Here is a 57,671-nt window from a genome sequence, read left to right as displayed (position 1 = left end):
ACACCACTTTGGAACCGGCGCCGGCACGGGTGATGATGGTTTTCATCTGGTGCGGCGTGAGGTTCTGGCATTCATCGATCAAAATCAGGCTCTGCTGGAAGCTGCGACCTCGGATGTAGTTGAGGGATTTGAACTGCAACGGCACTTTGCTGAGGATGTAGTCGACGCTGCCATGGGTGTTTTCGTCATCCATATGCAAGGCTTCGAGGTTGTCGGTGATCGCCCCCAGCCACGGCTCCATTTTTTCCGCTTCGGTGCCGGGCAGGAAACCGATTTCCTGGTCCAGGCCCTGCACACTGCGGGTGGCGATGATGCGGCGATAACGCTTGGTCACCATGGTCTGCTCGATGGCGGCAGCCAGGGCAAGAATGGTTTTGCCCGAGCCGGCGGCGCCGGTCAGGTTGACCAGGTGGATGTCCGGGTCGAGCAGCGCATACAGCGCCAGGCTCTGGTAGATATCACGCGGTTTCAGGCCCCAGGCTTCCTGGTGCAACAGGGGTTCCTGATGCAGGTCGAGGATCAGCAGCTTGTCGACCTGGATCTCTTTGATCCAGCCCACAAAACCCTGTTCGTCGATGATGAACTCGTTGACGTGTACCGCCGGCAGGTTGTCGATCAGTTGCACCTGGTGCCAGGTGCGACCGTGGTCCTGACGGGTTTCGACCTTGCTGACGCGGTCCCAGAACGAGCCGGTCATGGTGTGATAACCACGGGACAGCATCGATACGTCGTCGACCAGTTGGTCGGTACTGTAGTCCTCGGCAGCGATCCCACACGCTCGTGCCTTGAGGCGCATATTGATGTCTTTGGTCACCAGCACGACGCGCAGGTCCTTGTCACGTGCGTGCAGGTCGATCAATTGGTTGATGATTTTGTTGTCGTTGAGGTTTTCCGGCAGCAGGCTGTTGGGCTCGCTGCGCTTGCTCATCAGAATCGACAGCAAGCCCTTCGGCCCGCTCTTGCCGCGCTGGATCGGCACGCCGACTTCGACGTCCTCGGGTGACGCTTCGCCCAGGGTTTTGTCGATCAGGCGGATCGCCTGGCGGCATTCTGCGGCCACGCTGTGATGCCCGCTTTTGAGTTTGTCGAGTTCCTCCAACACGATCATCGGGATGGCGACGTGGTGTTCTTCGAAGTTAAGCAGCGCGTTCGGATCGTGGATCAGTACGTTGGTATCAAGCACATAAAGGATTGGCTGGTCGGAAGAAGGGTTACGTCCATGATCATCCATACTCGGTCACCTTTGTGGGAGCCAGTCGACGCAATACCACAACAGTGCTGCGCCTCGATTCGACCACCGAATGCACCTGAGGGACGTCAAGTGCATTGCCCACATGAGGAGTCTTGGAAGACGCCACCTGTGTTGCAGGTTTCGGCGATCTGACTTCGTAATACCGCAAAACCCATGACAGGAAAAAGCACTTTGACGTTTTTTTGAAGTTTATTTTTCAGGATGACGAATAGCACTAGCCGAGTGCCAGCCACGCCGTTAAAGTCGGAAGTACGCCTGCATCGAAATATTCTACAAAATCACCCCAGAAATGCCGCATCCCCAACGGGAATAGGCACTTCAGCCTTTTCAGCGAAACGCCTCCCGGCAGTCCTGCCAACCCAGCCCGCTTTGCGCTGTCGCCTGCAACAAAATCGGCAATGCCACCCGCGCCTTGTCCTGGGTGTCGTGAAACACAATCACCCCTTTGCGCCACAACAACATCAAGGTCAGCACCCGCTGCGCCGACTCATCGGCCTTGAGCTTGCCCGGTTCGTCCTGGGAGTCGATATCCCACAACGCCACCTGCAAACCCTGGGACTGGAAGAAACCCTGGCTGTCCGCACGACGCTGACCGTAGGGTGGACGGAACAGCGGCACGTAGTTCTCCGGCATCAGGTTCTGCGCCAGTGAGGCACTGCGGGTGATGGAACTTTGCCAGTCGACCCAATGGCTGTGGGAACGGTACTGCCAGCCCTGGGTGCCCACGCACTGGCCTTGGTACAGCGCCTGCACATCGGCAGCGGAACTGCGCTCCACGCGGTTTTGCAGGCTGCTGCCAAGGGCGAAGAACGTGGCGTTCATCTTCTGCTTGCGCAGGTAGTCAGTGAGCCAGTCGGTATTGCCGCTGACCGGGGCCGGGCCGCCGTCGAAGGTCAGCAGGAACAAGCGGTCGTTGAATTCATCGCCATTGCGCTCATGGTCGCCGAAACGCGCGATCTCGCTGCTGATCTGCGGGAACAGCGCGGCTTTGCGCAGCAGCTCGTCCAGGTAACGCTCATGGAAATTGTGGCTCGGGCCGGCCCAACCTATATAGAAGGAGTTTTCGCTGATCTCGAACTTGCCGGCCTGCTCGCGCAGGTCGTCCATGTTTTCCACCAGGTAGCAGAACGACGCGTCTTCCTCGCAACTCTCCTGGGCGAAGGTGTAGCCCTCCAGCAGGCGCTGCCAGAGCTGGCGACGCAGATCGTCGATGGCCGCCAGGTTGATGATCTTCAGGCCCAGGCGCTGTTTGAGCGCCGCTTCATCCAGGGCTTCGCTGGCGATCAGGCTGTGGGCGAACATCAGGATCTCGGCGCGCGAGGCCACGTCGAACAGCGCAGGGCTGCTGAGTTTTTCCGGCCAGACGCCACGATCCAGGCTGGCCACATCCACCGGCGCCGCGTGGGCATTGAGGCATAACAGGCACGCCGACAAAAAAAACGCTATTCGCACACAGGGTCTCCCTCTCCAGAGTCACCGGCCATCATAACGGATCGCGCCTATCACCATCATAGGTGGAGTCAAAGTGCCCAACCCCCTAGAATCCCCCGCACGATTACAGGAGCCAACTTCATGCTGATGGTGATTTCCCCCGCCAAGACCCTCGACTTCGAGTCCAGGCCTGCGACCCAGCGCTTTACCCAGCCGCAGTATCTGGACCACTCCCAGGAACTGATCGAGCAACTGCGCCACCTGAGCCCGGCGCAAATCAGCGAATTGATGCATGTATCCGACAAGATCGGCGGCCTCAACGCCGCGCGTTTCGGCAGTTGGACCCCGGCGTTCACGCCGGCCAATGCCAAGCAGGCGTTGCTGGCATTCAAGGGCGACGTGTACACGGGCCTGAACGCCGACACCTTCAGCGACGCCGACTTCAGCTACGCCCAGGATCACCTGCGCATGCTCTCGGGCCTGTACGGTCTGCTGCGCCCCCTGGACCTGATGATGCCGTATCGCCTGGAGATGGGCACCAAACTGGCCAACGCCCGTGGCAAGGACCTGTACGCCTTCTGGGGCACCCGGATCAGCGAGTGGCTCAACCAAGCCCTGGCCGAACAAGGCGATGAGGTACTGCTCAACCTGGCGTCCAACGAATACTTCTCCGCGGTCAAGCGCACGGCCCTGAACGCAAGGATCGTCAACACCGAGTTCAAGGACCTGAAGAACGGTCAGTACAAGATCATCAGCTTCTACGCGAAAAAGGCCCGAGGCATGATGAGCCGCTTCGTGATCGAAGAACGCATCAACGACCCGGCCCAGCTCAAGCAGTTCGATGTGCAGGGTTATCGCTTCAATGCGGAGCAGTCCAAGCCCGACAACCTGGTGTTCCTGCGCGATCATGCACCGGAATAAGGCCCTGCTCCGCTCTCATAGACGCTAAAGATCAAATGTGGGAGGGGGCTTGCCCCCGATGGCGGTGGGTCAGTCATACATGGATCGACTGACACACTGCCATCGGGGGCAAGCCCCCTCCCACATTTTCTCCTGCATTTCGCATCAGAAGTCGTCAATTGTTTGGCGTCAAAAAATATCTTGACGCATCTCTAACATTTATTTCACTCGACATTTCAGATTTTTTTTCGTAGTGGCACCACTTTTTTAAAAGACTAGTGGCACAAAACTATCCCCGCGCACCAACTCCCCGCAACTACTGGCCCAAATAGCAAGTGCTATCAATATAGTACCAGTGCCATCTTTGCCTATATTTCAAGAAATTTCCGGAAACAGGATGAGCGGCCAGGAACTTCGCCCTAAAGCACCGCTCATACCACCGGTAACGTAATTCTCTGTTTCTGTAAGAGATGACTTACATGGCGACCAATGGAAGTAGCGAAGTTGTCACATTTAACTTTGACTCAGGGCTGATATTACCAACCGATTAGTTAAGAGCGGCGACAAGGATGAATTGCCACACACTATAAGGCCAAGGCTGTGCTTACCCCAATGGGTCAGTGATGAAACCCAAGGCATTGATATTTAAAGGTTTATTGCCTTTATCAAGGCCCTGTTGCACTGGCGCCAGGCCCTTCTCCCAGGAAGGCCGGCTGCATTTGAGGGCAAGCCCCAATAAAAAGGCCAAGTTGCGCACAACTTGAGTGCAATCGTTAGTCACTCGTTATTCAACATGCCTGTATGCGGTAAGTCGGCGTCTGTTCGCCTAACTTTCGCGGCATCAGTGACGCTTGCAAACATGAACTCCGGCCATTTATTGGCAGATTTAATACCGTCTTCAATGACAAAGAGGTAAATGCGATGCGCATCAGCATATTTGGTTTGGGTTACGTTGGCGCAGTCTGTGCCGGTTGCCTGTCTGCCCGTGGCCATGAAGTGGTCGGCGTAGACATCTCCAAGGAAAAGATCGACCTGATCAACGCCGGTAAATCACCGATCGTTGAGCCGGGTCTGGGCGAGCTGCTGAGCCAGGGTATCGAGACCGGTCGACTGCGCGGCACGACCAACTTCGCAGACGCCATCCGCGATACCGACCTGTCGATGATTTGCGTCGGCACGCCGAGCAAGAAAAACGGCGACCTGGAACTCAACTACATCGAATCGGTATGCCGCGAGATCGGTTTTGTCCTGCGTGACAAGACCACCCGCCACACCATCGTCGTGCGTAGCACCGTGTTGCCGGGCACCGTGGCCAACGTGGTGATCCCGATCCTCGAAGACTGCTCCGGCAAAAAAGCCGGCGTCGACTTCGGCGTCGCGGTCAACCCGGAATTCCTGCGCGAATCCACGGCCATCGCCGACTACGACCTGCCACCGATGACCGTCATCGGCGAGTTCGACAAAGCCTCCGGCGATGTCCTGCAATCGCTGTACGAAGAACTCGACGCGCCGATCATCCGCAAGGACATCGCCGTGGCCGAAATGATCAAGTACACCTGCAACGTGTGGCACGCCACCAAGGTGACCTTCGCCAACGAGATCGGCAACATCGCCAAGGCCGTCGGCGTCGATGGTCGCGAAGTGATGGAAGTGGTCTGCCAGGACAAGACCCTCAACCTGTCCCAGTACTACATGCGCCCAGGCTTCGCATTCGGCGGCTCGTGCCTGCCCAAAGACGTGCGCGCGCTGACTTATCGCGCCGGCTCTCTGGACGTGGAAGCGCCGCTGCTCAACTCGCTGATGCGCAGCAACGAATCCCAGGTGCAGAACGCCTTCGACATCGTCGCCGGCCACGACAAACGCAAAGTCGCGCTGCTGGGCTTGAGCTTCAAGGCCGGCACCGACGACCTGCGCGAAAGCCCACTGGTGGAACTGGCGGAAATGCTGATCGGCAAGGGTTACGACCTGAGCATCTACGACAGCAACGTCGAGTACGCCCGCGTCCACGGTGCGAACAAGGAGTACATCGAGGGGAAAATCCCCCACGTGTCGTCCCTGCTCAACTCGGACTTCGATGATGTGATCAACAACTCCGACGTGATCATCCTCGGCAACCGTGATGAGAAGTTCCGTGCCCTGGCGCAGAACGCGCCACACGGCAAGCAAGTGGTCGACCTGGTGGGCTTCATGTCCAAGGCCACCTGCGTGACGGGCCGCACCGAAGGTATTTGCTGGTAACAGCAACGGCAAGTTTCGAGCTGCAAGCGTCCTGATCCCCAGCGCTTGCAGCTCGAAACCTCCTTCACCTGCGGATGACGCCTATGTCCAAGTTAAAACACGTACTGCTCCAATCCGCCGGCTGGCTGTTCTTCTTGAGCCTGCTGATGGGACTCGCCCTGCTGTTGCCGGCGAGTACGTTCGACTCTGAGTCGAAGAATTTTATTTTCCTGATTGGCGCCGTCGGTATCTGGCGCTACTCGATGGGTGCGACGCATTTCTTTCGCGGCATGCTGTTCCTGTACGTGGTCTACCCACACCTGCGGCGCAAAGTGCGCAAGCTGGGCAAATCAGCGGACCCGTCCCATGTGTTCCTGATGGTCACCAGTTTTCGGATCGATGCGCTGACCACCGCGCAGGTCTACAGCTCGGTGATTCGTGAAGCGATCGAATGTGGCTTCCCCACCACCGTGGTCTGCTCGCTGGTAGAAATGTCCGATGAGCTGTTGGTGAAGAGCCTGTGGGAACGCATGAACCCGCCGGACCACGTGAAGCTCGACTTCGTGCGCATCGCCGGCACCGGTAAACGCGACGGCCTGGCCTTCGGTTTCCGCGCCATCTCCCGCCACTTGCCGGATGACCGCGCCGTGGTTGCAGTGATCGATGGCGACACCGTGCTCGCCGAAGGCGTCGTGCGCAAGACCGTGCCGTGGTTCCAGTTGTTCGGCAATGTCGGCGGCCTGACCACCAACGAGTTCTGCGAAGTGCGCGGCGGCTACATCATGAGCGAGTGGCACAAACTGCGCTTCGCCCAACGCCACATCAACATGTGCTCGATGGCCCTGTCCAAGCGCGTGCTGACCATGACCGGGCGCATGTCGGTGTTCCGTGCCAGCGTCGTCACCGACCCGGGCTTTATCGCCGACGTGGAAAGCGACTCGCTGCAACACTGGCGCCTGGGCCGCTTCAAGTTTTTGACCGGCGACGACAAGTCCAGCTGGTTCAGCCTGATGCGTCTGGGTTACGACACCTTCTACGTGCCGGACGCCGCGATCAACACCGTGGAACACCCGCCGGAAAAGAGCTTTATCAAGGCCAGCCGCAAGCTGATGTTCCGCTGGTACGGCAACAACCTGCGCCAGAACTCCCGCGCCCTGGGCCTGGGTGTACGCCGCCTGGGTCTGTTCACCAGCGTGGTGCTGTTCGACCAGCGCGTGTCGATGTGGACCTCCCTGCTCGGCCTGACCGTGGCAATCATCGCCACCTTCAAGTACGGCGGCGCGTTCATCCTCGCTTACCTGCTGTGGATCGGCATCACCCGCCTGATCCTGACCCTGCTGCTGTCGTGCTCCGGCCACAGGATCGGCCCGGCGTACCCGGTGATTCTCTATTACAACCAGATCATGGGCGCGCTGGTGAAGATCTACGTGTTCTTCCGCCTTGATCAACAGTCCTGGACCCGCCAGGACACCAAACTGACCCGCGATTTGGCCAGCTTTCAACGTTGGTTCAACACCTGGTCGTCTCGGACCATGACCTTCTCCGCCGGCAGCATTTTCGTTGCCGTGTTGCTGATGATGGTCTGACCCTGCCAAGCCTGAATTAACTCTAGGAAATTGCCCTGATGAACAGCCAAGTAAACGCCAACGTTGTCCACGAATCCGAAGCCCAGCGCCAGCACGCCCGAGTCAAAATCCCGGCCAAGCTGCGCTTCTTCAACACTGACCGCACGCAGACCGAAGCGCGGGTCATCGACCTGTCCGCCGGCGGCCTGGCGTTCACCGCCACGCAGCCGTTGACCGTCGGCGAAGTGCACAAGGGTCGCCTGCAGTTCGTCATCGATAACCTCGGCCTGGCCATGGATGTGGAGCTGCAGATCCGCTCCTACGACCGCCAGAGCGGGCGCACCGGTTGCCAGTTCCAGAACCTCGACGCGCAGGATATTTCCACGCTGCGCCACCTGATCACCTCGCACCTGTCGGGCGACATCGTGACCATGGGCGACGTACTCGCCACCCTGCAACGCGACAACTTCACCAAGGCGCGCAAGGTCAAGGACGGCGGCAGCAACATGAGCGCCTTCGGCCGCTTGCGCGCCGTGACGTTCAGCCTGGCGATCTTCCTGGTGGGCCTCGCGGCATTCGGTTTCGTCTTCAAATCGCTGTATGGCATGTACTTTGTCAGCCACGCCCAGGCCGGCCTGGTCAGCGTGCCCGGCATGAACGTGACCATGCCCCGCGACGGCACCGTGCAAAGCCTGCTCAAAGGTGATGCGGTGGCGGCCAAAGGCGCGCCACTGGCGACCTTCAGCACCAGCATGCTCGACGTGCTCAAGGGCCACCTGGACGAAGACCAACTGCAACCGGCCAAGGTCGAAGAACTGTTCGGCAAGCAAATGACCGGCACCCTGACCTCGCCTTGCGACTGCGTCGTGGCCCAGCAAATGGTGGCCGACGGTCAGTACGCGAGCAAAGGCGACGTGATCTTCCAACTGGTGCCACGCGGCAGCCTGGCCAACGTGGAAGCACGCTTCTCCTATCGCCAGTTCGCTGACGTTCGCCCAGGTACGCCGGTGAACTTCCAGGTCGCCGACGAAGAACAGACCCGCACCGGCACCATCGTCAGCAGCACCAGCCTGAACAGCGCCGACCTGTCCTCCGACATCCGCGTGCAGATCAAGCCGGATGCGCCGCTGGACAGCGCCTACGCCGGCCGCCCGGTGGAAGTGACCAGCGACCGTGGCCCATCGCTGAACTGGCTGATCGATAAAGCCATGGCTGCGGGTCTTTAATCATGAGCGCCCTTCGAACCCTACCGGTGCCCCTGGCGCTGGCCATCGCCCTCGCCGGTTGCGCCGGCCTGCCCGACCAACGCCTGGCCAATGAAGCGCTCAAGCGTGGCGATACCGTCACCGCGCAGCAGAATTACCAGCAACTGGCAGACCTGGGTTACAGCGAGGCCCAAGTGGGCCTGGCCGACATCCAGGTAGGCACCCGCGATCCGGCGCAAATCAAACAGGCCGAGGCCACTTACCGTGCCGCGGCGGATATTTCGCCGCGCGCCCAGGCCCGCCTGGGTCGCCTGCTGGTGGCCAAGCCCGGCGCCACCGAAGCCGAACACCATGAAGCCGAAGGCCTGCTGAAAAAAGCCTTCGCCAATGGCGAAGGCAACACCCTGATCCCGCTGGCGATGCTGTACCTGCAATACCCGCACAGCTTCCCCAACGTGAACGCCCAGCAGCAGATCAACCAATGGCAGGCGGCGGGTTACCCGGAAGCCGGTCTGGCCCAAGTGCTGCTCTATCGCACCCAGGACACCTACGACCAGCACCTGGATGACGTTGAGCGCATCTGCAAGGCCGCGCTGAACACCACCGATATCTGCTACGTCGAGCTGGCCACGGTCTACCAGAAAAAAGCCCAGCCGGAAAAACAAGCCGAACTGCTCAAGCAGATGGAAGCCGGCTACAGCCGTGGCACCGTCACCGCGCAGCGTGTCGACAGCGTGGCCCGCGTATTGGGCGACGCTACGCTGGGCACGACCGACGAGAAAACCGCCCAGGCCCTGCTGGAAAAAATCGCCCCCGGCTACCCCGCGTCCTGGGTCAGCCTGGCGCAATTGCTCTACGACTTTCCCGAACTGGGTGACGTCGACCAGATGATGAAGTACCTGGACAACGGTCGCGCCGCCGACCAACCGCGCGCCGAGCTGTTGCTGGGCAAGCTCTACTACGATGGCAAGTGGGTACCGGCAGACGCCAAGGCCGCCGAAGCCCACTTCCAAAAAGCCGTGGGCCGGGAAGTGGCCGCCGATTACTACCTCGGCCAGATCTACCGCCGTGGCTACCTGGGCAAGGTCTACTCGCAAAAGGCCCTGGACCACCTGCTGACCGCTGCGCGCAACGGCCAGAACAGCGCCGACTTCGCCATCGCCCAATTGTTTTCCCAAGGCAAGGGCACCAAGCCCGACCCATTGAACGCCTATGTCTTCAGCCAATTGGCTAAAGCCCAGGACACGCCAGAGGCCAATGACCTGGCCACGCAGCTCGAAGCCCCGCTGACGCCGGAACAACGCGCCGAAGGCCAACGCCTGGTGCAACAGGAACTGGCCGCGCGCGGCACCCTGGCCCAGAGCACGCTGCAACTGCACGCCCTGCAAGAAGAAGACGGCGAGGAAGCCCTATGAAGCTCAATCCATTTGTGCAGGCCGGTATCGGCCTGACCTTCGCCCTGCTGTGGTCGTGCCCGACCCTGGCCGCGCTGACTGAAACCAAGAATTTTGGCATGGACGTTAAAATCACCGGCCAGTCCGAAGACGACCGCGACCTGGGCACCAAACCGGATGGCGACGTCAACGGCATCGGCCTCGACCTGCGCCCGTGGATCTACGGCGAAAGCGGCAACTGGAGCGCCTACGCCATGGGCCAGGCCGTTGCGTCGAGCGACATCATCGAGACCGACACCCTGCAACAGTCGTCGAGTGACGCCACTGAGCAATCGAGCAACGACGACCGCAAGACCAAGAAGAACTACCTGGCCATGCGCGAGTTCTGGGTTGGCTACAGCGGCTTCACGCCCTACCCCGGCGAGCTCCTCAAGCTCGGTCGCCAACGCCTGCACAATGACGACGGCCAATGGCGCGACACCAATATCGAAGCGCTGAACTGGACCTTCGACACCACCTTGCTCAAGGCCAATGTCGGTGCCGCCGAACGTTTCAGCGAATACCGCACCGACCTCAAGGAACTGTCGCCCAAGGACAAGGACCGCCAGCACTTCTACGCCGACGCCGCCTACCAGTGGACACCGGGCCAGTGGATCGGCCTGCGCGGTCACCACACCCATGACGACGGCAAGCTCGACTACGCCGAACCAGGCGTGGCCACTGACCCGTTGGACAAGCGCGAGAACGGCGACCTGACCTGGCTCGGCATCGAAGCCAACAGCGACGCCTACAACTGGCGCAACACCAACACCGTCAACTACTGGGCCAGCGTCACCGGCATGCAGGGCGACCGCGACACCGTCAACGCGTTGAACGCCGACGGCACCCGCCCCACCGCCGCCAAGCGCAGCGACGACGTGAGCGGTTGGGCCACCGACCTGGGTGTGCGCCTGCGCCTCGACCCGCAGTGGCAAGTGGGGGCGGCCTATTCGCGCGCCAGTGCCGAGTACGAGCAGAACGGCCTGCAGAGCAACCGCTCGAACTGGACCGGCACCCAGTCCCGCGTCCACCGTTTCGGCGAAGCGTTTCGCGGCGAGATGAACAACATGCAGTCCATGAGCCTGTTCGCCTCCTGGCAACTGCGCGAGGACTACGACGCCAGCCTGGTGTACCACAAGTTCTGGCGCGTCGACGGCAACAAGGCGGTGGGCAGCAACGGCATCGATGCCGTGCAGAACAACACCGATGACGTAACCGGCGCGATCCTGTCCAGCACTTCCCTGCCCCTTGAAGACGGCAAGAAAGACCTGGGCCAAGAGATGGACCTGGTCGTCACCAAGTACTTCAAGAAAGGCCTGCTGCCGGCCGCGCTCAGCCAGTCGATCGACGAACCGTCGGCGCTGGTGCGCTTTCGTGCCGGCGTGTTCAAACCGGGCGACGCCTATGGCAGCCAGGTCGACTCGTACATGCATCGCGCCTTTGTCGACGTGATCTGGAAGTTCTGATGGGAGCCCGTGCAATGATTGCTCACCCCTTCACAGGCAGATGCTTGCTGGTGACCGCGATGCTGATGGCCAGCGCCACAGCCGTCGCCGATACCGCGCAGCCGGTCAAGGCGCCGACCATCGCCAAAGAACTGCAACAGGCCAAGACCTACACCATTTCCAGCCCGCCGACCGCGCCGCTGGAAATGCCCAAGCCGGCCCTGCCGGACCTGTCGGGCTACACCGCTGCGGCGATGGAAAAAAAGATCGTGCGCAAGAAGCCCGGCAAAATCAGCATCCGCCGCATGATGCAGGAAGATGCGCTCAAGGACTTCATCGGCGGCGACAACAAGATGGCCGAGTGGGTGGTGCGCCAGCACGGCATTCCCCAGGCGATCTTTATCGACGACGGCTACATGAACCTCAAGGACCTGCTGGGCAAAGTGCCCAAGCAGTACCTCAGCGAAACCTCGCCGGGCGTGTTCCTCGCCAAGTTGCCGATCGTGGTCGGGCGCAAGGGCATCCTGGACATCGACAAGCAGACCAAAGAACTGCGCCTGTCCCAGGAAGCCGGTTCGTTCCTGATCAACGACGGCCAACTGTTTGTGCGCGATACCAAGATCACCGGCTGGAAAGAAAAGGCCAACGGCCCGGCGACCTTCCAGTCGCCCAACGAATTCCGCCCATTCCTGCTGGCCTGGGGCGGCACCGAGACCTACATCGCCAACACCAAGATGGCCAGTTTCGGCTACGCCAACAGTAAGTCGTATGGGGTGAGTATTTCCCAGTACACGCCGAACATGGCCAAGGTGCTCAAGCGCACTGAACCGACCGGCTGGATCATCGATTCCGAGTTCTCGGACATGTGGTACGGCTTCTACTGCTACGAGACCGAAGGCTTCGTGATCAAGGGCAATACCTACAAAGACAACATTGTCTACGGCATTGACCCCCACGACCGTTCCCACGGCCTGATCATCGCGGACAACACGGTCTACGGCACCAAGAAGAAGCACGGCATCATCATTTCCCGGGAAGTGAACGACAGCTTCATCTTTAACAACCGCAGCTACGACAACAAGCTCTCGGGCCTGGTGATCGACCGTAACAGCGTGAACAACCTGATCGCCGACAACGAGATCTACCGCAACCACACCGACGGCATCACCCTCTATGAGAGCGGCGACAACCTGTTGTGGGGCAACAAAGTGATCGCCAACCGTCGCCACGGCATCCGGATTCGTAACAGCGTCAACATCAAGCTGTACGAAAACACCTCGATGGCCAACGGCCTGACCGGTGTCTACGGCCACATCAAGGACCTGACCGACACCGACCGCGACATCGCTCTCGACCCGTTCGACGCCAAGGTCTCGCTGATCGTGGTCGGCGGTGAACTGGCCGGTAACGGCAGCGGGCCGCTGTCGATCGATTCGCCGTTGAGTATCGAGTTGTACCGCGTGTCGATGCTGGCGCCGACCAAATCCAGCGGCATCAGCTTCAACGGCATTCTTGGCGAGCGCCAGGAAGAAATTCTCGACCTGCTGGTACGCCAGCAGAAAGCCGTGCTGATCGACCCTGTCGAACGCCAGACCGAAATGCAGGACTGAGGATGACCCTTATGCACCCACACATGATCAAACTGCTGAGCCTCTCGGGTCTGACCCTCGGCCTGCTTGCGGCCAGCCAGGGCGTGCGCGCCGACGAAATCAAGGCGCCGACCTTCAGCGCCGAACCGTGCTGCAGCCTCTGCCCGGCGGCGCATGACGCGAAGAACTACACCACGCGCTATCAGCAGAACTTCACCACCCTGGTGCAAGCCCAGGGCGACTGGCTGTTCCGTACCCAGGAAGACCTGCGCACCGAATTCGACACCAGCCCCGCCGGCTACAAACGCATGCAACAACTGCACGATGCGTTCAAGGCCAAGGGCGTGGAACTGGTGGTGGTCTACCAGCCGACCCGTGGCCTGGTGAACCGCAACAAGCTCAACCCCGAGGAAAAAGCCAAGTTCGATTTCGACAAGGCCCTGGGCAACTACAAAACCATGCTCGGCCGTTTCGCCAAGATGGGCTACGTGGTGCCGGACCTGTCGCCGTTGACCAACGAGCAGCTCCCGGATGAATTGCCGGCCCACGACTTCTACTTCCGCGGCGACCAGCACTGGACCCCTTACGGCGCCCAGCGCACCGCGAAAATCGTCGGCGCCAAAGTGCGTGCGATGCCCGAGTTCGCCGAGATTCCCAAGCGCGAATTCGAAACCAAGCGCTCCGGGCGCATGGGCAAGACCGGCACCCTGCACAACATGGCCGGGCAACTCTGCGGCACCAGCTACGCGATCCAGTACATGGACCAGTTCACCACCGAGCCCAAGGGCGAAGCCGGCGACGGCGACCTGTTCGGCGATTCGGGCAACCCGCAGATCACCCTGGTCGGCACCAGCCACAGCGGCAAGAACTACAACTTCGCCGGCTTCCTCGAACAGGAAATCGGTGCCGACATCCTCAACGTCGCCTTCCCCGGTGGTGGCCTGGAAGGCTCGATGATCCAGTACCTGGGCAGCGACGAATTCCAGAAGAGTCCGCCGAAGATCCTGATCTGGGAATTCTCGCCGCTGTACCGCCTCGACCAGGAAACCATCTACCGCCAGATGATGTCGCTGCTGGACAACGGCTGCGAAGGCAAGACCGCGCAGATGAGCGCCAGCGCCACCTTGAAACCCGGCAAGAACGAATTGATGGTCAACAGTGCGAACAAAGACCTGCGCAACGTCAATCATCAGGTCGATATCCGCTTCGCCGATCCCTCGGTGAAAACCTTGCAAGCCACCCTCTGGTACATGAACGGGCGCCACGAGGACATCAAGATCGAGAAACCCGAAACATCCGATACAGACGGGCGTTTCGCCTTTGAACTGCGCACCGATGAAGACTGGGCCTCGCAGAACTTGCTGGCCGTGGAAGTGCAGGGCCCCGAAGCGGGTGCTGCCGCGCAAAAAGTCGAAGCGAAAATTTGCACACGCAACGTATTCCCCGCAGGTGGTCAACAGACTGCCTCTGCCGGGCAATGAGGTTACCTATGCAGAAGTTATTGATCCCTACCTTACTGGGCCTGGCGATGTTTGCCGGCTCCGTGAATGCCGCCGCGCCGTTGCGTCCGCCCCAGGGCTACTTCGCTCCGATCGAGGCGTTCAAGACCGGCGACTTCAAGGACGGCTGCGACGCCATGCCGACGCCCTACACCGGCTCGCTGCAATTTCGCAGCAAGTACGAAGGTTCGGACAAGGCGCGCTCCACGCTGAACGTGCAGTCGGAAAAAGCCTTCCGCGACAGCACCGCCGACATCACCACGCTGGAAAAAGACACCAGCAAGCGCGTGATGCAGTTCATGCGCGACGGTCGCCCGGAACAGTTGGAATGCACGCTCAATTGGCTGACCAGCTGGGCCAAGGCGGATGCGTTGATGTCCAAGGACTTCAACCATACCGGCAAGTCCATGCGCAAATGGGCGCTGGGCAGCATGGCCTCGGCCTATGTACGCCTGAAGTTTTCCGACTCGCACCCGCTGGCCAACCACCAGCAGGAGTCGCAGCTGATCGAAGCCTGGTTCAGCAGAATGGCCGATCAGGTGGTAAGCGACTGGGACAACCTGCCGCTGGAAAAAACCAACAACCACTCCTACTGGGCTGCCTGGTCGGTGATGGCGACATCCATCGCCACCAACCGTCGCGACCTGTTTGATTGGTCGGTGAAGGAATACAAGGTCGGCGTCAACCAGATCGACGACCAAGGTTTCCTGCCGAACGAATTGAAGCGTCAGCAGCGCGCGCTGTCGTACCACAACTACGCCCTGCCACCGCTGTCGATGATCGCCAGTTTTGCCCTGGTCAACGGGGTGGACCTGCGCCAGGAAAACAACGGCGCGCTCAAACGCCTGGGCGACAAGGTGCTGGCCGGGGTCAAAGACCCGCAGATCTTCGAGCAGAAGAACGGCAAAGAGCAGGACATGAAGGACCTCAAGGAAGACATGAAATTTGCCTGGCTTGAGCCGTTCTGCAGCCTCTACACCTGCGCGCCGGATGTGCTCGAGCGCAAACATGGGATGCAGCCGTTCAAGACCTTCCGCCTCGGGGGTGACCTGACCAAGGTCTACGACCCGACTCACGAAAAAGGCAACAAAAGCAACTGACGAAACGCGGTCAAAAAATAAATGTGGGAGGGGGCTTGCCCCCGATGGCGGTGTACCAGTCGCCATCTGTGTTGAATGACACACCGCTATCGGGGGCAAGCCCCCTCCCACATTTGAGCAATACAACCTCCCCCCGGATTCGTGGGGGGGTTTGGGGGGGCTGCGGCCCTTGACTGTTGGTTAAACGTGGAGAGATCGGGATGGTTTTCTCGTCCAATGTGTTCCTGTTTCTGTTCTTGCCGATCTTTCTCGGCTTGTACTACTTGAGCGGGCAACGCTATCGCAACCTGCTGCTGCTGCTGGCCAGCTACGTGTTCTACGCCTGGTGGCGAGTGGACTTCCTGGCGCTGTTCGCCGCCGTCACGCTGTGGAACTACTGGATCGGCCTCAAGGTCGGTGCGGCCGGCGTGCGCACCAAGCAGGCCCAACGCTGGCTGCTGCTGGGCGTGGTGCTCGACCTGTGCATCCTCGGCTACTTCAAGTACGCCAACTTCGGCGTCGACAGCATCAACGTGATGATGAAGTCAGCGGGCCTGGAGCCGTTCATCCTCACCCACGTGCTGTTGCCGATCGGGATCTCGTTCTACATCTTCGAGTCCATCAGCTACATCATCGACGTGTATCGCGGCGACACCCCGGCCACGCGCAACCTCATCGACTTTGCAGCGTTCGTGGCGATCTTCCCGCACTTGATCGCCGGCCCCGTCCTGCGTTTTCGCGACCTGGCCGACCAGTTCAACAACCGCACCCACACCCTCGACAAGTTCTCCGAGGGCTGTACGCGGTTCATGCAGGGCTTCATCAAAAAGGTCTTCATCGCCGACACCCTGGCGGTGGTGGCCGACCATTGTTTCGCCCTGCAAAACCCCACCACCGGCGATGCCTGGCTCGGTGCGCTGGCTTACACCGCGCAGTTGTACTTCGACTTCTCCGGCTACAGCGACATGGCCATCGGCCTGGGCTTGATGATGGGTTTCCGCTTCATGGAAAACTTCAAGCAGCCGTACATCAGCCAGTCGATCACCGAGTTCTGGCGGCGCTGGCACATCAGCCTGTCGACCTGGCTGCGTGACTACCTCTACATCACCCTGGGCGGCAACCGTAAAGGCACGCTGACCACCTACCGCAACCTGTTCCTGACCATGCTGCTCGGTGGCCTGTGGCACGGTGCGAACATCACTTACATCGTGTGGGGCGCCTGGCACGGCATGTGGCTGGCGATCGAGAAAGCCATCGGCCTCAACACCTCGCCGCGCAGCTTCAACCCGGTGCGCTGGGCCTTCACCTTCCTGCTGGTGGTGATGGGCTGGGTGATCTTCCGCTCCGAAAACCTGCACGTTGCCGGCCGTATGTACGGCGCGATGTTCAGCTTTGGCGAGTGGTCGCTGTCGGAACTCAACCGCGCCAACCTCACCGGCCTGCAAGTGGCAACCCTGGTGGTGGCCTACGCAACCCTGGCGTTCTTTGGCCTGCGCGACTTCTACCGCAACCGCCCTGCCGAGAAAGCCAAGCCGGCCGACCCGAGCCTGATCAAGGCAGTGCCTGGCGACGACCCCGGCAGCATCCACCAGCCAGGTTTCACCGTCGGTAAAGACGCCGCCGTACAACCGGCCTACTGGACCGCTGACTGGCCACGCTACGCCATGCGCGCGGCGGTGCTGCTGCTGTTCGTGGCGTCGATTCTCAAACTGTCGGCGCAGAGTTTCTCGCCGTTCCTTTACTTCCAATTCTGAGGGAGCCGACCATGACCCGTTCATTTCGCGTCCTCTATATCGGCCTGTTCCTGGTGGTGCTGCTCGCCCTGGGCGCCTGGTCGATGCGCAGTTTCTTCGGCTTCAGCACCAATGCCGACGCCACCGTGCTCAATGGTCGCTGGAGCAAAGCCGTCGAGACCCACTACGACGACCAATTCCCGATCAAGCGCATCGGCACCAACCTCTGGGCGGCGCTGGACTACAAGCTGTTCAATGAAGGTCGCCCTGGCGTGGTGCTGGGTCGCGATCACTGGTTGTACAGCGACGAGGAGTTCAACCCCGCCGTCAACGAAGACCAGAACCTGGAGGGCAACTACGCCCTGGTCGAAGGCGTGCGCCAGCAGCTCAAGGCCCAAGGCATTCAACTGGTGATGGCGATCATTCCGGCCAAGGTACGCCTGTATCCGGAGCACCTCGGTGAGGTGAAACCGGCGAGCATCCACGCCAACCTGTACCAGGACTTCCATGCCCGTGTCGCCGCCGACAAGATCCTCGCCCCCGACCTGCTTGGCCCGCTGCAACAGGCCAAGCTCGGCGGCCAGCAAGTGTTCCTGCGCACCGACACCCACTGGACCCCGGACGGTGCCGAAATCGCCGCCAAGCAACTGGCCAAGGCGATTGCCGCCAAGACCCCGCTGAGCGGCGAGCCGCAGCGCTTTGTCACCGAGGCCGAGACAACCGCCCCGCACAGTGGCGACCTGCGTCTGTTCCTGCCCCTGGACCCGCTGTTCGAAAACCTGATGCCGCCCAAGGAGCCGCTGGAAAAACGCGTCACACGCCTGGCCGACACCAAAGGCGACGACGCACTGTTCAGCGACAGCGAAACCCCGGTGGCACTGGTCGGCACCAGCTACAGCGCCAACCCCAACTGGAACTTCGTCGGCGCGCTCAAGCAAGCCCTGGGCAGCGATGTCATCAACTATTCCGAAGACGGCCACGGCCCGATCCTGCCGATGCTCAGCTACCTCAAAAGCGAAGACTTCAAGAACAGCCCGCCGCAGGTGCTGATCTGGGAGTTTCCTGAACGTTATCTGCCCGTGAACAACGAAATCGGCGATGCCGACCCACAGTGGGTTGCGCAACTTAAACAAGCCGGTACGCGCCAACAGAACATGGCACTGAACACCCCAGCTAAACACCCAAAATCCGAGACGCCCGACCGGGCGCAAAACTGAAAGAGAGGTAACTCACATGACTTTCACTACTACTCCGCGTCGTCTCGCCAAGACTCTGGCCCTGGCTGCCGGCATGAGCCTGGTATCGATGTCTGCCTTCGCCGGCGACGCGGCCTTGTACGGCCCAGTCGCACCGAAAGGCTCCAGCTTCGTGCGGGTCTACAACGCTTCCAACCAGGAAGTCAGCGCCACCGTCGGCAGCACCAACCTGAGCGAAGTGGCCCCGCTGGCCAGCAGCGACTTCAGCTTTATGCCCGGCGGCGACTACAGCGCCAAGGTCGGCAGCCAGTCCGTGTCAGTGAAACTTGCCGCCGACCACTACTACACCCTGGTCAACAACAGCAGCGGTCAGCCCCAACTGATCGAAGAGCCGCCGTTCAAGAACAAACAGAAATCCCTGGTGCGCGTGCAGAACCTCAGCGACAGGGCCCTGACCCTGAAAACCGCCGACGGCAAGACCGACGTGGTCAAGGCCGTGGCCGCCAAAAGCCGTGGCGAACGTGAAATCAACCCGGTGAAAGTCAGCCTGGCGCTGTACGACGGCGACAAGAAAGTCGGCGACGTGAAGCCGGTAGCCCTGGAGCGCGGTGAAGCAGCGGTGCTGTACGTCACCGGTTCCGGCAGCAGCCTGTCGCCAGTGTGGGTCAAGCGCCCCGTGTCGACCCGCTAAACATTTCTCGGACTGACAGCAACCCACTGTAGGAGCGAGCTTGCTCGCGAAGAACGCCCAGACACCGCGTACATCCAGAATGCCCGCGTCATCATTGGCGATTTTCGCGAGCAAGCTCGCTCCTACAGAGGACAGAGGCGTCAGTCCGGCCCGAGACAAAAACAAGAGTGAAACGACAAACCTTCGTAGCTCTGACCCAAATCGATTCAAGGAGAAACAGCATGATCCCAGTAATCCTTTCCGGTGGTAGCGGCTCACGTCTTTGGCCGCTTTCCCGTAAACAGTTTCCTAAACAGTTCCTGGCCCTGACCGGCGAGCACACGCTGTTCCAGCAAACCCTGGAGCGCCTGGTATTCGATGGCATGGAAACCCCCATAGTGGTCTGCAACAAAGACCATCGTTTCATCGTCAACGAGCAACTGAGCGTGCGCAAGCTGGAAACCCAGCGCATCCTGATGGAGCCCTTCGGCCGCAACACCGCGCCGGCCGTGGCGCTGACCGCGATGATGCTGGTCAATGAAGGCCGCGACGAGCTGATGCTGGTGCTACCCGCCGACCACGTGATCGACGACCAGAAAGCCCTGCAACGCGCCCTGGCCCTGGCCACCGTGGCCGCCGAGCGCGGCGAGATGGTGCTGTTCGGCGTACCGGCGACCCGTCCGGAAACCGGTTATGGCTATATCAAATCCACCAACGACTCGCTGTTGCCCGAAGGCGTGAGCCGCGTGCAACAGTTCGTGGAAAAACCCGATGAAAAACGCGCCGTCGAGTTCGTCAAAAGCGGCGGTTACTTCTGGAACAGCGGCATGTTCCTGTTCCGCGCCAGCCGCTTCCTTGAAGAGCTGAAAAAGCACGATCCGGACATCTACGACACCTGCGTACTGACCCTCGAACGCAGCAAGCAAGACGCCGACACCGTGACCTTCGACGAAGCCACCTTCGCCTGCTGCCCGGACAATTCCATCGACTACGCCGTGATGGAAAAAACCCAACGCGCCTGCGTGGTGCCGCTGAGCGCGGGCTGGAGCGACGTGGGTTGCTGGGCGTCGCTGTGGGCGGTCAACGATAAAGACATCAACGGCAACGTCACCAAGGGCGACGTGGTGATCCAGGACAGCAAGAACTGCATGATCCACGGCAACGGCAAGCTGGTGTCGGTGATCGGCCTGGAAAACATCGTGGTGGTGGAAACCAAGGACGCGATGATGATTGCCCACAAGGACAAGGTCCAGGGCGTCAAGCAGATGGTCGCCACCCTCAACGAACAGGGCCGCAGCGAAACCCAGAACCACTGCGAAGTCTACCGTCCGTGGGGCTCCTACGACTCGGTCGACATGGGCGGGCGTTTCCAGGTCAAGCACATCTCGGTCAAGCCGGGCGCGTGCCTGTCGCTGCAAATGCACCACCACCGCGCCGAACACTGGATCGTGGTCAGCGGCACCGCCGAAGTCACCTGTGACGAGAACGTGTTCCTGCTCTGCGAGAACCAGTCCACCTACATCCCGATCGCCTCGGTACACCGCCTGCGCAACCCGGGCAAGATCCCGCTGGAGATCATTGAAGTGCAATCGGGCAGCTATTTGGGTGAGGACGATATCGAGCGGTTTGAAGATATCTACGGTCGTTCGACCCCGATTGAGCGTGGTGTGTCGGTGAAAACGATCGCGCAGTAAACAGTCGTAAAAGAAGCCCTCGCCCAGGTCATTGCGTCCCCTATCCGCAGTGGCTTGGGTGGGGGCTTTTTGTTTTGGGGGTTGTGGTGATGCTGAGGGCCTCATCGGGGGCAAGCCCCCTCCCACATTTGGACCGAGTACATCATTTGGAATGCGGTCGAATGTGGGAGGGGGCTTGCCCCCGATAGCGTCAGCCCAGCCACCCCACACCTCAAGGTAGCCAATCCCACCTACGCTTAAGTTAGGATGCTCGTTCCCTACTCGAGGTGGTCTCCATGTTTTTCGGCGTTCTACTGATCATCACCTGGCTGGTCCTGTTGCTGCGCTACCCAGCCAAGGCGCTGCCGGTGTCGCTGGCCGCTGCAGTCGGCCTGGGCCTGGTCGCGGTGTGGGTGGTGTGGCTGGATAATCGCGAAGCCTCCCAGTTGGCGCGCCTGGAATTGCGCATCGTCTACGCCCCGCAGGACTGCCCCGCCGACCGCCCACTGAAACTGACCCTGAACAACGGCAACGACGTACCGCTGACCGAACTGCGCTGGCGCGTCGCCGCCTATGCGCCGGGCGATACGGTCAACCTGGCCGACAACGTCTACGCTGCCCCACGCTATCGCGGCCCCGGCGAGTTGCAGGCCGGCGCCACCTGGGACGACTGCCTGCCCACCCCACCGCTGCGCCCTGGCTACCGCCCGCAAACCCTGGAATTTCGCGCCGAGCATGTGCAAGGCAGCTTCTCGGACTGACAAAGGACCGATCCATGCCCAACGTACTCATCACCGGTTGCTCCAGCGGCATCGGCCGCGCCTTGGCCGAGGCCTTCAAATCCGCCGGCTTCGACGTGTGGGCCAGCGCCCGCCAAGCGGAAGACGTCGCCCACTTGTCCGCCGCCGGCTTCAACGCGGTGCAACTGGACGTCAACGACAGCGCCGCCTTGCAACACCTGGCCGAGCAGTGGGGCGAACTGGATGTGCTGATCAACAACGCCGGCTACGGCGCCATGGGCCCGTTGCTCGACGGCGGCACCGAGGCGATACAGCGCCAGTTCGAGACCAACGTATTTTCCATCGTCGGCGTAACCCAGGCGCTGTTCCCCGCACTGCGTCGCGGTAAAGGCCTGGTGGTGAATATCGGCAGCGTTTCCGGGGTGCTGGTCACGCCGTTCGCCGGCGCCTACTGCGCCTCCAAAGCCGCCGTGCATGCCTTGAGCGATGCCCTGCGCATGGAGCTGGCGCCGTTTGGCGTGCGGGTGATGGAAGTGCAACCGGGCGCTATCGATACCAGCTTTGCAAAAAACGCCGGGGCCCAGGCTGAGCTGTTGATCAACGAACAATCGCCGTGGTGGCCGTTGCGCGATGGTATTCGCGCGCGCGCCCAGGCCTCCCAGGACAACCCGACACCGGCCAGCCAATTTGCCAACCACGTCCTCAAAGCCGTGCAACAAGCAACACCGCCGCGGTTATTACGCGCGGGCAATGGCAGTCGAGCGCTGCCGTTGATGGCGGCGTTACTGCCCAAAGGATTATTGGAAAAAGTGTTGAAGCGACGCTTTGGTTTGAATAGGAGTTTGTAAATGATCGACTACAGCGACTTTTTCGAAGAAGTGATCCAGACCCACGTCGAGATCGAACAATGGTTTGCCGGGGTTGCGCCCGAGGGCACCTTGCACAATTTACTGGCGCGCTTCTCACCCGAGTTCAGCATGATCGCCCCCGCCACCGGCACCCGGGTCAATGCGGCCGGGGTCAATGCCCTGTTCACTCGCCTGGGCGGCATGCGCCCGGGGTTGAAAATCACCTTGAGTGAAATGACCGGGATTGACCGCCATGCGCGGGGCGCCACGGTGACGTACCGCGAACACCAGATCGATGACAGCGGCAAGCGGACTGATCGCCGTGCCACCGTGGTGTTCGAGAAGCAGGCCAGCGGCGCACTGCTGTGGCGCCATCTGCATGAGACATTTGTCAACGCTTGACGCGGTCAACTGTGGGAGGGGCGGTGCGACGATTCGACTTGCCCCCTCCCACCTTTTAGTTTGGCGTTTGGTTGACGATCACCGTGCAGGTGATGCCGGCCGCCAACAACACGCCTTCCGGCACTTCATCGATATGAATCCGTACCGGCACCCGTTGCGCCAGGCGCACCCAGTTGAAGGTCGGGTTCACATCCGCGATCAGCTCGCGGCTCTCCGGGTTGTCGCGGTCGTAGATGCCGCGGGAGATGCTTTCCACATGGCCCTTGAGGGTTTCGCCGCTCATCAACTGCATATCGGCCTTATCACCGACTTTGACGTGGGGCAGTTTGGTTTCTTCGAAGAAGCCGTAGACCCAGAACGAGTTCATATCCACCACGGCCATCTTGGCTTCGCCGATGCGCGCGTAGTCACCGCGATGCACATTGAGGTTGGTGACATAGCCGTCGACGGCCGCCAGCACTTGCGTGCGTTTCAAGTTCAGTTCGGCGGCTTCCAGTTGTGCCTGGGCGTGCTGGTAGTCGGCCAGGGCCGAGTCGGCGATGTTGCCGGCGTCGTCGCGGTTTTCCTTGGAGATCACCAGCGCATCGAGGTCGGCGCGGCGGTGGGCGTTGTCCTTGCGCATTTCCCAGGTGGCTTTGCGCGATGCGACAAGGGCTTGTGCCTGTTTGACGGCGAGGCGGTAGTGCTCGGGGTCGATCTGCATCAGCAGGTCGCCCTTTTTCACCAACTGGTTGTCACGCACCGGCACGTCGACCACTTCGCCGGTGACGTCGGCGGCGACGTTGATGATGTCGGCACGCACGCGGCCATCGCGGGTCCAGGGCGTTTCCATGTAATGCACCCACAGCGTGCGGCCAATCCAGATCGCCAGAGCCAGAACCAGCAAGGTCGCGAGCAGGCTGAAAAACTTTTTCATCGGGGCATTCTCAACGGTAGACGGTCAGCGCCAGGGCGCCGAACAGGCAAACGAACAGGCTCAGGCGCAGCAACGCCGGGTGCCAGAAAAAACGGTACAGATCGAACCCGGCCAGGAAGCGGTCCAGCGCCCAGGCCAACCCCGCCGCGATCAAAAACATCAGGGTCATGGTCGGCATGTAAATGCCGTGGAACGCGATTTCACGAGGCATGCCCAGCTCCTTTCAACATAAGCGCGCCTTGGGGCTTGTAGGCCGCCAGCGGCGATTGCGGGTCCAGCAACGAAGTGCGGATAAAGTGCAGGTAGCTTTTCACCCGGCGCAGGGCCGAGGTATCGAAGTGCGGCGCGAAGGGTTCGTCGGTCGCCTGCACGCGGCTGATCGCGTGGTCGACGGCAATCAGCCCGCGCTCCAGGTTGCTGGCGCTGGGTTGCAGGAACAGGCGCACCAGTGAGCGGCCCATCACGCGGATCGCCTGGCGCCAGGGCTGGGATTCGGCGTAGGCCGGGTGGACCGGCAGGATCGCCTGCTCCTTGCGCAGCTCGATGATCGCGTGGCCGACTTCCAGCACCACGAACATCCAGCGCAGCAGGTTGCGTTGCACTTGCGGCTGGCCGACGGCAAGGCCGTAGGCCTGGTGCAGCAGGTCGCGGGTGCGGCTTTCGAAACTCGACGCCAGGCCCTTGAGCTTGCCGCTGATCGCGTACACCACTTGCTCGCGCAGGTCCTGCTCCAGGCGGCGCCACAGCCAGCGGCTGTTGGGCGGCAGGATGATCGCGCCCGCCGCCGCGCACACCAGCATGCCGATGATCATGGCGATGTAGTCGTTGATGAAGTTGTAGGGGTTGTAGACCGTGAGGTTGTCCGGCACCGAACCGGTGCTGAAAAAGATCAGCAGGCCCACGCCGACCCCGGCGTATTGCGGGCGTGAGGCGAGGAAGGCACCGAGGATGATCACCGGCGCAAGCATCACGCACAACAGCGGGAAGCCGTCGATCCAGGGAAACACGAAGAACATTTCGACGAAGCCCACCAAGGCCCCGATCAAGGTGCCGCAGGCCATCTGGAACGCCATGCGTTTGGGGTTCGGCGTCGCGGCGGACAGGCCGACGGTGGCGGCGGCGATCATGGTCATGGTCGCGCCGCTGGGCCAGGCGGTCGCCACCCAGTAACTGCCGAGCACGATCAGGATGAACGACGCCCGCACCCCCGAGGCCACGCAGGCCAGCCAGTTGGTTTTGGGGATGAAGGTTTCATCCCACTGTTCCCGCGCATGGCTGTGATCGGCCAGGGAGGCGTGGGTCTGCGCGTAGTTGTGCAGGTCATCGACGAAGCGGTAGAGCAATTCGTAGGCGGTATGAAAGTCCAACTGCTCGGCTTCGCTCGGGTTGCCCTGCTGGAAGGTCGCTCGCAGGCTGCGGACCTTGGCGGGCAAGCCGTCCTTGTAGACGCTCAACTGGGTGACCAACCGCGCCGCGTCGGGGCTGGTGAGGGCGCGGCCGGAGAACCCGTCGAGCACTTCGGCCAAGTCCTGCAAGCCCGGTTTGATTTCAGCGACGACGTGGTCTGCGGCATCGGCACGCAGGCGTTCGAGCAACTGGTGCAAGGCGTTGAAGCGCGTGGTGATGCTCATGAACTCGCTGTTGAGGCGACTGAGCCGGCCGTTGCGCCGACGCATGTGCGGGTCTTCGAACACGGTGAGGCTGCGCAGGCCTTCCAGGCCCACGGCTTCGGCGATAAAGCGCACGTTGGTGCTTTCGAAGTTCTCGCGCTGGCTGCGCCCACGCAGGCCATCGGTGACGAACATGGCGAACACGCCAAACCGCTGGTACAGCGCGTTGCGCATCGCCGCACTGGAGGTCTGCGGCAGGATCGCCGCGCTGACCAGCGTGGAGACGAGAATCCCCAGGGAAATTTCCAGCACGCGCCACACCGCCGCCATAAACGCTCCGTCCGGGTGGGCCAGGGACGGCAGGCCGACCATCGCGGCGGTGTAACCGGCGAGCACAAACCCATACGCGCGAAAGTTGCGGTTGCGCGTGGCGCCGGCGGTGCAGAGACCTACCCAGATCGCCAGCGAGGCGAGGAACAGCTCGGTGTTCTGCGCAAACAAGGCGATCAGAAACACCATCGCCGCCGACCCCGCCAAGGTGCCGAGGAAGCGATAAAAGCTCTTGGCGAACACCTGGCCGCTCTGCGGTTGCATCACGATAAACACGGTGATCATCGCGGTGCGCGGTTGCGGCAGTTCCAGGCGCATGGCCAGCCACAGCGTGGCGAACGCGGCGATCAGCACCTTGAAGATGTACACCCAGGTCACGCCGTCACTGCGTGCCCAGTCGAAAAAGCCACGGCGCCACTCAAGGGAATGCAGCCAGCGCAGCGGTGCAGGCAAGGGAGTCATCAAATCCTACTCAGTGATCGAACACGGCGAGCGCCGCCGGGGTCTTGCTCGGGACAGTCTTGGTATCTTGCGGAACATCGTTGCCGGCGCCAAGCCCGCCGCCCAGGGCGGTCACCAGGTCGGCGTGGGCCGTCAGACGCGCGGCCTGCACCTGCTGCTCGACTTGCTGCTGGCGGAACAACAGGGTCTGGGCGTTCAGCACATTGAGGTAGTCCGTGAGGCCGCGCTGGTAGGCGATCATCGCGATGTCGTAGGTTTTCTGCGCCGAGGCCACCGACTCTGCGGCGAAGCCCCGTTGCTTGTCCATGGATTCGCGACGGATCAACTGGTCGCTGATGCCCTTGAGTGCGTTGACCAGGGTCTGGTTGTAATGCGCCACGGCGACGTCATAGCCGGCGCTGGCTTCACCCAGTTCCGAACGCAGGCGGCCACCGTCGAAGACCGGCAGGGTAATGGCCGGGCCGACGCTGTAGTTGAATTTCTTGCCCGCCAAAAACCCCAGCATGCCGCCGCCGGTGGCCACGTAGCCGAGGCTGCCGACCAGATCGACGTTGGGGTAGAAGCCGGCGTGCACGACATCGATGCCACGCGCCTGCGCTGCCACCTGCCAACGGCTGGCGACCACGTCCGGGCGCTGGCCGAGCAATTGCGCCGGCAAGCTGGACGGCAATTTAAGCGGCGCGCCGAGGGATAAGGTCGGACGTTGCAACTGCGCGCCCTCGCCCGGGCCTTTGCCCGCCAATGCCGCCAACTGGTTACGGCTCAGGGCGATCTCTTCGTCCAGGGCATCTAGCTGGCGATGGGTCTCGGGCAACGGGGTTTCGGCCTGGCTTACATCGAAATGCGTACCGATGCCCGCGTTCAGGCGTGTATTCGCCAAATCGAGAATCTGCTGTTGCTGGGCCAGCGTGGCCGCGACGATATCGCGGTTGGCGTAATGCAGCGACAGCTGGATGTAGGTGCGCACCACGTTGTTCTGCAGTTCGAGCTGGGCCTGGCGTGCTTCGGCCGCGCTCATGTGCGCCAGGTCGACGGCACGCTCGCTGGCGTTGCTTTCGCGGCCCCACAGGTCGAGGGCGTAGCTGAAGCCCAGGGAGGTATTGTTGTCCCAGGTGTTGGAACCGCTCAATGCACCCGGGCCGTAGAACTGATCGTTCGGCCAGTTGTGGCGTTTGAGGGTGGTGTCGCTGTTGATCTGCAACGACTCGGCCGACTCGACAATCCCCGCCATGGCCCGCGCTTCACGCACACGTGCGGCGGCCATGGCCATGCTCGGGCTGTCGTGGGTCGCGAGTTCGACCCAACGGTTGAGTTGGGGGTCGCCGTAGGCCTGCCACCATTGCGCGGTGGGCCAGTGGGCGTCCCGGGCGGCGCTCTGAATCGCCTCGTCGGTAGCCAGGGTATTGGCGTTGAGGGCCTGGTCTTGGGGGGCAATTCCTCCGGTTCCGATGCAGCCGCTGATTGCTAACGATAAGGCCCAAACACTGAGAGTCTTCAGCTCTCTGCTGATGCGACGCGGCACTGCTGCGAATTCCTGAGGTGGGTGATGCGGGGTAGGTGACACAATTCTAGGACGCAAGGGGAATGGCGATAAGCTGGTATTCCTGTGAATCTTTATTACCGTTCAGGCGATAATCCCTTCGTAGGGATCACTGGTCTACGTAACTTTCTGTCACAATTTGTCATCTCCCTTGAGAACACCCCATGGACACTTTGCAAAACATGCGCGCTTTCAGTTGTGTGGCCGAGGCCGGCAGCTTCACCGCCGCCGCCGCACAACTGGACACTACCACCGCCAACATTTCGCGCGCGGTCTCCAACCTTGAGGCCCATCTGCAAACCCGCTTGCTCAACCGCACCACCCGTCGCATTGCGCTCACGGAAGCTGGTAAACGCTATTTATTGCGCTGCGAGCAAATCCTGGCCTATGTCGAAGAAGCCGAGGCCGAAGCCAGCGACGCCCATGCGCGCCCCTCCGGTCAGTTGAAAGTGCATACCATGACCGGTATCGGCCAGCATTTCGTCATCGACGCCATTGCGCGCTACCGCCGCACTCACCCGGACGTGACCTTCGACCTGACCCTGGCCAACCGCGTGCCGGACTTGCTCGATGAGGGCTACGACGTGTCCATCGTGCTGGCCAGCGAACTGCCGGACTCGGGCTTCGTGTCCCAGCGCCTGGGCATCACCTACAGCATCGCCTGCGCGTCGCCGGACTACGTCAAGACCAAAGGCTGCGCGCAACGGCCCCACGATTTGCTCAACCACGCCTGCCTGCGCCTGGTCAGCCCGGTGGTCCTGCTGGACAAATGGAGCTTCAACGGCCCCGACGGCCAGGAAAGTGTCGCGATCAACACATCACCGTTCCTGGTGAACTCGGCCGATGCGATGAAAACCGCCATCACCAGCGGCATGGGCGTCGGCCTGTTGCCGGTGTACGCCGCCATCGAAGGCCTGCGCAACGGCACGCTCGTGCGGGTGATGCCCAACTACCGCTCCCAGGAACTGAACCTGTACGCCATTTACCCGTCGCGTCAGTACCTGGATGCGAAGATCAAGACCTGGGTGGAATACCTGCGCGGCTCGCTGCCGGAAATTCTCGCGGCGCATCAGGCTGAGTTGGTCGCGTATGAGTTGAGCGGCAGCCTGGGCGGCGTGCGGTTGGCGAACTGATGTCTGCCAGACGATAGCGATCCAATGTGGGAGGGGGCTTGCTCCCGATAGCGGTGGGTCAGTCACCGGATGTATTGGCTGATTCACTGCTATCGGGGGCAAGCCCCCTCCCACATTTGGATCTCCATGGATCAGATAGAACTCATTTGGCTCTTGCTCTTAGGAGCGGCCTTATAACCAACCTGAGCCTGGAAGCTGGACTCGGTCAAAAATGTGGGAGGGGACAAGCCCCCTCCCACATGGGTTCAACGGTGTCCTGACAATTGCCGGCAGGAATGTTAGCTTGCTTGGCATTCTTCCGTAGTCGATGAGCCCGCCTGCAATGAAAAAGACTGTCCTCGCCTTCAGCCGCGTCACCCCGGAAATGATCGAACGCCTGCAACAGGATTTCGAGGTGATCGCGCCCAACCCCAAGCTGGGCGATATCAACGCACAGTTCAACGAAGCCCTGCCCCACGCCCACGGCCTGATCGGCGTGGGTCGCAAGCTGGGCCGTGCGCAGCTCGAAGGCGCGAGCCAACTGGAAGTGGTGTCCAGCGTGTCGGTGGGCTACGACAACTATGACGTGGCGTACCTCAACGAACGCGGGATCATGCTCACCAACACCCCCGACGTCCTCACCGAAAGCACCGCCGACCTGGCCTTCGCCCTGCTGATGAGCAGCGCACGCCGGGTCGCCGAGCTGGACGCATGGACCAAGGCCGGCCAGTGGAAAGCCAGCGTCGGCGCGTCGTTGTTCGGCTGCGACGTACATGGCAAGACACTGGGCATCGTCGGCATGGGCAATATCGGCGCCGCCGTCGCCCGTCGCGGGCGCCTGGGCTTCAACATGCCGATTCTGTACAGCGGTAACAGCCGCAAGATTGCACTGGAACAGGAACTGGGCGCGCAGATGCGCAGCCTGGATCAGTTACTGGCTGAAGCGGATTTCGTCTGCCTGGTGGTGCCGTTGAGCGAAAAGACCCGGCACCTGATCAGCCATCGCGAGCTGGGGCTGATGAAATCCAGCGCGATCCTGATCAATATTTCCCGCGGCCCGGTAGTCGACGAACCGGCGCTGATCGAAGCCCTGCAAACCCAGCGTATTCGCGGGGCGGGGCTGGACGTGTATGAAAAGGAACCGCTGGCCGAGTCGCCGCTGTTCCAACTGAGCAATGCGCTGACCCTGCCGCACATCGGCTCGGCGACCCATGAAACCCGCGCAGCCATGGCCAACCGTGCCCTGGACAACCTGCGCAGCGCCCTGCTCGGCCAGCGCCCGCAAGACTTGGTCAACCCGCAGGTGTGGAAGGGCTGAGATAAGCCGACTTCATCGGCGCATGCCCCTAAAGCCTGGGCCGATGAAGTCGATAACCTTCCATAGATGGCCCCCCCTGATCCACAGAAGGTTTTTATGTCCACTTCTAAAGCCCGCGCAGATTCACTCTCGCTTCTGCTCTTTACCTTGCGCAGCGGCAAGTTGATGGCCATTAACCTGCTGAAAGTCAGCGAAATTATCCCCTGCCCGCCGCTGACCAAGCTGCCGGAGTCCCATCCCCACGTCAAAGGCATCGCCATGCTGCGCGGCACCTCGCTGTCGGTGATCGACCTGAGTCGCGCCCTCGGCGAAATGCCGTTGGTGGACCCGGACGGCGGTTGCCTGATCGTCACCGACGTCAGCCGCTCCAAGCAGGGCCTGCATGTGCAGGCGGTGAGCAAGATCGTGCATTGCCTGACCACCGATATCCGCCCGCCGCCCTTCGGCTCCGGCGGTAACCGCTCGTTCATCACCGGGGTCACCCAGGTAGACGGCGGCCTGGTGCAGGTGCTGGATATCGAAAAAGTCATCCACGCCATCGCCCCGGTGCCGATTGAAATGGCGCCGACCGACTTGACCATGGAAGAGGCCGAAGTGCTGGGCAATGCGCGCATCCTGGTAGTGGATGACAGCCAGGTCGCCTTGCAACAGTCGGTACACACCCTGCGCAACCTGGGCCTGACCTGCCACACCGCGCGCAGCGCCAAGGAAGCCATCGACGTATTGCTGGAGTTGCAGGGCACGGCCGGGCAAATCAACGTGGTGGTGTCGGACATCGAAATGTCCGAAATGGACGGTTACGCCCTCACCCGCACCCTGCGCGAAACCCCCGATTTCCAGGACCTCTACGTGCTGCTGCACACCTCCCTGGACAGCGCGATGAACAGCGAAAAAGCGCGCGTGGCCGGGGCCGACGCCGTGCTGACCAAATTCTCCTCACCCGAGCTGACCAAATGCCTGGTGGTGGCCGCCCAGACCGTGGCGCAAAAGGGCCTGTAACCGGTGACCGAGTATTTCCAACTGCTACGCCGCGACCTCACCCGTGACCTGCCCGCGCCGCAGTGGCCGGCCGGGACACAGCTGGATCACTACCGCGACGAATGCGCCCCGGCGATTCATGCGGTGTTGTGCATGACCCAGGCACAAGGCGGCGGCCGCGTCGCCAACCTGCAAACCTGGCGGCAGCAGTTCGTGACCGATGCCGAGTTCGACCCCACGTTGTGCCTGGTGGCGAGCAATGCCGAAGGTATTCTCGGCGTGGCCCAGTGCTGGACCAGCGCCTTCATCAAGAACCTCGCCGTCCATCCCTGCGCCCAGGGCCAGGGGCTGGGCCGCGCCTTGTTGCTGCATGCCTTCCAGGTGTTCAAACAGCGCGGCGAGCCCTATGTGGACCTCAAGGTCCTGGAAAGCAACCAACGTGCTCGGCAGCTCTACGAAAGTGCCGGCATGGTGTTTGTGCTGCGCGCTGCGGTTACCGAGGACTGACGGGCACGGTGCCCCAGCGCACGTTACCGCCGAGAGCTGCCCAGGCAACACGGCGATCACCCCGCGCAGCGAAACGAGCAATTACTTTGCGATCATGGCGCGACGGGGATTGCATCCAGGCGGTAGTGCCGAATGATCCGCTGGTATTCGCCGCTTTGCATCAGTTGTTCAAGGGCGCAGTTGAGGGCATTGCGCAGGGCCGTATCGGGCTTGCGCACCGCGATTGCCACGCCGCTGCCCAGGAGTTCGGCCGAAATCGCGGGGCCGAGGAAGTCAAAGTCCTGGCCATCGACGGTATCGAGCAGCGCCTCACGGATTTCCACGGTGCCTTGCAGGGTCGCATCGATATCCCCCGCCACCAGGCTGCGAGCCAGTTCGTCATTGAGCCAGAAGCTCTTGACGATAACGCCCTTGGGCGCCCACTGCGCAAGGGCGAAAGCTTCGCGATTACTGCCCAGCAACACCCCGACACGCTTGCCCTTGAGCGAGCGCACGGTCGGCAGCAGGCCGGATGTTCTGCGGGCGACCAGGCGCGTGGTGAACGGATAGAGTTCATCGGTAAAACTCACCGAGCGCCGACGTAGCGATGTAGGCGCCATGCCCATGATTGCGTCGAATTGCCGGGCATCAAGGGCCGGGAAATTTTCCACCAACACCTGATCGACCCAGGTGCAGCGCACATTCAACTGCACGCACAGGGCGTTACCCAGGTCGATGTTCAGGCCGACCAGTTGGCCTTGCGGGTCGCGGCTCTGGAAGGGGGAGAATTGCGCAGCGACGGCAAAACGGATTTCGCGCCGTGGCGGCTCACCGGCGGCAACGCTATCGGCCGCCAGCAATAACGCGAGCACGGCACAAATGTGTATCAGAGCCACAGGAAACGTCCTTTTCCGGAAAGTCCAGCCTCAACCATCCCGCCCCGGCGGAAAAAGCCGGAGCGCAGCGGAGGCCGTGCAAGCTTTCAAGAAACGGTTGTGGCTCTACAATCAGAAATATCAGCGGACGTTGTAGGGCATAGTCGACACAGCGTGCGACGTATTACTCTCAGCGTTTACCCATCGAACGACGAGTGCCCGGCGGCGCCATGCCTGGGGACTTGGTGTGCCCGTTCTTCGCGCCATTCTTGTACCAAGGCTGGGCGGCATTCTTGGCCCCGGCCAGTTCACCCGGTTTGAACGGAAACTTAAACGCCGGGATCTCGGTTTTTTCAACGCCTTCGGCGCTGGCCGGATCGACGAGGTCGGCCGCTTCAACAGGGGGTTGTGTCGGGGAAGTCATGGAAGCTCCGGAGCATGCAAAAAATGATGCGGGGCCAGCTTGTGGCCCACACTGGCGCGCAGTATACCTGCCCCCTTCAGATCTTTAACCACTGCCTGTACGAATGGTCGGCGTTTACTGACAGCGCTGTCAGTTAGCAGTCACCTTGCTGACCGGGTTGACGGGCTATAAAGACACCTCACTCTTCCGTTCCTTTGCCCTGGCGCCTCACCCCCATGCAAATTAAACGAAAAACTGCCCTGATCGTGGGTGTCCTGCTGGTGCTGGCGATTGCAGCCTGGGCGCTGACGCGACCGGCCAAAACCAGGCTGGCGGCGCCGACGGCAATCCCAGTACGGGTGGTGAGCGTGGCGCAACAGGACATCCCGCGTTTCGTCAGCGGCATTGGCACGGTGCTGTCGTTGCACAGCGTGGTGATCCGCCCGCAGGTCGACGGCATCCTCACCCAATTGCTGGTCAAGGAAGGCCAGCGGGTCAAGGCCGGGGATCTGTTGGCGACCATCGATGACCGCTCGATCCGCGCCAGCCTCGAACAGGCCAAGGCGCAGTTGGGAGAAAACCAGGCGCAACTGCAAGTAGCGCTGATCAACCTCAAGCGCTACAAGGCATTGAGTGTCGACGACGGCGTGTCCAAGCAGACCTATGACCAGCAGCAAGCCCTGGTCAACCAGCTCAAGGCCACCGTCCAGGGCAATCAGGCCGCGATTGATGCGGCAAAGGTGCAGCTTTCCTACACTCAGATTCGCTCGCCGGTCAGCGGCCGCGTAGGGATTCGCACGGTGGATGAAGGCAACTTCCTGCGCACGAGCGATGCCCAGGGGTTGTTCTCGGTGACGCAGATCGACCCGATTGCCGTCGAATTTTCCCTGCCGCAACAGATGTTGCCCACCTTGCAAGGCCTGATCGCGGCCCCCGTCCCAGCCAGCGTCAACGCCTACCTGGGCGCCGACACCGACGGCCAGACCGGCGACCTGCTCGGCGAAGGCCACTTGAGCCTGATCGACAACCAGATCAGTTCCACCACCGGCACCCTGCGCGCCAAGGCCGAGTTCAACAACGCCACGCAGCGCCTGTGGCCGGGGCAACTGGTGAGCATCAAGATCCAGACCGGCCTCGACAAGAACGCCCTGGTGGTGCCGCCGACCGTGGTGCAACGCGGGCTGGACGCGCACTTTGTGTACCGGGTCAACGGCGACAAGGTGGAGGTGGTGCCGGTGCAGGTCACCTACCAGAACAGCGATGTGACGCTCATCAAGGGCGTACAGGCCGGTGATGTGCTGGTCAGCGACGGCCAGTCGCGGCTCAAGGCCGGCGCTCAGGTCGAGGTGCTCAAAGAGCCACCGCAAGTGATCCAGACCGTCGACGCCAAGGTGCAACCATGAACGCCAGCCGCTCGCCGTCGGCCTGGTGCGTCGACCACCCGGTCGCGACGCTGCTGCTGACCTTCGCCCTGGTGTTGCTCGGGCTGATTGCCTTCCCGCAACTGGCCATCGCCCCGCTGCCGGAAGCGGAATTTCCGACGATCCAGGTCAGCGCGCAACTGCCCGGCGCCAGCCCGGACACCATGGCTTCGTCGGTGGCCACGCCCCTGGAGGTGCAATTCAGCGCCATCCCCGGCATGACCCAGATGACCTCCAGCAGCGCCTTGGGCTCCAGCCTCTTGACCCTGCAATTCACCCTGAACAAGAGCATCGACACCGCCGCCCAGGAAGTCCAGGCGGCAATCAACACCGCCTCCGGCAAGCTGCCCAGCGATATGCCGAACCTGCCGACCTGGAAAAAGGTCAACCCGGCGGACAGCCCGGTGCTGATCCTCAGCGTCAGTTCCGCCAGCATGCCCAGCACCGAGCTGAGCGATTACGTGGAAACCCTGCTGGCACGGCAAATCAGCCAGATCGACGGCGTCGGCCAGATCAACATCACCGGCCAGCAACGCCCGGCGATTCGCGTGCAGGCTTCGCCCGACAAACTCGCGGCCATCGGCCTGACCCTGGCCGACATCCGCCTGGCGATCCAGCAGTCGAGCCTGAACCTGGCCAAAGGCGCGATCTACGGGGAGAACAGCGTGTCGACCCTGTCGACCAACGACCAGTTGTTTCAGCCTGAGGACTACGCCCAGCTGATCGTGTCCTACAAGAATGGCGCGCCAGTTCAACTGCGCGACATCGCCAAAGTCATCAACGGTTCGGAAAACGCCTACGTACAGGCGTGGTCCGGCGATACGCCGGGGGTCAACCTGGTGATCTCGCGCCAGCCCGGCGCGAACATCGTCGAAACCGTCGACCGCATTCAAGCGCAACTGCCGCGCCTGCAGGCCATGCTGCCGGCGTCGGTGCAGGTCAGTGTGTTGAGCGACCGCACCAAGACCATCCGCGCCTCCCTGCATGAAGTGGAAGTGACCCTGCTGATCGCCGTGTTGCTGGTGGTGGCGGTGATGGCGTTGTTCCTGCGGCAGTTGTCGGCGACGTTGATTGTGTCGAGTGTGCTCGGCGTGTCGCTGATCGCCAGTTTCGCCTTGATGTACCTGATGGGCTTCAGCCTGAACAACCTGACTCTGGTGGCGATCGTCATCTCCGTGGGTTTTGTGGTGGACGATGCGATCGTGGTGGTGGAGAACATTCACCGCCATCTCGAAGCCGGACTGGGCAAGCGCGAAGCGGCGATCAAAGGCGCCGGCGAGATTGGCTTTACCGTGGTGTCCATCAGCTTCTCGCTGGTGGCGGCGTTCATTCCGCTGCTGTTCATGGGCGGCGTGGTTGGGCGCCTGTTCAAGGAGTTCGCGCTGACGGCGACCTCGACCATCCTGATTTCGGTGGTGGTCTCCCTGACCCTGGCGCCGACCCTGGCGGCACTGTTCATGCGCCCCCCGAGCCATCCTGCCAACGCCAAACCTAGTTTCAGCGAACGCCTGCTGGCCGGTTATGCACGCAACCTGCGCCGCGCCCTGGCCCATCAACGCAGCATGCTGGCGATCTTCGTGGTCACGCTGGCGCTGGCGGTGCTCGGCTACGTGTTCATCCCCAAGGGTTTCTTCCCGGTGCAGGACACCGGCTTCGTGCTCGGCACCAGCGAAGCGGCGGCCGATGTGTCGTACCCGGACATGGTCGCCAAGCACAAGGCCCTGGCCGAGATCGTCAAGGATGACCCGGCGGTGGCGGATTTTTCCCATTCGGTGGGCGTCACCGGCAGCAACCAGACCATCGCCAACGGCCGCTTCTGGATCGCCCTGAAAGACCGCGGTGATCGCGATGTGTCCGCCAGCCAGTTCATCGACCGCATCCGCCCGAAACTGGCGAAGGTGCCGGGTATCGTGCTGTACCTGCGCGCCGGCCAGGACATCAACCTCAGTTCCGGCCCCAGCCGCGCCCAGTACCAGTACGTGCTCAAGAGCAACGACGGCCCGACACTGAATACCTGGACCCAGCGCCTCACCGAAAAACTGCGCGCCAACCCGGCGTTTCGCGACCTGTCCAACGACCTGCAACTGGGCGGCAGCATTACCCACATCAGCATCGACCGTCAGGCCGCCGCGCGCTTCGGCCTGACCGCCACCGATGTCGACCAGGCGTTGTATGACGCGTTCGGCCAGCGCCAGATCAACGAGTTCCAGACCGAGATCAACCAGTACCAAGTGGTGCTGGAACTCGACAGCCAGCAACGCGGTAAAGCCGAAAGCCTGAATTATTTCTACCTGCGCTCGCCGCTGACCAACGAGATGGTGCCGTTGTCGGCCCTGGCCAAGGTCGACCCGCCCAGCGTAGGCCCGTTGTCCATCAGCCATGACGGCATGTTCCCGGCGGCCAACCTGTCGTTCAACCTGGCGCCCGGCGTGGCGCTGGGGGATGCGGTGATCATGCTCGACCAGGCCAAGAACGAAATCGGCATGCCGGCCAGCATCCTCGGCAACTTCCAGGGCGCGGCCCAGGCGTTCCAGAGTTCACTGGCCAGCCAGCCGTGGCTGATCCTGGCGGCGCTGGTGGCGGTCTACATCATTCTCGGCGTGCTGTACGAAAGTTTCGTCCACCCACTGACGATCATTTCCACCTTGCCCTCGGCCGGCCTGGGCGCGTTGATCATGCTGTGGCTGCTGGGCCAGGACTTTTCGATCATGGCCCTGATCGGCCTGGTGTTGCTGATCGGCATCGTGAAGAAGAACGGCATCCTGATGATCGACTTCGCCCTCGAAGCCCAGCGGGTCCGAGGCCTGCCGCCGCAGGAAGCGATCTACGAAGCCTGCATCACGCGGTTCCGGCCGATCATCATGACCACCCTCGCCGCCCTGCTCGGCGCCGTGCCGCTGATGCTCGGCGCAGGCCCCGGCGCGGAACTGCGCCAACCGTTGGGGATCGCGGTGGTCGGCGGCTTGCTGGTGAGCCAGGCGCTGACGTTGTTCACCACGCCGGTCATATACTTGTACCTTGAGAAGTTTTTCCACAGGCCCACACCAACGCCCGCGTTGGCGACCACACATTAAGTTAAGGCGGGGTCATGCGCGTCCTGATCGTTGAAGATGAAGAAAAAACCGCAGACTACCTGCATCGCGGCCTGACGGAGCAAGGCTACACCGTCGACGTGGCGCGTGAAGGCGTCGAGGGTTTGCACCTGGCGCTGGAAAACGATTACGCGGTGATCGTGCTCGACGTGATGCTGCCCGGTCTCGACGGCTTCGGCGTGCTGCGCGCCTTGCGTGCGCGCAAGCAAACGCCGGTGATCATGCTCACCGCCCGCGAACGCGTGGAAGACCGCATTCGCGGCCTGCGTGAAGGTGCCGACGACTACCTGGGCAAGCCGTTTTCCTTCCTCGAACTGGTGGCGCGCCTGCAAGCCCTGACCCGCCGCAGTGGCGGGCACGAACCGGTGCAGGTGACCGTCGCCGACCTGTGGATCGACCTGATCAGCCGCAAGGCCAGCCGCAACGGCGTACGCCTGGACCTGACCGCCAAGGAGTTTTCGCTGCTCAGCGTATTGGCGCGGCGCCAGGGTGAGATCCTGTCCAAGACCGCCATCGCGGAGATGGTCTGGGACATCAATTTCGACAGCGACGCCAACGTGGTCGAAGTCGCGATCAAACGCCTGCGCGCCAAGCTCGATGGGCCGTTCGAACAGAAGCTGCTGCACACCATCCGTGGCATGGGTTATGTGCTGGAGAGCCGCAGTGTCAGCTAATTCCATCGCCCTGCGCTTGAGCGGCATGTTCACCCTGGTGGCGCTGCTGATCTTCCTGTTGATCGGCGGCGTGCTCTATCAACAGGTGGACCGTGGCCTGGGCCTGTTACCGGAGGCCGAACTGGATGCGCGCTATAGCGTGTTGGAGTCGTCGGTGACGCGTTTCGGCACGCCGGAGCATTGGACCAAGATCAAGGCCAAACTCAAGTTGTTGGCTGAGGAAGACAAGCGCATCCGTTTCTGGGTGGTGAGCAGCGACCCGAACTACGAATACGGCAGCCCGGACGCGCAGATCCGCGCCTTCGCCGCCGGCCCGACCGGCAAACGCGACTTGCGCCTGGCCGGCCATAACGACCCGTTCAAAGTGCTGGTGAGCCAGTTCCCCGCCCAGGACCAGCGCCCGCCATTGCGCTTCATGATCGCCATCGACACCGAAAACTTTCGCGCCACCCAGCACCACTTGCTGGTGGCGCTGATCAGCCTGGCGTTTATCGGCGTGGTCCTGGCGGCGCTGCTGGGGTTCTGGGTCTCGCGCATCGGCCTCAAGCCGCTGGGCAAACTTTCGGACGAAGCGCAGAAACTCGCGCCGCCGAAACTCTCCGGGCGCCTGCAACTGTCGCCACTGCCGCCGGAGTTGCGTCAGTTCGTCAACTCGTTCAACGCCACCCTGGACCGGGTCGAACAGGCCTACTCGCGCCTGGAGTCATTCAACGCCGACGTCGCCCACGAACTGCGCTCGCCCCTGACCAACCTGATCGGCCAGACCCAGGTTGCCCTGACGCGCGGGCGCTCGGCCGAGCATTATTTCGAGGTGCTGCAGTCCAACCTGGAAGAATTGGAGCGCTTGCGTTCGATCATCAACGACATGCTGTTCCTCGCCAGCGCCGACCAGGGCAGCAAGGCCACCAAGCTGATCGAAAGCTCCCTGGCCGACGAAGTGGCGACCACCCTCGACTACCTGGACTTCATCCTCGAAGACGCCCAGGTCCGGGTGCAAGTCCACGGCGACGCCCAGGTACAGATCGAAAGAGCGCACCTGCGCCGCGCGCTGATCAACCTGCTGAGCAACGCCGTGCAGCACACCGCGCCAGGGCAGATCATCGCGGTGAACATCGACGTGCAGGAGCATCAGGTGGCGATCGCCGTAACCAACCCCGGCGCCGCGATTGCCAGCGAGCACCTGCCTCGGCTGTTCGAGCGCTTCTATCGGGTGGATGCATCACGCAGCAACAGCGGCGCCAACCACGGGCTGGGGCTGGCCATCGTCAAGGCGATTGCGCTGATGCATGGCGGCGATGTGTTCGTGCGCAGTGACGCGGGCGGCAACACCTTCGGTATTACCCTGCCCGTCTAACGCTTGAGAACACTTCAGACAAATGTGGGAGGGGGCAAGCCCACAGAAGCCCATCAACAGCGCCGCCCCCCATATCACTGCTCGAACACATCCAAAAATGTGGGAGGGGACTTGCCCCCGATAGCGGCAGTGAAGTCAGTACTTCAGTGACTGATACACCGCTATCGGGAGCAAGCTCCCTCCCACATTGGCTTGCGCCAAATCTCTGACTGTTGCGATTTGGGCAACAGTCATTATCTTGTTACACTCTGTATCGCAGCGCTCGCCTGCGTTAATTTGACGCATCGATGAGCGCGACGGCGAAGATAGCTGACCCGCTTACCCGAATTTCCCTCGACTTTTTTCCAGGGCTCTGCACTGGGAAACTGTCTTAAAGCCGCTGACTTCAGCGGCTTTTTTTTTGCGGTAAAAAAGGCCAGGCACACCCCAACGACATTGGCCGTTTTCGTTAGACCAAAGGAGCTCCACCGGTGAAGAACTCGCTGACGTTCACCCCGTTATTCCTCGCGATTGCAGCAACGATCGCCCCCCTCGCCCACGCGGCAGACGCACCCCCCACCGACGGTTTCGTCGAAGGCGCAAGCCTCAAGCTCAACGCCCGCAACTACTACATGAACCACGACCGTCGCGACATCCACACCGATGACAGCAAAGAATGGGGCCAGGGCTTTCTCGGCATCTTCGAATCCGGCTACACCCAGGGCACCGTCGGCTTCGGCCTGGATGCCCACGCCATGCTCGGCCTCAAGCTCGACGGCGGTGGCGGCACCGACGGTTCCAGCATCCTGCCGTATGGCAACAGTGAAGGCAGCGGCAAGGCGCCGGGGTCGTTTTCTACCGCTGGCGGCACGCTGAAGATGCGCGCGTTCGACACGGAACTGAAAGCCGGTGACCTGTTCCTCAACAACCCGGTGATCGCCGGCGGCATGACCCGTATGCTGCCCCAGACCTTTCGCGGCGTGAGCCTGACCAACCACAGCGTTGACGGCTGGATGATCGAAGGCGGCCAAGCCAGTTTCACCAAACTCTATAACCAGAGCGGCCACGGGCGTATCGGCACCAGCTACGGCGTATTGCCGGAGCACACCGACAGCCAGCACCTGGACTGGGCCGGTGTGTCGTTCAGCGGCATCCCGGGCCTGACCAGCAACCTGTACGCCTCCGAACTCAAGGATGTGTGGCACCAGTACTACTACGACCTGGACTACACCTACGCGCTGAACGATCTGGTCAGCCTCAACCCCGGCCTGCACTACTACCACACCCAGGACAGCGGCCAGTCGCTGCTGGGTAATATCGACAACAACACCTACAGCCTGCATTTCACCGTAGGCGTGGGCAACCACAGCGTCACGGCCGCGTACCAGCGGGTCAACGGCAACACACCGTTCGACTACATCACCCAGGGCGACAGCGTGTACCTGGACAACTCCCAGCAATACTCGGACTTCAACGGCCCCAACGAGCGTTCGTGGAAGCTCAAGTACGCTTATGACTTTGTCGGCCTCGGCCTGCCCGGCCTGACCACTGCCGTGTCCTATAGCAGCGGCAAGACCGACCTGAGCAAAGTCGACCCCAACAGCCGGGGCTACAGCGCCTGGTATAGCGCCGACGGCCAGGACGCCAAGCACTGGGAACGGGACATCGATATGAAATACGTGGTGCAGGGCGGCAAGGCCAAGGACCTGTCCCTGCGCCTGCAATGGGCGACCAACCGGGGCAGCAATGGCTACTCGGCGGTGGATCGGGATGTGGATGAATACCGGGTGATCGTCGACTATCCGATCAATGTGTTCTAAGGCGTAGATCTTTCTTTTTAACCCATCAATCAATTTTCATCGGGTAGAACTAAACTGCCAGCATCTTTATCGTCGAAGTCTGCCCGATGAGTCAACGCCCCGTCCGTACACCACCTGAACGCCCAGAGCTGTTGCTGATGCTGGGCAGTGGCCTCACCGTCGCGCTGATCGTGATCATGGTCTCGGTGCTGTTGATCCGCGAACACGCCAGTACGCTGGAGGCGGCCAAACGCTCAACCACCAACATCGCGCAGCTGATCAACGCCGATGTGCTGCGTAACGTCGAACTCTATGACCTCGCACTGCAAGGGCTGATCGCGGCCACACAGCGCAAGGATTTGTCCCAGGTATCAGCGGACATCCGACACCTGGTGCAATTTGAGCGGTCAGCGGCGGCGCCGTTCAAAGGCGAAGTGCTGTTGCTGGACGCCAATGGCGCCGTCGTCGCCGACTCTTCGACGCTCAAGCCAACCCCGCGTAATTTCGCTGACCGCGACTACTTCCTCGCGCATAAGAACGCTGGTCAGACCGACCTGTTCATCAGCCGGCCGTTCAGGGTTGAGTGCAATTGCGAGCAGGTCTGGCGCATCGCATTCAGCCGCCGCGTCACCGGCGCCAACGGCGAGTTTGCCGGGGTCGCCGTGGCCACCATGCGCCTGGCGTACTTCGATCAGTTGTTCAAAGGCCTGACCATCGGCCATAGCAGCTCGGTCAACCTGTTGAACAACCGCGGCATTCTCCTGGCCCAGCAACCGCTGCTGGAGCGCGACATGATCGACAAGGACCTGAGTGATCGCCCCAACTTCAAGCGCATGCTGCGCGATGGGAGCGGCAGCTTTCGGGCCATCTCGGCCATCACCGACAAGGAGCGCCTGTACACCTTCACCAACGTCGGCGAGCTGCCCCTGATTGTGGTGGTGGCGCTGTCCAGCGACGATGTGTTCGCGCCGTGGAATCGCGCAGCGATGCTGGCAGGCGGCGCCACGGGCATCCTGTGCCTGGGCCTTCTATGGCTGGCCTGGATGCTACGCCGGGAACTGCGGCGCCGTTATCGCGCAGAGAAGGTGCTGTCAGAACTGGCAGCCACCGACGCGCTCACCGGCCTGGCCAACCGGCGCATTCTGGACCAGCGCCTGCGCCTGGAATGGGACCGTGCGCAGCGCTCCGCCGAACCGCTGACGCTATTGATGATCGACGTCGACCACTTCAAGGCATTCAACGACCGCCACGGTCATCACGGCGGTGATGAGGCGTTGCGCAACGTCGCCCAGGTGATCGGCAGCAACATCCGTCGCCCAGCCGACCTGGCCGCACGTTATGGCGGTGAAGAGTTCGCCGTGGTGTTGCCGGCTACCGATATCAGGGGCGCGTGGCTGATTGCCGAGCATATCCGCAGTGGCGTCGAGCACTTGCCACGGGTGGAGGGAGATGAACGGCCGATCACCGTGAGCATCGGCCTGAGTACCTGGGACAAGCGCAGTCGCATGTCCCTGGAGGATTTGCTGCTCAGTGCGGACCAGGCACTGTATGAGGCCAAGCACACCGGGCGCAATCGCATCGTGGATGCGCTGGAGCGATAACTGAGGCGAACAGGCCATTGTGGCGAGCGAGCCACAGGCAATAAAAAAGGCCACCCGAAGGCAGCCCTTAAAACTAAAGAAAGAGAGTTGTTACTTACACCGCCGCAACGGGACGCATGTAAGAGATCGGTGCGGTGCTGGCATCTTCGAAGGTCACGACTTCCCAAGCGTCTGTCTGCTCAATCAACTTGCGCAGCAGCTGGTTGTTAAGGGCGTGGCCCGACTTGAAGCCTTTGAACTCGCCTATCAGGCTATTGCCCAGCAGGTAGAGGTCACCGATTGCATCGAGGATCTTGTGCTTCACGAATTCGTCTTCATAACGAAGGCCGTCCTCGTTCAGTACACCATCCGCGTCGACCACAATGGCATTTTCAACGCTGCCGCCGAGTGCGAGGTTATGCTTGCGCAGGTACTCGATGTCACTCATGAAACCAAAGGTACGGGCGCGGCTGACTTCTTTTACGAACGAAGTGCTGGAAAAATCCACGCTTGCACTTTGGGTGCGGTCACGAAATACCGGGTGATCGAAATCGATCTCAAAGCTCACTTTAAAGCCTTCGAACGGGACGAAGGTGGCGCGCTTGTCGCCGTCTTCTACTGTCACTTCCCGCAGAATGCGAATGAACTTCTTGGCTGCGTCCTGTTCTTCCAGGCCGGCAGATTGAATCAAGAATACGAAGGGACCAGCGCTGCCATCCATGATGGGGACTTCGGACGCGGAGAGCTCGACGTAGGCGTTATCGATGCCCAGGCCAGCCATGGCCGAGAGCAAGTGCTCCACCGTGTCCACCTTGACGTCACCGTTGACCAATGTGGTCGACATCGTGGTTTCGCCAACGTTTTCCGCGCGAGCAGGAATCTGCACCACAGGGTCCAGGTCGGCACGAACAAACACGATGCCGGTGTCGACAGGTGCAGGTTTGAGGGTCAGGTATACCTTCTCCCCGGAGTGCAGACCTACACCTGTGGCACGAATAATATTCTTCAGGGTGCGTTGTTTAATCATGGCTTGGACCGCTTCAGCGCAAATTGCGAACTGGTATCAACAAAGGCTGGCGATGATAGCAGACCAGACCTTTGCTGAACACCAATCACCTTCATAGCCCTGATACATTCCATTAATCGGCCTGACGACGCAGGAATGCCGGGATGTCCAGGTAGTCCAGGTCATCTTGCGGATTCGGGCTGCGGGACGCCGCAGCACCGGCCTGAGCCTGATTGCGCATCACGGTCGGACGGTCCAGATCACGGTAGTTCACCGACGGCAGTTCCTGGCGCGAAGGCGCTGGAGCGGCAGCCGCTTGGCTGGCGTGACTGCTGTGACTGGTGTGAACGGTATTGTCGATGACCTTTACAGGCTTCTCGATTTTTGCGCCCAGGCCGGTCGCAACCACGGTTACATGCAGTTCGTCGCGCATGTCCGGATCGATAACGGTACCGACTTTGACCATCGCGTGCTCGGAAGCAAAGGCTTCGATGATGCTACCCACGTCGGAGTACTCACCCAGGGACAGGTCAGGACCGGCGGTGATGTTCACCAGGATGCCGCGTGCGCCTTGCAGGTTCACGTCTTCCAGCAACGGGTTGCGGATGGCCGCTTCGGTGGCTTCACGCGCACGGTTCGGACCGCTGGCGCAGCCAGTGCCCATCATCGCCATGCCCATTTCGCTCATCACGGTACGCACGTCGGCGAAGTCGACGTTGATCATGCCCGGACGCTTGATGATGTCGGAGATACCGCGAACGGCACCGGCCAGTACATCGTCAGCCTTGGCAAACGCGGACAGCAGGCTCGCGTCCTTGCCCAGGATGGTCAGCAGCTTCTCGTTGGGAATGGTGATCAACGAGTCGACGCTTTCAGACAGCAGACGGATACCTTCGTCGGCGATCTGCATACGCTTGCGACCTTCGAACGGGAACGGACGGGTCACGACAGCGACCGTCAGAATCCCCATTTCCTTGGCCACTTCGGCAATGATCGGCGCTGCACCGGTACCGGTACCGCCGCCCATGCCGGTGGTGATGAACACCATGTTGGTGCCTTGCAGCACTTCAGCAATGCGCTCGCGGTCTTCCAGAGCGGCTTGACGGCCGACTTCCGGGTTGGCGCCGGCGCCGAGGCCCTTGGTCACGGCTGTGCCCAATTGCAGGATGGTCCGCGCGCCGATGCTTTTCAGCGCCTGGGCATCGGTGTTGGCGCAGATGAATTCAACGCCTTCGATGTTGCTCTTGACCATATGGTTGACAGCGTTGCCGCCGCCACCGCCGACACCGATCACTTTGATGACCGGGCTTGCGGGGATGTTGTCTACGAGTTCGAACATTTTCCCTCTCCTTTCGTGTTCTCTAGTTTTTTCGCCTACTGCATGCTTCTACAACAGTGGTGCGGTGCTGCGGTAAATCGTTAGAAATTGCCTTTGACCCACGCCTGCAACCGTTCGAACAACGGCGCTTTCGCTTCGTCGTCGCCGCGGTAGCTGTCGCGGATGCTCGGGCCCGACAGGGAAATGCCGTCGGTCTGCTTTTGCAGCCCGTACAACAGCAAGCCCACACCGGTGGAATAAATCGGGTTGCGCACCACGTCGCCCAGGCCTTTGACGCCATGGGGCACGCCCAGGCGAACCGGCATGTGGAAGATCTCTTCGGCCAGTTCGACCGCGCCTTCCATCTTCGAGGTGCCACCGGTCAGCACGATGCCGGCCGGGATCAAATCTTCGTAGCCACTGCGACGCAGTTCCGCCTGGATCAGGGTGAACAGCTCGTCGTAGCGCGGCTCGACTACTTCAGCCAAGGCCTGGCGCGACAACTCGCGCGGTGGACGGTCGCCCACGCTCGGCACCTTGATGGTTTCACCGGCACCGGCCAGTTTGGCCAGGGCGCAGGCGTAGCGGATCTTGATCTCTTCGGCGTACTGAGTCGGTGTACGCAACGCCATGGCAATGTCGTTGGTGACCTGGTCGCCGGCAATCGGGATCACCGCGGTGTGACGGATCGCACCCTCGGTGAAGATCGCGATGTCGGTGGTGCCGCCGCCGATGTCGACCAGGCACACGCCCAGTTCTTTTTCGTCGTCGGTCAGTACCGAGTAGGCCGAAGCCAGTTGCTCGAGAATGATGTCGTCGATTTCCAGGCCGCAGCGGCGCACGCATTTTTCAATGTTCTGTGCGGCATTGACCGCGCAGGTCACCACGTGGACCTTGGCTTCCAGACGTACACCCGACATGCCCAGGGGCTCGCGCACGCCTTCCTGGTTGTCGATCACGTAGTCCTGCGGCAGGGTGTGCAGCACACGCTGGTCCGCCGGGATCGCCACGGCCTGAGCCGCGTCGAGTACGCGCTCAAGGTCGGCCGCACTGACTTCACGGTCGCGGATCGCCACGATGCCGTGGGAGTTCAGGCTGCGGATGTGATTGCCCGCCACGCCGACGAACGCCGAGTGAATCCGGCAACCGGCCATCAGCTGCGCTTCTTCGATGGCGCGCTGGATCGATTGCACGGTGGACTCGATGTTCACCACCACGCCCTTCTTCAGGCCCCGGGACGGATGCGTGCCAATACCGACGATTTCGATCGTGCCGTCTTCCCCGACCTCGCCCACCAGCGCCACCACTTTGGAGGTGCCGATATCGAGACCGACGATCATTTTGCCGCTTTGCACGTTTGCCATGGGTCCTGCCTCTTCTTAATTCTTCGCGACAGCGGGTTGCGCTGCCGTGGGCGCAGCCGGTTCACGCCAGCCGACGGCAAGGCCGTTGGCGTAACGCAGGTCGACGCTCGCAATGTTCGTAATCTGTTCTTTCAAGGTCTTTTCATAGATGGCAATAAAGCGGCGCATCTTTTCCACCAAGCGGTCGCGTCCCAGCAACAACTCGATGCCCGGGCCGGAACTGCCTGCCCCGGTCGTCAAAAACCAGCTGCCCCGTTCACGCAATTCCAGGCGTGCAATGGAGAAGCCCAGCGGCCGCAGCATCTGGCTCAAGGCCTGGTACTGCTGCATCACTTGCTGCTGCGCCCGCTGCGGCCCGAACAGCTGCGGCAGGTGCTCGTAGTTGGCCAGCTCACGCGGAGTGAACGCCTGGCCCTGGTTGTTCAACAGCGCTTCATCGCCCCAACGGGCCACGGGCAGTTGTTCTTCCAGGCGGATCGTCACCTGGTCCGGCCATACACGGCGGACTTCGGCATGGGCGATCCACGGCATCTGCTCCAGCTCCCGGCGCATACCGGCCAGGTCGATGGTGAAGAAACTCGCCGCCAGGAACGGACCGATGCGCTGCTGTACCGCTTGCTGGCTGATGTAGCTCAAGTCGCCCTGTACGCTGATCTTGGTGATCGGTCGGTCGGCGTAAGGCAATAGACGCTGCGCGCCTTCGTAAGTGCCGAAGCCCAACACCACCAGCAACACCGGCCAGAACAGCGCCTTGAGGAAACCAAAGTTGGCTTTCGGCAGGCGCGCCGACATCGGCTCTTTAGCCACCATCCGGCTGGCACCCCGTGGCACCGGCTTGCGGCCGGGTGCCTGTGGGGGCTGATGACGAAGCGATGCGCCTTTCATGTCTTAGCCTCGCTGCCTTTCTTCACCGGCAACGCTGGCCGCCAGGATCGCCAGCACCAACTGCTGAAAATCCAGACCGGCGGCGCGAGCGGCCATAGGGACCAGGCTGTGGTCGGTCATGCCCGGTGCGGTGTTGACTTCCAGGAACCAGAAATTCCCTTGGTCGTCCTGCATCACGTCTGCCCGCGCCCAACCGGCGATACCCAGCGCCTCACAGGCTTTCGCCGTGAGGTCCATCAGTTCCTGTTCTTTGCTTGCGTCAAGGCCACAGGGAATCCGGTACTGGGTATCGGAAGCCAGGTACTTGGCGTCGTAATCGTAGAAAGTGTGGGGCGTGCCCAAGGCGATGGGCGGCAATACCTGGCCACGCAGGGTGGCGATGGTGTACTCGGGACCTTGGATCCACTGTTCCACCAACACTTGCGAATCGTAGGTACTTGCCGATTTCCATGCGTCGATCAATTCGGCGGCCGAGTTCACTTTAGCCATGCCGATACTGGAGCCTTCATGGGCTGGTTTGACGATCAAAGGCAGGCCCAGTTCCTTGGCTGCAGAAATACAATCGTCTTCGCTGCACAACACGCGGTGACGCGGGGTTGGAATCCCCAGGCTGTGCCACACCTGCTTGGTGCGCAACTTGTCCATGGCCAGCGCCGACGCGAGGATGCCGCTGCCGGTGTAAGGAATCCCGGCGCACTCCAGCAGGCCTTGCATGCTGCCGTCTTCACCGCCACGGCCGTGCAGGATGATGAAGGCGCGGTCGATCTTCTCGGCCTGCAGGCGGGCGAGGAAGTCGTCGCCCACGTCGATACCGAACGCATTCACGCCCGCGCTCTGCAGCGCTTGGAGCACGGCATTGCCGGACTTGAGCGACACTTCGCGCTCAGCGCTCTTGCCGCCGAACAGTACCGCCACGCGGCCGAAGTCGGCGGGGGCGATGGTGGAGAACAGGGAGCCGTAGTGGGTGGTCATTTCGACTTCCCCTTTTCTGCGGCAAACGCTTCTTTTACGAACAAGGGGCTCGCCAGCAATTTAGGCGCAAGGCCACCGATGTCACCAGCACCCTGGCACAGCAGGATGTCGCCGGCACGCAGCAGCGGCTTGACGATCGGCGCCAGGTCCACACCGCGTTCGATGTAGATCGGGTCCAACTGGCCACGCTGACGGATGCTGTTGCACAGCTTGCGGCTGTCCGCCCCGGGGATCGGTTCTTCACCGGCCGGATAGACTTCCATCAGCAGCAGCACGTTGGCATCGGCCAGTACATTGACGAAATCGTCATACAGGTCGCGGGTGCGGCTGTAGCGGTGCGGCTGGTAGACCATCACCAGGCGACGCTCCGGCCAGCCACCACGCACGGCCTTGATCACGGCAGCGACTTCGGTCGGGTGGTGACCGTAGTCGTCCACCAGCATCACGTCACCACCTTCCACCGGCAGTTGCCCATAGACCTGGAAGCGCCGGCCCACGCCGGCAAAGCCCGACAGGCCATCGACAATGGCTTCATCGCTGACGCCTTCGTCGGAGGCAATGCAGATGGTCGCCAGGGAATTGAGTACGTTGTGGTTGCCCGGCATGTTCACCGACACGTCCAGCGGTTCGCGGTCCGGGCGCAGCACAGTGAAGAACGTCTGCATGCCTTGCTGGCGCACATTGATCGCACGTACGTCGGCGTCTTCGCTGAAGCCGTAGGTCAAGGTAGGACGCTTGACCAGCGGCAGGATTTCACGCACCACCGGGTCATCCAGGCACACTACCGCCAAACCGTAGAACGGCAGGTTATGCAGGAACTCGACGAAGGTTTTCTTCAACTTATTGAAGTCACCGTCGTAGGTCGCCATGTGGTCGGCGTCGATGTTGGTGACCACGGCCACCAGCGGTTGCAGGTGCAGGAAGCTGGCATCGCTTTCGTCAGCTTCGGCGATCAGGTAGCGGCTGGTGCCCAGTTGCGCATTGGTGCCGGCTGCATTCAGGCGGCCACCGATCACAAAGGTCGGGTCCAGGCCACCAGCGGCGAACACCGAGGCGATCAGGCTGGTGGTGGTGGTCTTGCCGTGAGTGCCGGCGACGGCAATACCATGGCGGTAGCGCATCAGCTCGGCCAGCATTTCGGCGCGAGGCACCACCGGAATGCGACGCTCAAGGGCGGTGGCCACTTCCGGGTTGGAGGTATTCACAGCGCTGGACACCACCAGCACGTCGGCCTCGGTGGCGTTCTCGGCGTGGTGGCCGATAAAGATTTTCGCACCGAAGGACTTCAGGCGCTCGGTGACCGGCGACTCTTTCAAGTCGGAGCCGGACACCTGGTAGCCCAGGTTCAGCAACACTTCGGCAATACCGCACATGCCCACGCCGCCGATCCCGACGAAGTGGATACGACGGATACGGCGCATTTCCGGTTGCGGCATGGCTTTCTGATTCTCAACCATGGGCCACCTCCAGGCAGATATCGACCACGGTGCGGGTTGCGTCAGGTTTGGCCAGGCGGCGTGCGGTGCTCGCCATGCTGTTGAGTCGTTCCGGTTGCATCAAAACCTCGGTCAGGCGTGCGGCCAAATCGGCGGCGCCAGTCGTTCTTTGCGGCAGCAGGAAGGCAGCGCCCTCCCCGGCCAAATATTCGGCGTTGCGGGTCTGGTGATCGTCGATCGCGTGGGGCAAAGGCACCAGCAAGGACGGCAGACCGGCGGCGGCCAGTTCACTGACGGTCAGCGCACCAGCGCGACAGACCACCAGGTCGGCCCAGCCATAGGCTTGGGCCATGTCTTTGATGAAGGGCTGCACATCGGCCTCGACACCGGCCTCGCGATAACGCGTGGCAGTCACTTCATCGTGGTGCTTGCCGGCCTGGTGGAAGACCTCGGGGCGCAAGTCCACAGGCAGTTGCGCCAGCGCTTGCGGCAGCAATTTATTCAGCGGTTCGGCGCCCAGGCTTCCGCCCAGGATCAACAGGTGCGCCTTGCGCCCGGCCAAGGCTTCACGGGCGATGTCCATAAACAGTTCGGTGCGCACCGGGTTACCCGTGGTGCGGCGTTTGTCCGACGCGCCGAAGGTATTCGGGAACGCTTCGCAGACCCGCGCCGCCAGCGGCACCAGCAAGCGGTTGGCGGTGCCGGCGACAGCGTTCTGCTCATGCACGATCACCGGCACGCCAGCGAGTTTGGCCGCAACGCCGCCGGGGCCGGTCACATAACCGCCAAAACCGAGCACACACACCGGCTTCAATTCACGGATGACGTTGCGCGCCTGCCACATCGCCTTGAGCAACACGAACGGCGCCTTGAGCAGGGACAGCTTGCCCTTGCCGCGCAGACCGGTGACGTTGATCAGATGCAGCGGCAAGCCGGCATTCGGCACCAATTCGTTTTCGATGCCGCGCGGCGTCCCCAACCAATGCACGGTGTAGCCACGGTTCTGGAACTCACGCGCGCAGGCCAGGGCCGGGAACACATGGCCCCCGGTGCCGCCCGCCATGATCAGCACGTTAGCGCCCATGGGTCGGCTCCTCGGCGAAGTCGCTTTCGCTGAACTCCATCTCTTCGCTGCCCAGATGGGTGCGACTCTCCCACTCGATGCGCAGCAACAAGCCAAGACAGGCACAGCAGATCACCAACGAACTGCCGCCGTAACTGAGGAACGGCAAGGTCAGGCCCTTGGTCGGCAGCAGGCCGACGTTCACGCCGATATTGATCAGGAACTGGCCGATCCACAGGAACGACAAGCCATACGCCACATACGCAGCGAAATACTGTTTGGCCTTCTCGGCCCACAAGCCGATGTACATGCCGCGCACACACACGAACACGAACAGCGCGACGGTACACAGCGAGCCGACCACGCCCAGCTCTTCGGCGAGCACCGAGAACACGAAGTCGGTGTGCGCTTCCGGCAGGTAGAATTGTTTCTGCACGCTGTTGCCCAGGCCCACGCCCAGCCACTCGCCGCGACCAAAGGCGATCAGCGCCTGGGTCAACTGGTAGCCGGAGCCGAACTGGTCGGACCACGGGTCGGTAAAGGTGATCAGACGGGCCATCCGGTAGGGTTGCGCCTGCACCAGCACGGTCACGGCGGCTACCGCCAGCACCACCATCAAGGTGAAGCGGAACAGCCCGACCCCGCCGAGGAACAGCATCGCCGCGGCGGCGCCCATCATCACGACGGTGGCCCCGAAGTCGGGTTCCATCAGCAACAGGCCAGCCATGGGCAGCAGCACGATGAACGGCTTGAAGAAGCCCATCCAGCTCTCGCGCACTTCCTTCTGACGACGTACCAGGTAACCGGCGAGGTAGATCACCACGAACACCTTGGCGATTTCCGACGGCTGCACGTTGAACGCACCGAAGCCGATCCAGCGCATCGAACCGTTCACCTCGCGGCCGATGCCGGGCAGGATCACCATGATCAGCAAGCCAAACGCACCGATCAGCATCAGCCAACCCAGGCGCTGCCAGGTGGCGATGGGGATCATCATGGTGACGATGCACGCGCCGAGGCCGATCACCAGGTACACCAGGTGACGGATCATCATGTACAGGGTGTTGCCCGACTGCACGGCCGCCACTTCGGAGGACGCCGACGTGATCATCACCAACCCCAGGCCCAGCAACGCCAGGCAACCGGCGAGCATCGGGAAGTCGAGGTCGATGCCGCGCCCGGTAATGATCGGCGACGGGTACGGCTTGATGATGTTACGGAAGTTGAGATTCATGCCAAGGCCTCCACGGCGCGGGCGAACAGCTGGCCGCGCTCTTCGTAGTTCTTGAACATGTCGAAACTGGCGCACGCCGGCGACAGCAGCACCGCATCACCCGGCTGGGCCAAGGCTTTGCACTGGGCAATCGCATCGTCGAGGGAGCTGGCGCGCACTTGCGGCACCGCATCACCGAGGGCGGCAGCGATCAGGTCGGCATCGCGGCCCATCAGCACCACGGCGCGGCAATGGGCGGCCACCGGTCCCTTGAGGTCCTTGAAGTCGGCGCCTTTGCCGTCGCCACCGGCGATCAGCAGCAGCTTGCCATCGATATCGGCACCCAGGCCTTCGATGGCGGCCAATGCGGCACCGACGTTGGTGGCCTTGGAGTCGTTGTAATAGCTGACGCCATTCAAGTCGCGGACCCACTGGCAGCGATGCTCAAGGCCGCCGAAGGTGCGCAGGCTCGCGAGCATGGCGTCGAACGGCAAGCCAACGGCATGCCCCAGCGCCAGGGCCGCCAGGGCATTGGATTGGTTGTGCGCGCCACGGATTTTCAGCTCGCGCACCGGCATCAGGTTCTGGAATTCGAAGGCCAGGTATTTCTCGCCGTTCTCTTCACGAATGCCGAAAGCCTTGAAGTCGGGTTTGCCCAGGCCAAAGGTCCAGCACGGCAGGCCCTCGCCCATCAACGGACGGCTCAAGGCGTCCTGGCGGTTGACCACCACTTGTTTGGCCCCGCGGAAAATCCGGTGCTTGGCCAGGTGATAGGCCGGCAGGCCGCTGTAGCGGTCCATGTGGTCTTCGCTGACGTTCAATACGGTGGCCACTTCAGCGCCCAGGTCGTGGGTGGTTTCCAGCTGGAAGCTCGACAGTTCCATCACGTACAGCTCGACGTCGTCGCTGAGCAGGTCCAGCGCCGGGGTGCCGAGGTTGCCGCCCACGGCCACGCGCTTGCCGGCCGCAGCCGCCATCTCGCCAACCAGGGTGGTCACGGTGCTTTTCGCGTTGGAACCGCTGATCGCGATGATCGGCGCCTTCGCGTTACGCGCGAACAGGTCGATATCGCCAGACAGCTTCACGCCACGCGCCGCTGCGGCTTGCAGGGCCGGTGTCGCCAGGGCCAGGCCGGGGCTCACGTAAAGCTCGTCGGCACGACACAGAAACTCGACATCCAACTCGCCACAACGCACTTCCACGTGCGGGTAGTCACGGCGCAGCGTGACCAGCTCCGGTGGATTTTCCCGCGTATCGGCGACGGCAAACGACGTGCCCCGGTTCGCCAGGAAGCGAACCAGGGACATGCCGCTCTTGCCGAGGCCGACAACGATGCGGAAGTGGTCTGAAGCGATCAGGGACACTCGTTTCTACCTCAGTTTCAGGGTGGCAAGGCCGACCAGTACGAGAATCACGGTGATGATCCAGAATCGGACGATCACACGCGGCTCAGGCCAGCCCTTGAGTTCAAAGTGGTGGTGGATTGGCGCCATGCGGAACACGCGGCGCCCGGTCAATTTGAAGGACGCCACCTGGATGACCACCGACAGGGTTTCCATCACGAACACACCGCCCATGATGAACAGCACGATTTCCTGGCGAACGATCACCGCGATGGTGCCCAGGGCCGCGCCCAGCGCCAGTGCGCCGACATCGCCCATGAACACTTGTGCGGGATAGGTGTTGAACCACAGGAAGCCCAGGCCGGCACCGATCAGCGCGCCGCAGAACACGATCAGTTCACCGGCGCCCGGCACATACGGGATCAACAGGTATTCAGCGAATTTCACGTTACCCGACAGGTAGCAGAAGATGCCGAGCGCACCGCCCACCATCACCGTCGGCATGATCGCCAGGCCGTCGAGGCCGTCGGTCAGGTTCACCGCGTTGCTGGAGCCGACGATGACGAAGTAGGTCAGCACCACGAAGCCGATGCCCAGCGGAATGCTCGCATCCTTGAGCATCGGGATGATCAAGGTAGTCTCGACGGCGCTTGGAGCCGTCGTGTAGAGGAAAATCGCGGCGGCCAGGCCGAAGACCGACTGCCAGAAATACTTCCAGCGGCTTGGCAGCCCCTTGGAGTTTTTCTCGATCACTTTGCGATAGTCATCGACCCAGCCGATGGCGCCGAACAACAAGGTCACCGCCAGCACTACCCAGACGTAGCGGTTGTGCAGGTCGGCCCAGAGCAAGGTGCTGATACCGATGGACGACAGAATCAGCGCGCCGCCCATGGTCGGGGTGCCGGATTTGGACAAGTGCGACTGCGGGCCGTCATTGCGAACCGATTGACCAATTTGCAGGTTCTGCAGGGTGCGGATCATCCACGGCCCTAGGAACAGCGACAGAGACAGCGCGGTCAGCACACCCAGAATCCCGCGCAGGGTCAGGTACTGAAAGACCGCGAAGCCTTTGTGGAACTGTTGCAGATACTCAGCCAGCAGCAGCAGCATTAATGTTTCTCCGTACTTGAGCCACACAAGGCCACGACGACGTTTTCCATCACCGCGCTGCGCGATCCCTTGATCAAAATGGTTGTGTGTTTATTTTGTTCGCCCGCACGCAGCGCCTGGATCAGCTCGGCCTGGGTCGCGAAATGCCGCGCTCCGGGGCCGAAGGCATCGACGGCATGGGCCATGTTCGGGCCGACAGCGTAGAACGCGTCGACTTTGCCGCTGGCGTAAGCGCCGACTTCCCGATGGGACTGTTCGGCCCAGTCGCCCAGTTCGGCGATATCGCCCAGCACCAGTACCTTGCGCCCGTCAAAGCCCTTGAGCAGATCAATGGCGGCGCAGACCGAGGACTGGTTGGCGTTGTACGTGTCGTCAATCACACGCATGCCGTTGCTGGCCAATTGCGCGACGGTACGGCCCTTGACCGGTTGCACCGCGCCCAGGCCGGTGGCGATACCGAACAGCGACACGCCCAGGGCGTAAGCCGCAGCCGCAGCCGCCAAGGCGTTGGCGACGTTATGGTTGCCCAGCAGATTCAACTGCACGCGCTCTTCGCCTTGCGGCGTATGCAAGGTAAAGGACGGGCAACCACGGGCGTCGAGCGTGATGTTCGACGCATGGAAATCGGCCGCTGCATTCAGTACGGCGAACGTCAGCACCTTGCGACCGGCGGCGCGTACACGCCAGGTCTCGAAGGCCTTGTCGTCAAGATTCAAAACAGCAGTGCCCGAGGCATCGAGGCCTTCAAGGATTTCACCCTTGGCTTCGACGATTTTTTCCGGGCCACCGAACTCGCCGACGTGGGCGGTGCCGGCGTTGTTGATAATGGCCACGTGAGGCTTGGTCAGCGCCACGGTGTAGGCGATTTCGCCGATCCGCGAAGCGCCCAGCTCGATCACGGCCGCCGTGTGTTCCGGGGCCAGTTCGAGCAGGGTCAGCGGTGCGCCGAAATCATTGTTCAGGTTGCCACGGGTGGCCAGCACTGGCCCGCGCGTGCGCAGGACACCGGCGAGCAGTTCCTTGACCGTGGTCTTGCCGCTGGAGCCGGTAATGGCTGCCACGGGCTTATCGAAGGCAGCACGGTTCAGCGCGCCAAGTTGGCCCAGGGCCAGGCGTGTATCGGCCACCAGCAATTGCGGCAAGGTCGAATCTGCCACTTCGCGCTGCACCAGGGCACCAACCGCGCCTTTGGCGGCAACGTCATTCAGGTAGTCATGCCCGTCGAAACGCGGACCGGCCAGGGCGACAAACAGTTGGCCTGGCTTGATCGCGCGGCTGTCGATACTGACGCCATTGAAACTGCAATCACCCGACAGCATGCGCGCCGAGAGGGCCTGGGTCAGTTCGCTGAATTTCATCGCTTTAAGCATGGGCGACCTCCCAGGCAGTCAAGGCATGATCGGCCTCGACCAAGTCGGAGAAAGCGTGGCGTTCGCCGTTGATTTCCTGGTAATCCTCGTGACCTTTACCGGCCAGTACCACGACATCGTCGGCACTGGCGCTGGCGATCAATTGGGCAATAGCCGCGCCGCGACCGGCAACGAAGCTGGCCTTGGATGCGTCTTTAAAGCCGACGCGGATGTCGTCGAAAATCTGGCTTGGATCTTCGCTGCGCGGGTTGTCGTCGGTGACGAGCACGCCATCGGCCAGGCGCTCGACAATCTCGGCCATCAACGGACGCTTGCCGCGATCGCGATCACCGCCGCAGCCAAACAGGCACAGCAACTTGCCTTTGGCATGCGGGCGCAGGGCCAGCAGGACTTTTTCCAGTGCGTCCGGCGTGTGGGCATAATCGACCACCACCAGCGGCTGCGAACCGCCACCCAAACGCTGCATGCGTCCGGCCGGGCCTTCCAGCTTCGGCAGCACCTGCAGGATTTCATCGAGGGCATAGTCCAGGCCGAGCAAGGCACCGATGGCGGCAAGCACGTTGCTCAGGTTGAAACGGCCGAGCAGGGTGCTGCGCAAATGGTGCTCGCCCTGCGGCGTCACCAACGTGGCGCGCACGCCCTCGTCGTTGAATTGGGCTTCGCGGCAATACAGGTAGGCGCGGGGGTCTTCCAGGCTGTAGCTGATCAGGCGCGCTTCGCTGTCTTGGGCAGCCAGCTCGCGGCCGAACGCGTCATCCAGATTCACCACGCGGCACTTCAGATCATTCCAGGCAAACAGCTTGGCCTTCTCGGCGCCGTAGGCCTCCATGGTGCCGTGGTAGTCCAGGTGATCGCGGGACAGGTTGGTCATCACCGCCACATCGAAAGCCAGCGCGGCAACGCGGCCCTGGTGCAAACCGTGGGACGACACTTCCATGGCAACCGCCTTGGCACCGGCCTTTTTCAGGTCGGCCAGGGTCGCTTGCACGGCGATCGGGTTCGGCGTGGTGTGCAGGCCGCTTTGCAGCGAGCCATAGAAACCGGTGCCCAGGGTGCCGACAATGCCGCAGTGCTGACCCAGCAGGTCAAGGGCCTGGGCGACCAGTTGGGTCACGCTGGTCTTGCCGTTGGTGCCGGTCACGCCAATCAGGTTCAGGTGGCGGCTCGGATCGCCGTAGAAACGCCCGGCGATGTCCGACAGTTGCGCGGCCAGGCCTTTGACGGGAATCAACGGCACGTCGGTGATCGGCAGCACGGTGGCGCCGTCCACTTCATAAGCCACGGCTGCGGCGCCGCGTTGCAGGGCATCGGAGATATGTGCACGACCATCGTATTTGCCGCCAGGCACCGCCAGGAACAGGTCCCCGGCGCGTACATTACGACTGTCCAGGCTCAGCTCGCGGATCAGCAGATCGCGACCGGCATGGGCAAAAATCTTGTTCAGGCTAAGAGACATCAGCCGCGCCCTCCATTGGCTTTTACCGCGGCGGCCGGCGGTCCGGCGTTCGCTTGTTGGGTCGGCGGCAGGTTGTCCGGCGTGACGTTCATCAGGCGCAGGGTGCCGGACATCACTTTGCTGAACACCGGCGCCGACACCAGGCCACCGAAGTAGCCTGCTTTACTGGGCTCATCAATCACGACGACGATCGCGTAGCGCGGGTCGCTCATCGGACCGAAGCCGGCGAACAGCGAGCGATAGGAGTTCTCGGCATAGCCTTTGGTGCCGACCGAGGTCTTACGCGCAGTACCCGACTTGCCAGCCACGTGATACGCCGGCACCTGGGC

At 61.8% G+C, this 57,671-nt stretch carries 47 protein-coding genes (2 of these 47 only partly in view); 26 read left to right on the top strand and 21 right to left on the bottom strand.

Going from position 1 to position 57,671, the window contains the following annotated elements; translation table 11 throughout:
- Both U5A08_RS05095 and U5A08_RS05090 read right to left on the bottom strand, forming a co-directional pair.
- Positions 1-1,231, bottom strand: the 5' portion of a protein-coding gene (locus U5A08_RS05095) for a PhoH family protein (protein WP_247399072.1). The gene continues 164 nt to the left of window position 1, outside the view; 1,231 of the gene's 1,395 nt are visible here — the first part of the coding sequence; it begins with the start codon at positions 1,229-1,231; its stop codon lies off the left edge, out of view.
- Between the two features lie 348 nt (positions 1,232-1,579).
- A complete protein-coding gene (locus tag U5A08_RS05090) occupies positions 1,580-2,704 on the bottom strand; it encodes a polysaccharide deacetylase family protein (protein ID WP_247399055.1) in 1,125 nt (374 codons plus the stop codon).
- Positions 2,705-2,824: 120 nt separating this feature from the next.
- Here U5A08_RS05090 and yaaA point away from each other — a divergent pair, with 120 nt between their 5' ends.
- The 16 genes from yaaA to U5A08_RS05005 all read left to right on the top strand — a co-directional run bounded on the left by yaaA (position 2,825) and on the right by U5A08_RS05005 (position 22,877).
- Positions 2,825-3,604 (top strand): peroxide stress protein YaaA, encoded by a 780-nt coding sequence (gene yaaA, locus U5A08_RS05085; RefSeq protein ID WP_253393479.1) that lies wholly within the window; start codon positions 2,825-2,827, stop codon positions 3,602-3,604.
- A 900-nt stretch (positions 3,605-4,504) separates the two neighbouring features.
- The gene (locus tag U5A08_RS05080; RefSeq protein ID WP_247399050.1) at positions 4,505-5,821 is read left to right on the top strand and encodes a nucleotide sugar dehydrogenase; all 1,317 of its coding nucleotides are present in this window, start codon (positions 4,505-4,507) and stop codon (positions 5,819-5,821) included.
- An 83-nt stretch (positions 5,822-5,904) separates the two neighbouring features.
- A complete protein-coding gene (gene alg8 / locus U5A08_RS05075) occupies positions 5,905-7,386 on the top strand; it encodes a mannuronan synthase (RefSeq protein WP_253393478.1) in 1,482 nt (493 codons plus the stop codon).
- 38 nt (positions 7,387-7,424) lie between these two features.
- The gene (locus tag U5A08_RS05070; RefSeq protein ID WP_247399045.1) at positions 7,425-8,591 is read left to right on the top strand and encodes an alginate biosynthesis protein Alg44; all 1,167 of its coding nucleotides are present in this window, start codon (positions 7,425-7,427) and stop codon (positions 8,589-8,591) included.
- Positions 8,592-8,593: 2 nt separating this feature from the next.
- The gene (algK, locus tag U5A08_RS05065) at positions 8,594-9,985 is read left to right on the top strand and encodes an alginate biosynthesis TPR repeat lipoprotein AlgK (protein WP_247399042.1); all 1,392 of its coding nucleotides are present in this window, start codon (positions 8,594-8,596) and stop codon (positions 9,983-9,985) included.
- A complete protein-coding gene (locus U5A08_RS05060) occupies positions 9,982-11,469 on the top strand; it encodes an alginate export family protein (RefSeq protein WP_321850590.1) in 1,488 nt (495 codons plus the stop codon). The genes algK and U5A08_RS05060 overlap by 4 nt, the downstream gene beginning before the upstream one ends.
- Positions 11,469-13,058 (top strand): mannuronan 5-epimerase AlgG, encoded by a 1,590-nt coding sequence (gene algG / locus U5A08_RS05055; RefSeq protein ID WP_247403369.1) that lies wholly within the window; start codon positions 11,469-11,471, stop codon positions 13,056-13,058. Before U5A08_RS05060 ends, algG begins: the two co-directional genes overlap by 1 nt.
- Positions 13,059-13,069: 11 nt before the next feature.
- On the top strand, positions 13,070-14,518 hold the full coding sequence (locus U5A08_RS05050) for an alginate O-acetyltransferase (RefSeq protein WP_321852175.1): 1,449 nt from the start codon (positions 13,070-13,072) through the stop codon (positions 14,516-14,518).
- Between the two features lie 8 nt (positions 14,519-14,526).
- Positions 14,527-15,636 (top strand): mannuronate-specific alginate lyase, encoded by a 1,110-nt coding sequence (locus U5A08_RS05045; protein WP_247403366.1) that lies wholly within the window; start codon positions 14,527-14,529, stop codon positions 15,634-15,636.
- 200 nt (positions 15,637-15,836) lie between these two features.
- Positions 15,837-17,369 (top strand): MBOAT family O-acyltransferase, encoded by a 1,533-nt coding sequence (locus U5A08_RS05040; protein WP_321850589.1) that lies wholly within the window; start codon positions 15,837-15,839, stop codon positions 17,367-17,369.
- Positions 17,370-17,380: 11 nt separating this feature from the next.
- Positions 17,381-18,565: an alginate O-acetyltransferase gene (locus tag U5A08_RS05035; protein WP_321850588.1), complete on the top strand. Its 1,185-nt coding sequence runs from the start codon at positions 17,381-17,383 to the stop codon at positions 18,563-18,565.
- Between the two features lie 16 nt (positions 18,566-18,581).
- Positions 18,582-19,235 carry an alginate O-acetyltransferase AlgF gene (locus tag U5A08_RS05030; protein WP_253393475.1) on the top strand — a complete coding sequence of 218 codons (654 nt, stop codon included), beginning with the start codon at positions 18,582-18,584 and terminating at the stop codon, positions 19,233-19,235.
- A 221-nt stretch (positions 19,236-19,456) separates the two neighbouring features.
- Positions 19,457-20,908, top strand: a complete 1,452-nt coding sequence (locus tag U5A08_RS05020) for a mannose-1-phosphate guanylyltransferase/mannose-6-phosphate isomerase (RefSeq protein ID WP_253393474.1) — start codon at positions 19,457-19,459, stop codon at positions 20,906-20,908.
- Between the two features lie 275 nt (positions 20,909-21,183).
- A complete protein-coding gene (locus tag U5A08_RS05015; protein WP_253393473.1) occupies positions 21,184-21,648 on the top strand; it encodes a multidrug transporter in 465 nt (154 codons plus the stop codon).
- Positions 21,649-21,662: 14 nt separating this feature from the next.
- Positions 21,663-22,475 carry an SDR family oxidoreductase gene (locus U5A08_RS05010; protein WP_253393472.1) on the top strand — a complete coding sequence of 271 codons (813 nt, stop codon included), beginning with the start codon at positions 21,663-21,665 and terminating at the stop codon, positions 22,473-22,475.
- A complete protein-coding gene (locus U5A08_RS05005) occupies positions 22,476-22,877 on the top strand; it encodes a DUF4440 domain-containing protein (protein ID WP_253393471.1) in 402 nt (133 codons plus the stop codon).
- A gap of 55 nt (positions 22,878-22,932) precedes the next feature.
- On the opposite strand, the gene U5A08_RS05000 is transcribed toward U5A08_RS05005, so the two are convergent.
- The 4 genes from U5A08_RS05000 to U5A08_RS04985 are packed head-to-tail and all read right to left on the bottom strand — an operon-like array spanning position 22,933 to position 27,717.
- Entirely contained in the window at positions 22,933-23,793 is an 861-nt protein-coding gene (locus U5A08_RS05000) for an efflux RND transporter periplasmic adaptor subunit (protein WP_253393470.1), read from the bottom strand.
- Positions 23,794-23,803: 10 nt separating this feature from the next.
- Positions 23,804-24,004, bottom strand: a complete 201-nt coding sequence (locus U5A08_RS04995) for a DUF1656 domain-containing protein (RefSeq protein ID WP_071486049.1) — start codon at positions 24,002-24,004, stop codon at positions 23,804-23,806.
- The gene (locus U5A08_RS04990; protein WP_253393469.1) at positions 23,994-26,195 is read right to left on the bottom strand and encodes an FUSC family protein; all 2,202 of its coding nucleotides are present in this window, start codon (positions 26,193-26,195) and stop codon (positions 23,994-23,996) included. Before U5A08_RS04990 ends, U5A08_RS04995 begins: the two co-directional genes overlap by 11 nt.
- A 10-nt stretch (positions 26,196-26,205) precedes the next feature.
- Complete coding sequence (locus tag U5A08_RS04985; protein WP_253393468.1) at positions 26,206-27,717, bottom strand: efflux transporter outer membrane subunit; 1,512 nt, start codon at positions 27,715-27,717, stop codon at positions 26,206-26,208.
- 182 nt (positions 27,718-27,899) lie between these two features.
- On the opposite strand from U5A08_RS04985, the gene U5A08_RS04980 reads away from it, so the two are divergent.
- The 4 genes from U5A08_RS04980 to U5A08_RS04965 all read left to right on the top strand — a co-directional run bounded on the left by U5A08_RS04980 (position 27,900) and on the right by U5A08_RS04965 (position 31,650).
- The gene (locus U5A08_RS04980) at positions 27,900-28,868 is read left to right on the top strand and encodes a LysR family transcriptional regulator (protein ID WP_253393467.1); all 969 of its coding nucleotides are present in this window, start codon (positions 27,900-27,902) and stop codon (positions 28,866-28,868) included.
- Between the two features lie 322 nt (positions 28,869-29,190).
- Positions 29,191-30,165, top strand: a complete 975-nt coding sequence (locus tag U5A08_RS04975; protein WP_253393466.1) for a 2-hydroxyacid dehydrogenase — start codon at positions 29,191-29,193, stop codon at positions 30,163-30,165.
- A gap of 96 nt (positions 30,166-30,261) precedes the next feature.
- On the top strand, positions 30,262-31,164 hold the full coding sequence (locus U5A08_RS04970) for a chemotaxis protein CheV (protein WP_253393465.1): 903 nt from the start codon (positions 30,262-30,264) through the stop codon (positions 31,162-31,164).
- 3 nt (positions 31,165-31,167) lie between these two features.
- Positions 31,168-31,650: a GNAT family N-acetyltransferase gene (locus tag U5A08_RS04965; RefSeq protein WP_321850586.1), complete on the top strand. Its 483-nt coding sequence runs from the start codon at positions 31,168-31,170 to the stop codon at positions 31,648-31,650.
- 92 nt (positions 31,651-31,742) lie between these two features.
- Here the strand turns inward: U5A08_RS04965 and U5A08_RS04960 are convergent, their stop codons facing one another.
- On the bottom strand, positions 31,743-32,525 hold the full coding sequence (locus U5A08_RS04960; protein WP_321850584.1) for a transporter substrate-binding domain-containing protein: 783 nt from the start codon (positions 32,523-32,525) through the stop codon (positions 31,743-31,745).
- 169 nt (positions 32,526-32,694) lie between these two features.
- Positions 32,695-32,928, bottom strand: a complete 234-nt coding sequence (locus tag U5A08_RS04955) for a hypothetical protein (RefSeq protein WP_304628464.1) — start codon at positions 32,926-32,928, stop codon at positions 32,695-32,697.
- A gap of 215 nt (positions 32,929-33,143) precedes the next feature.
- On the opposite strand from U5A08_RS04955, the gene U5A08_RS04950 reads away from it, so the two are divergent.
- From U5A08_RS04950 to U5A08_RS04925, 6 genes are all read left to right on the top strand, one after another.
- Positions 33,144-34,310, top strand: a complete 1,167-nt coding sequence (locus tag U5A08_RS04950) for an efflux RND transporter periplasmic adaptor subunit (protein ID WP_321850580.1) — start codon at positions 33,144-33,146, stop codon at positions 34,308-34,310.
- Positions 34,307-37,402 (top strand): multidrug efflux RND transporter permease subunit, encoded by a 3,096-nt coding sequence (locus tag U5A08_RS04945; RefSeq protein ID WP_321850578.1) that lies wholly within the window; start codon positions 34,307-34,309, stop codon positions 37,400-37,402. Before U5A08_RS04950 ends, U5A08_RS04945 begins: the two co-directional genes overlap by 4 nt.
- 14 nt (positions 37,403-37,416) lie before the next feature.
- Entirely contained in the window at positions 37,417-38,094 is a 678-nt protein-coding gene (locus tag U5A08_RS04940) for a heavy metal response regulator transcription factor (RefSeq protein WP_253393459.1), read from the top strand.
- Positions 38,084-39,448, top strand: coding sequence for a heavy metal sensor histidine kinase (locus tag U5A08_RS04935; RefSeq protein ID WP_253393458.1), 1,365 nt, complete (start codon positions 38,084-38,086; stop codon positions 39,446-39,448). Before U5A08_RS04940 ends, U5A08_RS04935 begins: the two co-directional genes overlap by 11 nt.
- Positions 39,449-39,918: 470 nt before the next feature.
- Positions 39,919-41,247, top strand: coding sequence for an OprD family porin (locus U5A08_RS04930; protein WP_321850575.1), 1,329 nt, complete (start codon positions 39,919-39,921; stop codon positions 41,245-41,247).
- An 86-nt stretch (positions 41,248-41,333) separates the two neighbouring features.
- Positions 41,334-42,827: a sensor domain-containing diguanylate cyclase gene (locus U5A08_RS04925; RefSeq protein WP_321850573.1), complete on the top strand. Its 1,494-nt coding sequence runs from the start codon at positions 41,334-41,336 to the stop codon at positions 42,825-42,827.
- A 94-nt stretch (positions 42,828-42,921) separates the two neighbouring features.
- Here U5A08_RS04925 and lpxC read toward each other — a convergent pair whose 3' ends face one another.
- The 13 genes from lpxC to U5A08_RS04860 form a co-directional block, all read right to left on the bottom strand.
- Positions 42,922-43,833 carry a UDP-3-O-acyl-N-acetylglucosamine deacetylase gene (lpxC, locus tag U5A08_RS04920; RefSeq protein ID WP_003171886.1) on the bottom strand — a complete coding sequence of 304 codons (912 nt, stop codon included), beginning with the start codon at positions 43,831-43,833 and terminating at the stop codon, positions 42,922-42,924.
- 112 nt (positions 43,834-43,945) lie between these two features.
- The gene (ftsZ, locus tag U5A08_RS04915) at positions 43,946-45,151 is read right to left on the bottom strand and encodes a cell division protein FtsZ (protein ID WP_247401408.1); all 1,206 of its coding nucleotides are present in this window, start codon (positions 45,149-45,151) and stop codon (positions 43,946-43,948) included.
- 80 nt (positions 45,152-45,231) lie between these two features.
- Positions 45,232-46,494: a cell division protein FtsA gene (ftsA, locus tag U5A08_RS04910; RefSeq protein WP_017845923.1), complete on the bottom strand. Its 1,263-nt coding sequence runs from the start codon at positions 46,492-46,494 to the stop codon at positions 45,232-45,234.
- Positions 46,495-46,509: 15 nt separating this feature from the next.
- Positions 46,510-47,379, bottom strand: coding sequence for a cell division protein FtsQ/DivIB (locus U5A08_RS04905; RefSeq protein WP_247401409.1), 870 nt, complete (start codon positions 47,377-47,379; stop codon positions 46,510-46,512).
- A gap of 3 nt (positions 47,380-47,382) precedes the next feature.
- Positions 47,383-48,351, bottom strand: coding sequence for a D-alanine--D-alanine ligase (locus U5A08_RS04900; protein ID WP_321850569.1), 969 nt, complete (start codon positions 48,349-48,351; stop codon positions 47,383-47,385).
- On the bottom strand, positions 48,348-49,808 hold the full coding sequence (murC, locus tag U5A08_RS04895) for a UDP-N-acetylmuramate--L-alanine ligase (RefSeq protein WP_253393453.1): 1,461 nt from the start codon (positions 49,806-49,808) through the stop codon (positions 48,348-48,350). Before murC ends, U5A08_RS04900 begins: the two co-directional genes overlap by 4 nt.
- Positions 49,801-50,871, bottom strand: a complete 1,071-nt coding sequence (gene murG / locus U5A08_RS04890; protein WP_321850568.1) for an undecaprenyldiphospho-muramoylpentapeptide beta-N-acetylglucosaminyltransferase — start codon at positions 50,869-50,871, stop codon at positions 49,801-49,803. Before murG ends, murC begins: the two co-directional genes overlap by 8 nt.
- Positions 50,861-52,084 carry a putative lipid II flippase FtsW gene (gene ftsW / locus U5A08_RS04885; protein ID WP_057004267.1) on the bottom strand — a complete coding sequence of 408 codons (1,224 nt, stop codon included), beginning with the start codon at positions 52,082-52,084 and terminating at the stop codon, positions 50,861-50,863. Before ftsW ends, murG begins: the two co-directional genes overlap by 11 nt.
- Complete coding sequence (gene murD / locus U5A08_RS04880; protein WP_321850567.1) at positions 52,081-53,427, bottom strand: UDP-N-acetylmuramoyl-L-alanine--D-glutamate ligase; 1,347 nt, start codon at positions 53,425-53,427, stop codon at positions 52,081-52,083. The genes ftsW and murD overlap by 4 nt, the downstream gene beginning before the upstream one ends.
- Before the next feature lie 6 nt (positions 53,428-53,433).
- Positions 53,434-54,516 carry a phospho-N-acetylmuramoyl-pentapeptide-transferase gene (gene mraY, locus U5A08_RS04875; protein ID WP_247403613.1) on the bottom strand — a complete coding sequence of 361 codons (1,083 nt, stop codon included), beginning with the start codon at positions 54,514-54,516 and terminating at the stop codon, positions 53,434-53,436.
- Positions 54,516-55,886 (bottom strand): UDP-N-acetylmuramoyl-tripeptide--D-alanyl-D-alanine ligase, encoded by a 1,371-nt coding sequence (locus U5A08_RS04870; RefSeq protein ID WP_321850566.1) that lies wholly within the window; start codon positions 55,884-55,886, stop codon positions 54,516-54,518. The genes mraY and U5A08_RS04870 overlap by 1 nt, the downstream gene beginning before the upstream one ends.
- Positions 55,879-57,342: a UDP-N-acetylmuramoyl-L-alanyl-D-glutamate--2,6-diaminopimelate ligase gene (locus U5A08_RS04865; RefSeq protein ID WP_247403610.1), complete on the bottom strand. Its 1,464-nt coding sequence runs from the start codon at positions 57,340-57,342 to the stop codon at positions 55,879-55,881. Before U5A08_RS04865 ends, U5A08_RS04870 begins: the two co-directional genes overlap by 8 nt.
- On the bottom strand, positions 57,342-57,671 hold the 3' portion of the coding sequence (locus U5A08_RS04860; protein ID WP_253400342.1) for a peptidoglycan D,D-transpeptidase FtsI family protein. Its footprint extends 1,413 nt past the window's final position; the window shows 330 of its 1,743 coding nt (coding positions 1,414-1,743); its start codon lies off the right edge, out of view — the gene reads right to left on this strand; it ends in the stop codon at positions 57,342-57,344. Before U5A08_RS04860 ends, U5A08_RS04865 begins: the two co-directional genes overlap by 1 nt.

This window comes from Pseudomonas paraveronii (assembly GCF_963681955.1).
Lineage (GTDB): Bacteria > Pseudomonadota > Gammaproteobacteria > Pseudomonadales > Pseudomonadaceae > Aquipseudomonas > Aquipseudomonas paraveronii.
This window is presented reverse-complemented; position numbering and strand designations above follow the sequence as displayed.

What these genes read in the sequence shown, in the direction of transcription:
- U5A08_RS04975 (WP_253393466.1), top strand. Translation starts at nt 29,191, where the DNA reads ATGAAAAAGACTGTCCTCGCCTTCAGCCGCGTCACCCCGGAAATGATC.
- U5A08_RS05020 (WP_253393474.1), top strand. Translation starts at nt 19,457, where the DNA reads ATGATCCCAGTAATCCTTTCCGGTGGTAGCGGCTCACGTCTTTGGCCG.
- U5A08_RS05050 (WP_321852175.1), top strand. Translation starts at nt 13,070, where the DNA reads ATGCACCCACACATGATCAAACTGCTGAGCCTCTCGGGTCTGACCCTC.
- U5A08_RS05000 (WP_253393470.1), bottom strand. Translation starts at nt 23,793, where the DNA reads ATGAAAAAGTTTTTCAGCCTGCTCGCGACCTTGCTGGTTCTGGCTCTG.
- U5A08_RS04970 (WP_253393465.1), top strand. Translation starts at nt 30,262, where the DNA reads ATGTCCACTTCTAAAGCCCGCGCAGATTCACTCTCGCTTCTGCTCTTT.
- U5A08_RS04905 (WP_247401409.1), bottom strand. Translation starts at nt 47,379, where the DNA reads ATGAAAGGCGCATCGCTTCGTCATCAGCCCCCACAGGCACCCGGCCGC.
- U5A08_RS04940 (WP_253393459.1), top strand. Translation starts at nt 37,417, where the DNA reads ATGCGCGTCCTGATCGTTGAAGATGAAGAAAAAACCGCAGACTACCTG.
- U5A08_RS05040 (WP_321850589.1), top strand. Translation starts at nt 15,837, where the DNA reads ATGGTTTTCTCGTCCAATGTGTTCCTGTTTCTGTTCTTGCCGATCTTT.
- U5A08_RS04950 (WP_321850580.1), top strand. Translation starts at nt 33,144, where the DNA reads ATGCAAATTAAACGAAAAACTGCCCTGATCGTGGGTGTCCTGCTGGTG.
- alg8 (WP_253393478.1), top strand. Translation starts at nt 5,905, where the DNA reads ATGTCCAAGTTAAAACACGTACTGCTCCAATCCGCCGGCTGGCTGTTC.
- mraY (WP_247403613.1), bottom strand. Translation starts at nt 54,516, where the DNA reads ATGCTGCTGCTGCTGGCTGAGTATCTGCAACAGTTCCACAAAGGCTTC.
- murC (WP_253393453.1), bottom strand. Translation starts at nt 49,808, where the DNA reads ATGGTTGAGAATCAGAAAGCCATGCCGCAACCGGAAATGCGCCGTATC.
- ftsA (WP_017845923.1), bottom strand. Translation starts at nt 46,494, where the DNA reads ATGGCAAACGTGCAAAGCGGCAAAATGATCGTCGGTCTCGATATCGGC.
- algK (WP_247399042.1), top strand. Translation starts at nt 8,594, where the DNA reads ATGAGCGCCCTTCGAACCCTACCGGTGCCCCTGGCGCTGGCCATCGCC.
- U5A08_RS04900 (WP_321850569.1), bottom strand. Translation starts at nt 48,351, where the DNA reads ATGACCACCCACTACGGCTCCCTGTTCTCCACCATCGCCCCCGCCGAC.
- U5A08_RS05030 (WP_253393475.1), top strand. Translation starts at nt 18,582, where the DNA reads ATGACTTTCACTACTACTCCGCGTCGTCTCGCCAAGACTCTGGCCCTG.
- ftsW (WP_057004267.1), bottom strand. Translation starts at nt 52,084, where the DNA reads ATGAATCTCAACTTCCGTAACATCATCAAGCCGTACCCGTCGCCGATC.
- U5A08_RS05015 (WP_253393473.1), top strand. Translation starts at nt 21,184, where the DNA reads ATGTTTTTCGGCGTTCTACTGATCATCACCTGGCTGGTCCTGTTGCTG.
- U5A08_RS05045 (WP_247403366.1), top strand. Translation starts at nt 14,527, where the DNA reads ATGCAGAAGTTATTGATCCCTACCTTACTGGGCCTGGCGATGTTTGCC.
- U5A08_RS04925 (WP_321850573.1), top strand. Translation starts at nt 41,334, where the DNA reads ATGAGTCAACGCCCCGTCCGTACACCACCTGAACGCCCAGAGCTGTTG.
- lpxC (WP_003171886.1), bottom strand. Translation starts at nt 43,833, where the DNA reads ATGATTAAACAACGCACCCTGAAGAATATTATTCGTGCCACAGGTGTA.
- U5A08_RS05060 (WP_321850590.1), top strand. Translation starts at nt 9,982, where the DNA reads ATGAAGCTCAATCCATTTGTGCAGGCCGGTATCGGCCTGACCTTCGCC.
- U5A08_RS05080 (WP_247399050.1), top strand. Translation starts at nt 4,505, where the DNA reads ATGCGCATCAGCATATTTGGTTTGGGTTACGTTGGCGCAGTCTGTGCC.
- U5A08_RS05035 (WP_321850588.1), top strand. Translation starts at nt 17,381, where the DNA reads ATGACCCGTTCATTTCGCGTCCTCTATATCGGCCTGTTCCTGGTGGTG.
- yaaA (WP_253393479.1), top strand. Translation starts at nt 2,825, where the DNA reads ATGCTGATGGTGATTTCCCCCGCCAAGACCCTCGACTTCGAGTCCAGG.
- U5A08_RS05070 (WP_247399045.1), top strand. Translation starts at nt 7,425, where the DNA reads ATGAACAGCCAAGTAAACGCCAACGTTGTCCACGAATCCGAAGCCCAG.
- algG (WP_247403369.1), top strand. Translation starts at nt 11,469, where the DNA reads ATGGGAGCCCGTGCAATGATTGCTCACCCCTTCACAGGCAGATGCTTG.
- U5A08_RS04865 (WP_247403610.1), bottom strand. Translation starts at nt 57,342, where the DNA reads ATGTCTCTTAGCCTGAACAAGATTTTTGCCCATGCCGGTCGCGATCTG.
- U5A08_RS05005 (WP_253393471.1), top strand. Translation starts at nt 22,476, where the DNA reads ATGATCGACTACAGCGACTTTTTCGAAGAAGTGATCCAGACCCACGTC.
- U5A08_RS04870 (WP_321850566.1), bottom strand. Translation starts at nt 55,886, where the DNA reads ATGCTTAAAGCGATGAAATTCAGCGAACTGACCCAGGCCCTCTCGGCG.
- ftsZ (WP_247401408.1), bottom strand. Translation starts at nt 45,151, where the DNA reads ATGTTCGAACTCGTAGACAACATCCCCGCAAGCCCGGTCATCAAAGTG.
- murG (WP_321850568.1), bottom strand. Translation starts at nt 50,871, where the DNA reads ATGGGCGCTAACGTGCTGATCATGGCGGGCGGCACCGGGGGCCATGTG.
- U5A08_RS04945 (WP_321850578.1), top strand. Translation starts at nt 34,307, where the DNA reads ATGAACGCCAGCCGCTCGCCGTCGGCCTGGTGCGTCGACCACCCGGTC.
- U5A08_RS04995 (WP_071486049.1), bottom strand. Translation starts at nt 24,004, where the DNA reads ATGCCTCGTGAAATCGCGTTCCACGGCATTTACATGCCGACCATGACC.
- U5A08_RS04955 (WP_304628464.1), bottom strand. Translation starts at nt 32,928, where the DNA reads ATGACTTCCCCGACACAACCCCCTGTTGAAGCGGCCGACCTCGTCGAT.
- U5A08_RS04990 (WP_253393469.1), bottom strand. Translation starts at nt 26,195, where the DNA reads ATGACTCCCTTGCCTGCACCGCTGCGCTGGCTGCATTCCCTTGAGTGG.
- U5A08_RS04980 (WP_253393467.1), top strand. Translation starts at nt 27,900, where the DNA reads ATGGACACTTTGCAAAACATGCGCGCTTTCAGTTGTGTGGCCGAGGCC.
- U5A08_RS05010 (WP_253393472.1), top strand. Translation starts at nt 21,663, where the DNA reads ATGCCCAACGTACTCATCACCGGTTGCTCCAGCGGCATCGGCCGCGCC.